The sequence below is a fragment of the Humibacillus sp. DSM 29435 genome (assembly GCF_001758225.1).
Taxonomy (GTDB): Bacteria; Actinomycetota; Actinomycetes; order Actinomycetales; family Dermatophilaceae; genus DSM-29435.
In genome coordinates this window covers 1-57,671 of sequence record NZ_MAST01000002.1, presented here as the reverse complement: position 1 = coordinate 57,671, position 57,671 = coordinate 1, and the positions used below count along the sequence as shown (strand labels likewise).

At 66.7% G+C, this 57,671-nt stretch carries 51 protein-coding genes and 1 riboswitch (1 of these 52 running past the window's edge); of the genes, 29 read left to right on the top strand and 22 right to left on the bottom strand.

Features of this window, described 5'->3' with window-relative positions:
* The 6 genes from BA895_RS02555 to gnd form a co-directional block, all read left to right on the top strand.
* Positions 1-638, top strand: the 3' portion of a protein-coding gene (locus BA895_RS02555; protein WP_070190335.1) for a class I fructose-bisphosphate aldolase. Its footprint begins 511 nt before the window's first position; 638 of the gene's 1,149 nt are visible here — the last part of the coding sequence; the start codon falls outside the window, past its left edge; its stop codon occupies positions 636-638.
* Positions 635-3,370 carry a plasma-membrane proton-efflux P-type ATPase gene (locus BA895_RS02550; protein WP_083282905.1) on the top strand — a complete coding sequence of 912 codons (2,736 nt, stop codon included), beginning with the start codon at positions 635-637 and terminating at the stop codon, positions 3,368-3,370. Before BA895_RS02555 ends, BA895_RS02550 begins: the two co-directional genes overlap by 4 nt.
* A gap of 181 nt (positions 3,371-3,551) precedes the next feature.
* Positions 3,552-4,229: a histidine phosphatase family protein gene (locus tag BA895_RS02545; protein WP_070190334.1), complete on the top strand. Its 678-nt coding sequence runs from the start codon at positions 3,552-3,554 to the stop codon at positions 4,227-4,229.
* 154 nt (positions 4,230-4,383) lie between these two features.
* On the top strand, positions 4,384-5,103 hold the full coding sequence (locus BA895_RS02540) for a polyphosphate kinase 2 family protein (protein ID WP_217493805.1): 720 nt from the start codon (positions 4,384-4,386) through the stop codon (positions 5,101-5,103).
* Between the two features lie 438 nt (positions 5,104-5,541).
* Positions 5,542-5,862: an STAS domain-containing protein gene (locus tag BA895_RS02535; RefSeq protein WP_070190333.1), complete on the top strand. Its 321-nt coding sequence runs from the start codon at positions 5,542-5,544 to the stop codon at positions 5,860-5,862.
* A 102-nt stretch (positions 5,863-5,964) separates the two neighbouring features.
* Positions 5,965-6,987 (top strand): phosphogluconate dehydrogenase (NAD(+)-dependent, decarboxylating), encoded by a 1,023-nt coding sequence (gene gnd / locus BA895_RS02530; protein WP_070190332.1) that lies wholly within the window; start codon positions 5,965-5,967, stop codon positions 6,985-6,987.
* 128 nt (positions 6,988-7,115) lie between these two features.
* On the opposite strand, the gene BA895_RS02525 is transcribed toward gnd, so the two are convergent.
* From BA895_RS02525 to BA895_RS02500, 6 genes are all read right to left on the bottom strand, one after another.
* A complete protein-coding gene (locus BA895_RS02525; protein ID WP_070190331.1) occupies positions 7,116-9,470 on the bottom strand; it encodes a glycoside hydrolase family 65 protein in 2,355 nt (784 codons plus the stop codon).
* Positions 9,467-10,198 carry an HAD family phosphatase gene (locus tag BA895_RS02520; protein WP_070190411.1) on the bottom strand — a complete coding sequence of 244 codons (732 nt, stop codon included), beginning with the start codon at positions 10,196-10,198 and terminating at the stop codon, positions 9,467-9,469. The genes BA895_RS02525 and BA895_RS02520 overlap by 4 nt, the downstream gene beginning before the upstream one ends.
* Positions 10,199-10,332: 134 nt before the next feature.
* Positions 10,333-10,779, bottom strand: coding sequence for a PRC-barrel domain-containing protein (locus tag BA895_RS02515; protein ID WP_070190330.1), 447 nt, complete (start codon positions 10,777-10,779; stop codon positions 10,333-10,335).
* A gap of 85 nt (positions 10,780-10,864) precedes the next feature.
* Entirely contained in the window at positions 10,865-11,347 is a 483-nt protein-coding gene (locus BA895_RS02510; RefSeq protein ID WP_254666283.1) for a general stress protein, read from the bottom strand.
* Between the two features lie 789 nt (positions 11,348-12,136).
* Complete coding sequence (locus BA895_RS02505) at positions 12,137-12,757, bottom strand: hypothetical protein (protein ID WP_070190328.1); 621 nt, start codon at positions 12,755-12,757, stop codon at positions 12,137-12,139.
* A gap of 214 nt (positions 12,758-12,971) precedes the next feature.
* Complete coding sequence (locus tag BA895_RS02500) at positions 12,972-13,772, bottom strand: GAF and ANTAR domain-containing protein (protein ID WP_217493803.1); 801 nt, start codon at positions 13,770-13,772, stop codon at positions 12,972-12,974.
* A gap of 755 nt (positions 13,773-14,527) precedes the next feature.
* On the opposite strand from BA895_RS02500, the gene BA895_RS02495 reads away from it, so the two are divergent.
* Both BA895_RS02495 and BA895_RS02490 read left to right on the top strand, forming a co-directional pair.
* Positions 14,528-15,937, top strand: coding sequence for a sugar porter family MFS transporter (locus tag BA895_RS02495; RefSeq protein WP_070190326.1), 1,410 nt, complete (start codon positions 14,528-14,530; stop codon positions 15,935-15,937).
* Between the two features lie 121 nt (positions 15,938-16,058).
* A complete protein-coding gene (locus BA895_RS02490; RefSeq protein ID WP_070190325.1) occupies positions 16,059-17,894 on the top strand; it encodes a phosphoenolpyruvate carboxykinase (GTP) in 1,836 nt (611 codons plus the stop codon).
* Between the two features lie 368 nt (positions 17,895-18,262).
* On the opposite strand, the gene BA895_RS02485 is transcribed toward BA895_RS02490, so the two are convergent.
* Positions 18,263-18,694, bottom strand: coding sequence for a PRC-barrel domain-containing protein (locus BA895_RS02485; RefSeq protein WP_070190324.1), 432 nt, complete (start codon positions 18,692-18,694; stop codon positions 18,263-18,265).
* A gap of 795 nt (positions 18,695-19,489) precedes the next feature.
* Here BA895_RS02485 and BA895_RS02480 point away from each other — a divergent pair.
* Positions 19,490-19,963, top strand: a complete 474-nt coding sequence (locus BA895_RS02480) for a VOC family protein (RefSeq protein WP_083282904.1) — start codon at positions 19,490-19,492, stop codon at positions 19,961-19,963.
* Positions 19,964-20,601: 638 nt separating this feature from the next.
* Here BA895_RS02480 and BA895_RS23825 read toward each other — a convergent pair.
* Positions 20,602-20,748, bottom strand: coding sequence for a hypothetical protein (locus BA895_RS23825; protein WP_175442238.1), 147 nt, complete (start codon positions 20,746-20,748; stop codon positions 20,602-20,604).
* Positions 20,749-21,173: 425 nt separating this feature from the next.
* On the opposite strand from BA895_RS23825, the gene BA895_RS02475 reads away from it, so the two are divergent.
* The 6 genes from BA895_RS02475 (at position 21,174) to BA895_RS02460 (ending at position 25,419) form a co-directional block, all read left to right on the top strand.
* Positions 21,174-21,824: an NAD(P)H-binding protein gene (locus BA895_RS02475; protein WP_083282903.1), complete on the top strand. Its 651-nt coding sequence runs from the start codon at positions 21,174-21,176 to the stop codon at positions 21,822-21,824.
* Positions 21,821-22,264 carry a MarR family winged helix-turn-helix transcriptional regulator gene (locus tag BA895_RS02470; protein WP_070190323.1) on the top strand — a complete coding sequence of 148 codons (444 nt, stop codon included), beginning with the start codon at positions 21,821-21,823 and terminating at the stop codon, positions 22,262-22,264. The genes BA895_RS02475 and BA895_RS02470 overlap by 4 nt, the downstream gene beginning before the upstream one ends.
* A gap of 502 nt (positions 22,265-22,766) precedes the next feature.
* Positions 22,767-22,895 (top strand): hypothetical protein, encoded by a 129-nt coding sequence (locus BA895_RS24690; protein WP_256388422.1) that lies wholly within the window; start codon positions 22,767-22,769, stop codon positions 22,893-22,895.
* Between the two features lie 42 nt (positions 22,896-22,937).
* The gene (locus tag BA895_RS24120; RefSeq protein ID WP_217493807.1) at positions 22,938-23,153 is read left to right on the top strand and encodes a hypothetical protein; all 216 of its coding nucleotides are present in this window, start codon (positions 22,938-22,940) and stop codon (positions 23,151-23,153) included.
* The gene (locus BA895_RS24845; protein ID WP_217493802.1) at positions 23,075-23,341 is read left to right on the top strand and encodes a TQO small subunit DoxD; all 267 of its coding nucleotides are present in this window, start codon (positions 23,075-23,077) and stop codon (positions 23,339-23,341) included. The genes BA895_RS24120 and BA895_RS24845 overlap by 79 nt, the downstream gene beginning before the upstream one ends.
* A gap of 1,067 nt (positions 23,342-24,408) precedes the next feature.
* Positions 24,409-25,419, top strand: a complete 1,011-nt coding sequence (locus BA895_RS02460) for a nucleotide kinase domain-containing protein (RefSeq protein ID WP_217493801.1) — start codon at positions 24,409-24,411, stop codon at positions 25,417-25,419.
* Here BA895_RS02460 and BA895_RS02455 read toward each other — a convergent pair.
* Positions 25,405-26,907 carry a MazG nucleotide pyrophosphohydrolase domain-containing protein gene (locus tag BA895_RS02455; protein ID WP_070190321.1) on the bottom strand — a complete coding sequence of 501 codons (1,503 nt, stop codon included), beginning with the start codon at positions 26,905-26,907 and terminating at the stop codon, positions 25,405-25,407. The two genes, BA895_RS02460 and BA895_RS02455, sit on opposite strands and share 15 nt — an antisense overlap.
* A gap of 119 nt (positions 26,908-27,026) precedes the next feature.
* Here BA895_RS02455 and BA895_RS02450 point away from each other — a divergent pair, with 119 nt between their 5' ends.
* The 5 genes from BA895_RS02450 to BA895_RS02430 are packed head-to-tail and all read left to right on the top strand — an operon-like array spanning position 27,027 to position 30,088.
* Positions 27,027-27,287 (top strand): hypothetical protein, encoded by a 261-nt coding sequence (locus tag BA895_RS02450; RefSeq protein ID WP_175442237.1) that lies wholly within the window; start codon positions 27,027-27,029, stop codon positions 27,285-27,287.
* The gene (locus BA895_RS02445; protein WP_070190319.1) at positions 27,284-28,168 is read left to right on the top strand and encodes a hypothetical protein; all 885 of its coding nucleotides are present in this window, start codon (positions 27,284-27,286) and stop codon (positions 28,166-28,168) included. The genes BA895_RS02450 and BA895_RS02445 overlap by 4 nt, the downstream gene beginning before the upstream one ends.
* Positions 28,165-28,635, top strand: a complete 471-nt coding sequence (locus BA895_RS02440; RefSeq protein ID WP_175442236.1) for a holo-ACP synthase — start codon at positions 28,165-28,167, stop codon at positions 28,633-28,635. Before BA895_RS02445 ends, BA895_RS02440 begins: the two co-directional genes overlap by 4 nt.
* A gap of 10 nt (positions 28,636-28,645) precedes the next feature.
* A complete protein-coding gene (locus BA895_RS02435; RefSeq protein WP_070190318.1) occupies positions 28,646-29,011 on the top strand; it encodes a helix-turn-helix domain-containing protein in 366 nt (121 codons plus the stop codon).
* Between the two features lie 6 nt (positions 29,012-29,017).
* Positions 29,018-30,088: an ImmA/IrrE family metallo-endopeptidase gene (locus BA895_RS02430; protein WP_070190317.1), complete on the top strand. Its 1,071-nt coding sequence runs from the start codon at positions 29,018-29,020 to the stop codon at positions 30,086-30,088.
* A gap of 1,115 nt (positions 30,089-31,203) precedes the next feature.
* Here BA895_RS02430 and BA895_RS02420 read toward each other — a convergent pair.
* From BA895_RS02420 to BA895_RS02395, 6 genes are all read right to left on the bottom strand, one after another.
* On the bottom strand, positions 31,204-32,280 hold the full coding sequence (locus BA895_RS02420) for an NAD(P)/FAD-dependent oxidoreductase (protein ID WP_070190315.1): 1,077 nt from the start codon (positions 32,278-32,280) through the stop codon (positions 31,204-31,206).
* Between the two features lie 332 nt (positions 32,281-32,612).
* Positions 32,613-33,437: a carbohydrate ABC transporter permease gene (locus tag BA895_RS02415; RefSeq protein ID WP_070190314.1), complete on the bottom strand. Its 825-nt coding sequence runs from the start codon at positions 33,435-33,437 to the stop codon at positions 32,613-32,615.
* Positions 33,437-34,252: a carbohydrate ABC transporter permease gene (locus tag BA895_RS02410; protein ID WP_083282901.1), complete on the bottom strand. Its 816-nt coding sequence runs from the start codon at positions 34,250-34,252 to the stop codon at positions 33,437-33,439. Before BA895_RS02410 ends, BA895_RS02415 begins: the two co-directional genes overlap by 1 nt.
* Before the next feature lie 137 nt (positions 34,253-34,389).
* Positions 34,390-35,766: an ABC transporter substrate-binding protein gene (locus BA895_RS02405; protein ID WP_070190313.1), complete on the bottom strand. Its 1,377-nt coding sequence runs from the start codon at positions 35,764-35,766 to the stop codon at positions 34,390-34,392.
* Position 35,767: 1 nt separating this feature from the next.
* Positions 35,768-36,781, bottom strand: coding sequence for an alpha/beta hydrolase (locus BA895_RS02400; RefSeq protein WP_175442235.1), 1,014 nt, complete (start codon positions 36,779-36,781; stop codon positions 35,768-35,770).
* Between the two features lie 140 nt (positions 36,782-36,921).
* Positions 36,922-37,953 (bottom strand): LacI family DNA-binding transcriptional regulator, encoded by a 1,032-nt coding sequence (locus BA895_RS02395; RefSeq protein ID WP_070190311.1) that lies wholly within the window; start codon positions 37,951-37,953, stop codon positions 36,922-36,924.
* 189 nt (positions 37,954-38,142) lie between these two features.
* Between BA895_RS02395 and serA the strand changes: the two genes are divergently transcribed.
* Positions 38,143-39,345, top strand: a complete 1,203-nt coding sequence (serA, locus tag BA895_RS02390) for a phosphoglycerate dehydrogenase (RefSeq protein ID WP_070190310.1) — start codon at positions 38,143-38,145, stop codon at positions 39,343-39,345.
* A gap of 104 nt (positions 39,346-39,449) precedes the next feature.
* On the opposite strand, the gene BA895_RS02385 is transcribed toward serA, so the two are convergent.
* Entirely contained in the window at positions 39,450-40,688 is a 1,239-nt protein-coding gene (locus tag BA895_RS02385; RefSeq protein WP_070190309.1) for an MFS transporter, read from the bottom strand.
* 57 nt (positions 40,689-40,745) lie between these two features.
* Here BA895_RS02385 and BA895_RS02380 point away from each other — a divergent pair, with 57 nt between their 5' ends.
* From BA895_RS02380 to BA895_RS02355, 6 genes are all read left to right on the top strand, one after another.
* On the top strand, positions 40,746-41,015 hold the full coding sequence (locus BA895_RS02380) for a type II toxin-antitoxin system Phd/YefM family antitoxin (RefSeq protein ID WP_070190308.1): 270 nt from the start codon (positions 40,746-40,748) through the stop codon (positions 41,013-41,015).
* A gap of 105 nt (positions 41,016-41,120) precedes the next feature.
* Positions 41,121-42,017: a polyphosphate kinase 2 gene (gene ppk2, locus BA895_RS02375; protein ID WP_070190307.1), complete on the top strand. Its 897-nt coding sequence runs from the start codon at positions 41,121-41,123 to the stop codon at positions 42,015-42,017.
* 156 nt (positions 42,018-42,173) lie between these two features.
* The gene (locus BA895_RS02370; protein WP_070190306.1) at positions 42,174-44,093 is read left to right on the top strand and encodes a DUF1906 domain-containing protein; all 1,920 of its coding nucleotides are present in this window, start codon (positions 42,174-42,176) and stop codon (positions 44,091-44,093) included.
* Positions 44,094-44,217: 124 nt separating this feature from the next.
* A complete protein-coding gene (locus BA895_RS02365) occupies positions 44,218-44,688 on the top strand; it encodes a nuclear transport factor 2 family protein (RefSeq protein WP_070190305.1) in 471 nt (156 codons plus the stop codon).
* A gap of 60 nt (positions 44,689-44,748) precedes the next feature.
* Positions 44,749-45,351 (top strand): MOSC domain-containing protein, encoded by a 603-nt coding sequence (locus BA895_RS02360; RefSeq protein ID WP_070190304.1) that lies wholly within the window; start codon positions 44,749-44,751, stop codon positions 45,349-45,351.
* A 112-nt stretch (positions 45,352-45,463) separates the two neighbouring features.
* Positions 45,464-45,742: a hypothetical protein gene (locus BA895_RS02355; RefSeq protein ID WP_070190303.1), complete on the top strand. Its 279-nt coding sequence runs from the start codon at positions 45,464-45,466 to the stop codon at positions 45,740-45,742.
* Positions 45,743-45,940: 198 nt separating this feature from the next.
* Here the strand turns inward: BA895_RS02355 and BA895_RS02350 are convergent, their stop codons facing one another.
* From BA895_RS02350 to BA895_RS02335, 4 genes are all read right to left on the bottom strand, one after another.
* A complete protein-coding gene (locus tag BA895_RS02350) occupies positions 45,941-48,352 on the bottom strand; it encodes a glycoside hydrolase family 65 protein (protein ID WP_070190302.1) in 2,412 nt (803 codons plus the stop codon).
* The gene (locus tag BA895_RS02345) at positions 48,349-50,826 is read right to left on the bottom strand and encodes a plasma-membrane proton-efflux P-type ATPase (RefSeq protein ID WP_070190301.1); all 2,478 of its coding nucleotides are present in this window, start codon (positions 50,824-50,826) and stop codon (positions 48,349-48,351) included. Before BA895_RS02345 ends, BA895_RS02350 begins: the two co-directional genes overlap by 4 nt.
* Positions 50,816-53,242: a phosphoketolase gene (locus BA895_RS02340; RefSeq protein ID WP_070190300.1), complete on the bottom strand. Its 2,427-nt coding sequence runs from the start codon at positions 53,240-53,242 to the stop codon at positions 50,816-50,818. Before BA895_RS02340 ends, BA895_RS02345 begins: the two co-directional genes overlap by 11 nt.
* 77 nt (positions 53,243-53,319) lie before the next feature.
* Positions 53,320-54,150: a slipin family protein gene (locus BA895_RS02335; RefSeq protein WP_175442234.1), complete on the bottom strand. Its 831-nt coding sequence runs from the start codon at positions 54,148-54,150 to the stop codon at positions 53,320-53,322.
* A 279-nt stretch (positions 54,151-54,429) separates the two neighbouring features.
* Between BA895_RS02335 and BA895_RS02330 the strand changes: the two genes are divergently transcribed.
* Together BA895_RS02330 and BA895_RS02325 are read left to right on the top strand one after the other, a co-directional pair.
* Positions 54,430-54,723 carry a winged helix DNA-binding protein gene (locus BA895_RS02330; protein ID WP_070190299.1) on the top strand — a complete coding sequence of 98 codons (294 nt, stop codon included), beginning with the start codon at positions 54,430-54,432 and terminating at the stop codon, positions 54,721-54,723.
* 48 nt (positions 54,724-54,771) lie between these two features.
* A complete protein-coding gene (locus tag BA895_RS02325; protein ID WP_070190298.1) occupies positions 54,772-56,451 on the top strand; it encodes a long-chain-fatty-acid--CoA ligase in 1,680 nt (559 codons plus the stop codon).
* 6 nt (positions 56,452-56,457) lie between these two features.
* On the opposite strand, the gene BA895_RS23820 is transcribed toward BA895_RS02325, so the two are convergent.
* On the bottom strand, positions 56,458-57,000 hold the full coding sequence (locus BA895_RS23820) for a universal stress protein UspA (RefSeq protein ID WP_070190297.1): 543 nt from the start codon (positions 56,998-57,000) through the stop codon (positions 56,458-56,460).
* 49 nt (positions 57,001-57,049) lie between these two features.
* Positions 57,050-57,131, bottom strand: a riboswitch (Fluoride riboswitch).
* Between the two features lie 106 nt (positions 57,132-57,237).
* The coding region (locus BA895_RS02315; protein WP_217493799.1) for a hypothetical protein at positions 57,238-57,671 on the bottom strand (434 nt) is incomplete at its 5' end.

The following is a 57,671-nucleotide window of genomic DNA, read 5'->3' as shown; positions in this document are numbered from 1 at the left end:
CCCGCTACGCCGCGCTGTGCCAGACGACCGGTCTGGTACCCATCGTGGAGCCGGAGGTGCTGATGGCCGGCGAGCACACCCTGGCTCGGTGCGCCCAGGACACCGAGGAGGTGCTGCACGAGGTCTTTGCCCAGCTGCGCACCCAGGGGGTCGCGCTCGACGCAATGCTGCTCAAACCCAACATGATCCTGCCGGGGGCGGCCTGCCCGACCCAGGTCTCGGTCGACGCGGTCGCCGCCGCGACCCTGCGATGTCTACGGCGGGCGGTGCCGGCCGCCGTCGCCGGGATCGCCTTCCTGTCCGGCGGTCAGTCCGGTGACCTCGCCAGCGCCCGGCTGGCCGCGATGAACCGCCCCGCTCAGGCCCCGCCGCCCTGGCCGGTCGCGTTCTCCTTCGGCCGCGCGATCCAGGAGCCTGCCCTGACGATCTGGGACGGGCAGGACGCGAACGCCGGCCGGGCGCAACAGGCCCTGCTCCGGCGAACCGCGGCCAACCGGGACGCCCGCCGAGGCGCCGGACCGACCACCCAGGCCACCACCGTGACCGGACCGCCGTCAACGGGCGGCCGTGAAGCCCAGCCGGCCCCAGACCGGCCCGTCAAAGCACGCCTTGTTCGAGCAGAAGGAACAGTCCGATGACCACCGACGCGAAGCACCCCAGGACCGGCTCCCCGCCCGACCCACCGCCAGCGCAGGACGGTGACCTGAAAAGCCTCCCGATGCCACAGGTGGAGAAGCAGCTCGAAACCTCACCGGATGGGCTGACCCAGGCCGAGGCAACCAAGCGGTTGGCGAAGTACGGCCCGAACGAGATCGCCGAGCACCACACCAACCCGCTGCTGAAGTTCTTGTCCTACTTCTGGGGACCGATCCCGTGGATGATCGAGATCGCGGTGATCCTGTCGGGTGCGGTAGGTCACTGGCCCGACTTCTTCATCATCCTGGTGCTGCTGCTTGCCAACGCCGTGGTGGGCTACACCGAGGAACGCCAGGCCGGTAACGCCATCGACGCGCTGAAGGCCAAGCTCGCCATCAACGCCCGGGTCAAACGTGACGGCGAATGGACCACCCCCGCGGCCCGTGAGCTGGTGCCCGGCGACGTGATCCGGCTACGGCTCGGTGACGTCGTACCCGCCGACGCGCGGCTGCTGGAGGGCGACGACATCGAGGTCGACCAGTCCGCCCTCACCGGGGAGTCGCTTCCGGTGAGCTCTGCCGCGGGGGACGCGGTGTACTCCGGAGCGATCATCCGCCGCGGCGAGATCGGCGCCCTGGTCTACGCCACCGGCACCGACACCTATTTCGGCAAGACTGCCGAGCTCGTGCAGGACGCGCACACCGTCAGCCACTTCCAGAAGGCCGTCCTCAAGATCGGCAACTACCTCATCATCCTGGCGGTAGCGCTGGTGACGGTGATCGTGGTGGTGGCGATCCTGCGCGGCGACCCGATCCTGACCACCTTGCAGTTCGCCCTCGTGCTGACCGTCGCAGCGATCCCCGTCGCCATGCCCACCGTGCTGTCGGTGACCATGGCGGTCGGCGCCCGGCTGCTGGCCAAGAAGAAGGCCATCGTCAGCAAGCTCGTGGCGATCGAGGAGCTCGCCGGGGTCGACGTGCTGTGCGCCGACAAGACCGGCACCCTGACCCAGAACTCGCTCACCCTCGGCGACCCGTTCAGCGTCGGCGACACGACCGCGTCCGAGGTGATCCTCGCCGGTGCGCTGGCCTCTCGCGCCGACAACGACGACCCCATCGACCTTGCCGTCCTCGGCGGACTGAGCGACGAGAAGGCTCTCGACGCCTACACGGTCACCCACTTCGAACCGTTCAACCCCGTCGACAAGCGCACCGCGGCCACCGTCACCGGAGCCGACCACACGACGTTCAAGGTCAGCAAGGGCGCCCCCCAGGTGATCCTTGACCTGGCTGCCGACACCGCGACCATCAAAGCGGGCGTCGATACCGCCGTGAACGACTTCGCCGCCCGCGGTTACCGGTCGCTGGGGGTGGCCCGCGCCGACGGCGACGGCCCCTGGACCTTCCTGGGTGTGCTCCCCTTGTTCGACCCGCCCCGTGACGACGCCAAGGCCACGATCGCCACCGCGAAGGCGATGGGCGTGAGCGTGAAGATGGTCACCGGTGACGCGATCGCCATCGCCAAAGAGACTGCCGCCAAGGTCGGCCTCGGCACCAACATCCTGGACGCAGCTGGCCTGGGCGACGTGAAGAAGAAGGAGGACACCGCGGTCGTCGAGTCCATCGAAACCGCTGACGGGTTCGCGCAGGTCTTCCCCGAGCACAAGTACCACATCGTCGACGTACTGCAGCAGCGCGGCCACATCGTCGGCATGACCGGCGACGGCGTCAACGATGCCCCCGCTCTGAAGAAGGCCGACTGCGGCATCGCCGTCTCCGGAGCCACCGACGCCGCCCGTGCCGCCGCTGCGATCGTGCTGCTGACCCCTGGCCTGTCGGTGATCATCGACGCCATCAAGGAAAGCCGCAAGATCTTCCAGCGGATGAACTCCTACGCCATGTACCGCATCGCGGAAACCCTGCGGGTGCTGTTGTTCATGACGGTGGCGATCCTTGTCTTCAACTTCTACCCGGTCACCGCGATCATGATCGTGATGCTGGCCCTGCTCAACGACGGCGCGATCTTGTCCATTGCCTACGACAACGTCCGCTACAAGATGGCGCCCGAAGCCTGGAACATGCGCCTCGTGCTCGGAATCTCCACTGTGCTCGGTGTGGTCGGCCCGATCGCCGCGTTCGGGCTGTTCTACCTCGGCGACCGGGTCTTCGACATCGGCCGGCCCCAGCTGCAGACCATGATGTACCTGATGCTGTCGGTCGCCGGGCACCTGACCATCTTCCTGACCCGCACCCGCGGACCGTTCTGGTCCATCCGCCCCGCCCGCATTCTGCTCCTGGCCGTCGTCGGCACTCAGACCGTCGCCACCCTCATCGCCGTCTACGGTCTGTTCATGACCCCCCTCGGCTGGGGCTGGGCCGGGTTCGTGTGGGGTTACGCCATCGTCTGGGCCCTGCTCAGCGACCGCGTCAAGCTCCTCGCCTACCGCGTCCTCGACCACACCACCGACACCGACACCGACACCGACACCGACACGGGGCCCGCCGCCGATCGAGACTCGAAGGACCGCCCCGACCCGACGAACAACGCCACCACGGCGACACCTACCGCCTTCTACACCGACACCGACCCGGGCGATGCCGTTTACCACGACAACGACCACTGCCCCTACGGCATCGAGATCAAAACCCACCACAACGACCACCCCAGCACCGACCACCGCCGTCAATGCGACTGGTGCGCCCAACACCCCCAGGCGGTGACAACCACACACTGAACCGGGGGCCAACCCCTCACCGCGCCATACTCAGGAGCTGACCCAGCGTGACGATCACCGCCATCACTACCACCGCTTCTCAGCCCAACTCGACACGCCCGGCCGTCGGCACCGCCCGCGGCCCTGCTTCCCGACACGAACCCAGACCCGTGCACCTCACGCCGAGCACACCGGGCACCGGATGAGGCTGGTCATCGTGCGGCACGGTGAGACCGACTGGACCCTGGCCGGTCGTCTCACGGGAACCACCGAGGTGGGTTTGACCGCCAACGGTCGAGACCAGGCCGCAGCGTTATCACCGCTGCTCGAGGGCGTCCTACACGGAGAGCGGCCAGTGCTGGTCACCAGCCCCCGGAAGCGTGCCACCGAGACGGCAGCCCTCGCGCTGTCCTCGCAGCCCACGAGAGTCGAACCGCTCGTGGCGGAATACGATTACGGCGACTACGAAGGCCTGACCGAGGAAGAGGTTCGGCAGCGGAAGCCCGGCTGGGACATCTGGCGCGACGGGTGCAGCGGAGGCGAGACCACCGCGGAGGTCGGGCGGCGGGCCGACGCCTTCCTGCACGCGTACACCGAGAACGGCACACAACCCGTCGTCGTCGTCACCCACGGGCATCTCTCCCGGATCCTCGCCGCACGCGCCTTGGGGCTGGATCCCGAGTGCGGTCGACTGTTCGCCAGCGCGACCGCCGCGGTCTCGCTGATCGAAGACCACCACGGCGAACGGTGCATCGGACTATGGAATCTCGACGTAACCCTGCTGACCGACGCCGCCGCCGCCGAGCGGCGGTCATCGCCGAACCCGGAGCCCAGGCGCCTCGACACCTTGCCCAACCTGCGGCACCGCGACGACACGTAAGGACAGACAGTGAAAACCGAATCGACTGCGTTCCGCATCAAACCCGCAGGACCCGTAGACCTGGGCGAGCTGGCCACCGCCGTGAAACCCCTCTACACCTCCAAGAAGGACTACAAGAAGCAGCTGAAGAAGCACGTCAAGAAGCTGAGCTGCACTGCAGCGGCTGCACTACGCCTCCGGCCACTGGTCGCTGCTGCTGATCTTTCAAGGCATGGACGCTGCCGGCAAGGACGGTGCGATCCGCCACGTCATGTCCGGGGTCAACCCCCAAGGCTGCCAGGTGTTCAGCTTCAAACAACCCACTGAACAAGAACTCAAACACGACTTCCTCTGGCGCACCAGCCGCTGCCTACCCGAACGCGGCCGGATCGGCATCTTCAACCGCTCGTACTACGAGGACGTCCTCGTAGCCCGCGTCCACCCCGAAATCCTGCACGGACACGGACTACCCGACGAGCTCATCGACGACACGACGATCTGGGAACAGCGGTACCGCTCCATCAACGACCTCGAGATGCACCTACACCGCAACGGCACCCAGATCATCAAGATCTTCCTGCACCTGTCCAAGGACGAGCAGGCGAAACGGTTCCGAGCCCGCATCGACGCCCCAGACAAGAACTGGAAGTTCAGCCTCGCCGACATCCACGAACGGTCCTACTGGGAGGACTACATGACCGTCTACGGCGACTGCCTGAGCGCCACCAGCTCCGAACACGCCCCGTGGTACGTCATCCCCGCCGACGACAAACCCAACGCCCGGCTCATCATCTCCCAGATCATCCTCGACACGCTGACCGACCTGAAGATGGCCTACCCCAAGACGACCCCCGAACGACACGAAGAGCTGGAGTCATTCCGCAGCCAGCTCTGACCCAGCCAGCGTCCCCGTCGGCCAGCGCGCGACCCGAGATCAGCGGTGCGGCGTCGGATGGGGCGGTCACTCAAGCCGGCGACGAACCAGGCCCCTGAAACCCGGCCGGCGAGTATCGACGGGGTGGGTCAGGTGTGGCAACATGACTAGGGCTGGGACCACAGCCAGCCCGGATGAGATCCGCTTGGTTTGCAGGCGGACAGGAGCGATTCGCTCAAGCTGGGCACGTCGGAGACCTCCCCTGACGGAAGTTTCCCCATGAACTCGTTGAGACACGATTTCCGGAACGGTCCAACGGCCGGTCCCTTGGCCGATGCAGCCTCGATACCGGCTGTCGGCCAGCCCCCCGTCTCCTCGCCGGGTCGGAGTGCCCCCGCTACGTCGCGCCGGGCGGGCGGCCTCCACGTCACCACCGGACCCGAGGAGGCCCTGACGACCATGAAGGTCTGCGGCGACCTGACCGAGGCCGACACCCGGCACCTGGCCACCATGCTCAACGCGATGGCCTGGTCCGACGGTCAACGGGCCACCATAGATCTGGCCGACGTCAGCTCCGTGGGCTCAGAGCTGCTCCGGGTCTTGCGCACCGCCCGGACGCGGTCGCGAGGGCGGTTGACCGTGACGGCAGACCGGCCGGAGGTCCGTTTCCCGCTGGCCCTGGTGGGCATGGTGAGCCTCGGCGACATGGACTGGCTAGAACACCAAGACCGAAGCGACGGGCAGAGCGAGAAGGTCGGCGATGCATCTTTCCGAGCGTGAGCAACGAGAGCCGGCCGAGTTCGAAGCGGGGCTCCTCATCGCGCGCTGAACCGCGCCCACCACGACGGCACCACCACCACCACCGAAGAAGGAGAACGAATCATGCAGTTGGGAATGATCGGCCTGGGACGCATGGGTGCCAACCTCGTGCGCCGGCTCATGAACGACGGCCACCAATGTGTCGTCTTCGACCAAGAGCCCGCGGCCGCGAAGGCCCTGACGGAGGAAGGCGCGACCGGGGCCGACTCGGTGCAAAACCTGGTCGCCCAGCTCACCGCGCCGCGCGCGGTGTGGGTGATGGTGCCCTCGGGCGCGATCACCGACTCCGTCATCAACTCGCTCGCCACGGCGCTCGAATCGGGTGACATCATCATCGACGGCGGGAACTCGTTCTACCGCGATGACCTGCGCCGCGCCAAAGAGCTCTCCACGCACGGGATCCGGCTGCTCGACTGCGGCACCAGCGGCGGCGTGTGGGGGCTGCACCGCGGCTACAGCCTGATGATCGGCGGCGACGCGGACGCCGTAGCGCAGGTCAAGCCCGTCTTCGCGACGATCGCTCCCGGGGTCGAGGCCGCCGGGCGCACCCCGGGCCGAGACGGAGACGTCGCTGACTGCGAGCAGGGCTTTCTGCACTGCGGGCCCAACGGCGCCGGGCACTTCGTCAAGATGGTCCACAACGGCATCGAGTACGGCATGATGGCCGCAATCGCCGAGGGACTGAACATCCTGCACAAGGCGAACATCGGCGCCACCAGCGCCGCGACGAACGACGTCGAGACCGCCCCCCTGGCAGACCCGGAGTACTACCGTTACGACCTCGACCTGGCGCAGGTCTCCGAAGTGTGGCGACGTGGCAGCGTCATCGGCTCGTGGCTGGTCGACCTGAGCGCCGTCGCGCTGCGGCAGTCACCTGACCTGTCCGACTTCACCGGGCGCGTCTCAGACTCCGGGGAAGGCCGGTGGACCGCCATCGCCGCCATCGAGGAAGGGGTGCCGGCGCCGGTGCTCACCGCCGCGCTGGACTCCCGCTTCGACTCCCGCAGCCTGGACGAGTTCGCCGACCAGGCGCTGTCAGCGATGCGCAAGCAGTTCGGCGGCCACGACGAGAAGGCGGCCACCTGAGCCGCCCACCCCACTGCGTCATGAGACCCGGATGGGGCGAGGCGAGACGGCCACCACCTCGAGGCCGTGCAGGCAGCTGGCTCTGACCCACCGCACCGGGTCGGCGACTTCAGAACACGTCACCTCGTTCACCGGGCTTCGCGGTGAGGCTGGGGCGCCCGGTTCCGAGGCTGGGTCGGCGCGGGGCCATTCGCAATTTCCTCGTTGGGTGCGCTGGCCGGGCTGGTCGATGACACCGTCAGACGCTGACCATGGTGGAGCAGCGTCAGTGGTGGCCCGTTCAGGACGCGGTAGGTGGTGCCGGTGGGAGTGATCTCGACGGCGAGCCGACTGCCTTGGACGCAGATCGAGATGGCCAGCCGGGTGATGCCCGCCGGCAGTCGCGGCGCAAAGGCGATACCGGCGTCGTGTTCGCGCAGACCAGCCAAACCCGGCACGAGGGCGATCCAGGTCCCGGCCAGCGACGCGACGTGCAGTCCATCGCGGGTGTTGTGCTCGAGATCGTCCAGATCCATCAGCGCGGCCTCGGTCAGGTAGTAGTAGGCCAGTTCCAGGTGGCCGGTCTCGGCCGCCATGACCGCCTGGGTGCAGGCCGACAGGGAGGAGTCGCGCACGGTGAGAGCTTCGTAGTAGGCGAAGTTGCGGGCCTTCTGCGCCGCCGTGAAGGCTCGACCGCGCAGGTGCATCGCGAGAACCAGGTCGGCTTGTTTGACGACCTGTTTGCGGTAGAGGTCGAAGTACGGGAAATGCAGTAGCAGCGGGTACTGCGCGTCGGTGGTGGCCTCGAAGTCCCAGATCTGATGGCTGGTGAACCCCTCGGCCTGGGGGTGTACGCCCAAGTCGTGGTCGTACGGGATCATCATGGACCGCGCGGCGGCACGCCATGCCGCGATCTCCACGGCGTCGATGCCCAGAACCTGGGCCCGGTCGGGTTGGCGCTGCGCCACTTCGGCCGCTGCGACGAGGTTGTGCTGGGCCATCAGGTTCGTGTAGATGTTGTTGTCGGCCACCGCGGAGTACTCGTCGGGGCCGGTCACTCCGTCGATCCGGAACCGTCCCGCAGAGTCGTGGTGACCCAGCGAGCACCACAGTCGGGCGGTCTGGGTCAGCAGCTCCACCCCGGTGTCGCGTTCGAACGCCTCATCACCGGTGACGTGCACGTAGCGCACGACCGCGTCGGCGATGTCCGCTCCGAGATGGAAGGCGGCGCTGCCGGCGGGCCAGTACGCGGAGCACTCGTGGCCGGCGATGGTGCGCCAGGGGAAGACGGCTCCCTTCAGCCCCAGCTGCGTGGCTCGTTTCAGCGCTTTCGGCAGGATCGAGTACCGCCAGCGCAGGGCGTCGGCCGCCGCCCGGGGCGCCGTGTAGGTCAGGACCGGCAGCACGAACGTCTCGGTGTCCCAGAACGCGTGGCCGTCGTATCCCGGACCGGTCAGCCCCTTCGCCGCGATGGCCCGCCCCTCGGCCCGGGCGCTGGCCTGCAGGATGTGGAACAGCGAGAACCGCACGGCCTGCTGGATCCGTTCGTCGCCCTCGACCTCGACGTCGGCGCGGGCCCAGAAGTCGTCCAGGTAGCTGCGGTGTTCTGCGACCAGGCCCTCCCAACCGGTTTGGACGGCGGTGGTCAGGGCGGCGGCCACCTGGTCGACGACCGCTGGTTGCGAACGGATCGCAGACCAGCCGTAGGCGACGAACTTGACCAGCCGCAAACGCTGCCCAGGCTCAAGGCTCGCCGTAATGGCGACCCGGCCCAGGTCGGGGAAGCTCTCGCTCGAGACCTGCACCGAGGGCGGGGCTTCGAGGTGATGGTCCATGGCCGCACCGAGACGCAGACCGCTGACGGTGGTGCGGTGCACCAGCAAGGCCCGTGTCCCGGTGCAGTCGTGGGCCTCTGAGAGCAGCGGCGTGTTCAGTGCGGCGGTTCCCCGCGGGTCGCCACCCGAGGGTGGCAAGCTCTCGTTGGCCACCAGCTCCGACTGCAGCACCACCCGCACCGCAGTATTCAGCGGTTCGACCTCGTAGCAGATGGCGGCCACCGAGCGCTGCACCAGCGAGACCAGCCGGGCCGAACGCACCCGCACGCCCTGCCCACCCGGTGATACCCACTCGACCTCGCGGTGCAGCATCCCGGTGCGGAAGTCGAGCACCCGTTCGTGCGCGACCAGCTGCCCGTAGCGCACGTCGAAGGGCTGGTCATCGACCAGTAGGCGGATCACTTTGCCGTTGGTGACGTCGATGACCGTCTGCCCGGCCTCGGGGTAGCCGTAGCCAGCCTCGGCGTAGGGCAGCGGCCGGGCCTCGAAGACACCGTTCAGGTACGACCCAGGCAGCCCGTGCGGTTCGCCCTCATCGAGGTTCCCTCGCCAACCGATGTGACCGTTCGACAACGCGAACAGTGACTCGCTCTGGGCCAGGACGTCCAGGTCGAGCCCGATCTCCCGCAGGCACCACGGTTCGGTCGTGTAGGCGGGGTGCGTGATCATGCCGGGCCGCTGCGTGTCATCAGCTGGGCCAGGTCGGTCACGACCCGGTCGGCTCCGTGCCCGCGCAGCTGGTCTGCCTGTCCGACCCGGTCGACACCGACCACGAACCCGAACCGGCCCGCCCGGCCCGCGGCGACCCCGGACAGGGCATCCTCGAACACCGCCGCCGCGCCAGGCGGTACACCCAGCACTCTCGCGGCGGCCAGGTACGCGTCCGGCGCCGGTTTTCCCGCCAGTTGCTGCTCCGTGACGCTGACCCCGTCGATGCGCGTGTCGAACAGGGTGGCGATACCCGCTGCGGTGAGGACCTCAGCGCAGTTGGCGCTCGAGGACACCACCGCCGTGGCCAGACCTGCCGCTCGCACCGCCCGGACATAGCGGACCGAACCGGGGTAGGGCGAGACCCCGTCACGGCGGATGCTGCGCAACACCATGGCGTTCTTGGCCTGACCGAGCCCGGTGATCGTCAGCGACCCCGCCGCGTCGTCCGGGCAGCCGGTCGGTAGGTCGATGCCGCGCGACTGCAGGAACGAGCGGGTTCCGTCCGCCCGGCTCATGCCATCGACGTAGGTGTCGTAGTCGGCGACCTCATCGAAGGCGACGAACGCGGTCCCAGTCTGTTGGGCCCGCACCGTCAGGTAGCCGTCAAACATCTCCTTCCACGCCGCCGCGTGCAGCTTCGCCGTATCGGTCAGCACCCCGTCCAGATCGAACAGGCATGCCCGCATCGTTGCCGGCAAACCCAACGGCGTGTTCGTCTTGTCTCCCTCCACGGGGTGGCTCTGACTGTTTCTGGGCTCATGGCTGACTCGGCACGAAATCACGATGCGCCCGGCACTTGCACAGTTACTCAGCCTCGGCCCTACCGACCCGCCATCGGGAAGGGACCCAGGCCCATCCCCAGCCCGACCGGATACAGGTAGCCCGCACCCCAGTACGGCTCGTAGCCGAAGTGGTTGTAGATGCTGGCATGGTAGGTGCGGTCATGCACGAGGTCAGGGGCGTAACCCGGCGCTGAGGCGACCCGATCCTTGGACAGGTCGACGAAGACCGCGTCCTCGGTGACATTGGTGACGGCGTCCACCGGGATCATGGTCTTGCTCTGGCCGAAGCCGAGGATGCCGCCATGTTCGACGAGCAGGAAGCGGACCTTGGACTCTGGGCCATCGATGAGAAGATCATCGATCGTGCCGATACCGGCACCGTCGGCGTCCTTGACCTCCCGGCCGCGCACATCGTTGGCTGATCCGTCTATGGTCTGGCCGCGGTCGCCGAGTGCGTACAGGGTGGTGTCGTCGTTGCTGGTCATCGGGGATCTTCTCCTGGCTGGTGGGTAAGAGCGGGTCGGTTCACGAACTGTCGGCCGTAGGTGCGCCGACTGACGGGTTGCCGGGTCAGGTCGTCACCTCCCGCGGCAAGGCCGCCAGGAGCTCACGGGCGCGGGCCGCGTGCGTGTGCGCCACGAGCACTTCGTACTTGGTGGCCACGACCTGGCTGACCGAGGCGAAGTCGCGGTTGCCGTGCCGGGTCACAGCGGCGTAGCCGAGCTGGCTCCACACCAGCCCGAAGACGGCCCCCAACACCGGAGTCGCGATCAACACGCCGAGCTGGTTTCCCTGAACGAACAGGCTGAAAACGACTCCGACGAACAGGCCGATCCAGAGCCCCGACAAGGCACCTGCAGCCGCGATCTTGCCTCGGGTCAACCGCCCGGTGACGCGCTCGACGGAACGGAGCTCGGTGCCCACGATCTCGAGGTTCTCCACGGGAAAACCCTGGTCGGCCAAGTACCCGACCGCGTGCTGGGCCATTACGTAACGCTCGAACACACCCAGCGACATCGGGTACTCCAGCTCCATGCTGGCTGGTGCGATCATCTGGCTTCTACTCATACGAAAGTCCTCTTCGGTATCAGTTCATGTGACGAGGCCCGTCAGGAGCCTCGTGAGGTGGTGGTCATCCAGGTCATGGATCGCGCTCGTGACGAAGCGGTGGGACCACAGGAGGAGGCTTCCGATGACGACGTGCGCGATGGTCATCGGCAGCCCGCAGGTCGGTGAGCACGGCGCCGATCATTAGGCGCGGGTTCGGTCTCGACTCCACCGAACTGGTAGGTGTCAGGGCCCGGTTGACGGTGGATGCGGTCATGGTTGGGGCCTCTCATCGGGCAGGAGCATCAGGCATCTGAGGCGAAAGGCCCGGGTCGGGTGGTCCGTCACCGGACCGAACGCCGCTGGGGCAGATCACCGTGGGCTCGCGTGTCGCCGCATCGTCACGTCAGCGCGGTGGAACGCGACCGCAGGAGGGTTGGCGCCGAATGTGCCTGGTGGTGAGCGGACGCTCGTCGCGGCGACCGTTGGGCAGACCGCGAGATCCAGGATGGCTACAAGAGAGCCATTCATCAGCGTACGCGCGCAGCAGGGGAAAACCCAGAGCAGGCGACACCCAGCAATTGGCCACGAGAGCCGGGTTACGGCGCCAAGACGAAACCCTCGCCCCACCCAGACGCCGCAGCCGCGGCATGCGCCTCCGGGAGGAGGCGCAGGTGCCTGCGCGCGCCTCATGAAGCGCAGAGCGGTACGACGAGACCCGCTGAAAGTACGGGCAGGCCGTTGTGTATCAGCGTGTTGGCTCACCGCGTGATGGGCAGCCCGCTACCAGCCTGGTCAGCTCAGCTGCGGATCTGGGGCGCGCAGGCCGGTGCGGACGCGTTCGGCCGAGGTGCGGCGCTCCTGCTCGGTCCGCGTGGGCAGCAGGTCGATCTGGTGTGCGGCGTGTTCGGGGGTGTAACCGCGGCCGATAAGGACCCCGATCGCTTGGTTGACCCAGGAGGTTCGCACCAGTTCGTCGCTGTGTTCGGCCACGATCAGGTGCGCGTCGAGGACGAAGTCGCCCAGCTCGCGACCGGTCAGCCAGCTGAGGTCGGCGGCGAGGTCGATCAGCGCTCCGGGGTTCCCGGCGTAGAGGATCAGCTCCATGCCCGGCCCGGTGATGGCCTCTGCCTCGCCCGTGGGCGTGTGGGTGTCGGCGCGGTGGTTCCCGGCCGCGTCGAGCGGGACTCGCAAGGAGGTGCGGATGTCGCCGACCTGGGTGGAGTCCTGCAGCGCGGTCAGGTGGATCTGGCGGCCGCCGGTGGTCGCGGTGATGGTCAGGCCGAGGTAGGAACCCACCGCGCCTTGGGCGGCAGCGGCAAGCTGTTGAACGGTCTGCGCAAGGTCGGTGTCGGCCCCGTCAAGGGCTTCGGTGAGGGTGGTCAGGTCTGCGGCCAAGGCCGCGCTGAGGTCCACGAAGACGTGGCTCCGAGCAGGCGCCCCGATCGCCGTCCCTTTGACCAATCAGCACGGCCATCGCAGGTTGCGCGGCCGGCAAACGGCACCAGACCCGTGTCAGGGCTTCAAATCCGGCGGCGCCTACCGTCAGCCTACGTGCCGCACCGTCGCAACCAGCCACGTGGGCTCGACCCAATTTTCAGATGCGGTTTCCTCAGCAGTCACCCACCGATCACGAGTTGGTGTGTCGGGCCCTGGCGCGGCGTACCGCTTCGTCGACGATGCGCTGAGCCACGACGGCCAGCTTGGTGTGCTCGGCCTGGCTGATGTGACGCAGCCGGGCGAAGGCCTCCTCGGCGGTCCCCCCGCTGCGCCCGAGCAGCAAGCCGATGGCCTGGTCGATGACCGGTCGGGTCGCCAACGCGGCTTGCAGCTGGACCGCCAGCTTCTGCGCTTGGCTCAAGACCTGCGCGTTGTGCACCGCTACCGCGGCCGGCGCCGCGAACAGTTCACCCAGCTCGGCGGCGTGTTCGTCGAAGACGTCTTTCGCCCGGGCGTAGACGTTGATGGCGCCGACGACCTGACCGGGCAGCAGCAACGGCAGCGACAACACGCTGTGCACGCCGAGGCGTCCCACCCGTGGCCCGAACCGCGGCCAGAGCGCTTCCCCGCCGAGTGAACCACTGCGCACGGTGCGCTGCTCGAGGGCGGCGGTGATGCAGGGGCCCTCGTCGAGCACGTCGTACTGGATCGCGTCGATCTCTTTGACGAACGGGGCGCTGGCCGCCAACGCCGCGACCCGGTTACCGGGAAGGTCCATGCGCAACAGGGTGACCCCTGCCCCGTCAGCGCCGGGGATGGCTCGCACGGCCGAGTTCGCGACCCGGTTCAGCAGCTCGTCCAACCCGATGGTGTCGGTCACCAGACCGGCCAAGGCGGCCAGACCCGTCTGCAGGTCGGCCTCGTCCAGCACGGCCTGGGCCGGGGTCAGCGGGTCCAGCATTTCGTTGAGGTCCGCACCTGTTTCACTCACGACCGGGTCCTTCCACGGGTCACTGTCGACCTGACCTCAATGATGCCACCGAGAACCTCCCCCAAGCGAACTCAGTCGCACTCGACACAGTCGCATTACAGGCAGCAGGCCCGGGACCGTCACCCGATCCCGACGCACAGGGTCGAGGGTGGGGCTGGCACAATGTGCGCGCCCGGGCGGCAGGGGGTTCGCGGCCGACAGCGATCACGTGGTGCGAGTGGTCTGTCGAGGATGACTCAGCGGATTTGGACGATCAATCTCGTTCTGGGCACCTCGAAGCGAGAGGCAGCAATCATCTCGACGACGTCGGACTCGCCGCCAGAATGGCTCGCTGCCGCAGTGGCCGCCGTGGGGCACTGGTCCTCTCGACTGCTTGCCATTCCCTTCCGGGTCGGGAAGCGGCGGTGGCCCGGGCGGGGTGTCAAACGGCCAACGGCGCGTCGGGTGGCGCGGCAGTCATCGCCGCTCCGGCCGAGTGGTGAGCGTCTCGGGGAGACTGGAGGCGTGACAGGGTCACCCGGCCGGTGTAGCGTCGAATGTGCTAAGAGTTAGCCGATCCCGGGCCGAGGAGCCGCTGCCGACAGGCCGCCCCTCGTGAGCGTTTCTGCCATGGCCGGGAGACCCGAACGAACCGGATCCGGCCTGCCGCTAATGCGGACGTCGTTGAACGTGTTGCGCACCATGCGTCCGCCAGTGACACAACGGTGCGTCATCGCCAAACAACGGGGACTGCAGGGCGAGCTTCGAGGCACCACATGGCAACCTCCACCCAACCGGCGCCGTCGGCGGGCACCATCCGCCGCCACGTCGTTTGGAACGCGAGCATCGTCGCCCTGGGCGGGTTGCTGTTCGGTTATGACACCGGGGTCATCTCCGGGGCGTTGCTGTTCATCGGCAAGGACTTCACGGGGATGTCCTCGACCGAGAAAGAACTACTGACCAGCATCCTGCTGATCGGCGCGGTTATCGGGGCACTGTTCGCCGGCCGCGTCGCCGACCGCATCGGCCGGCGACCGACCGTGCTCGTCACGGCGGCCATCTTCGTGGTCGGGGTGCTGCTCGCGGCGTTCTCACCCAGCTACGGCGTGCTGCTAGTGGCACGGGTCGTGATCGGCGTAGCCGTGGGCTCGTCCTCGATGGTGGTGCCGCTCTACATCGGCGAGACCGCGCCACCGCGGATCCGCGGCGCGCTGGTCAGCTTCAACCAACTCGCCATCACCTCGGGGATCCTGGTGTCCTACCTGGTCGACTACGGGCTGGCCTCCAGCCAGAACTGGCGCCTGATGTTCGGGCTGGCCACGATCCCTGCGGCGTTGTTGTTCGTCGGGATGCTGTTCCAGCGCGAGAGCCCCCACTGGCTCATCGCCCAAGGACGTGAGGACGAAGCCCGGGCCGTTCTGGTACGGATCCGCGACAGCAGCGACATCGACGCCGAGATCACCGAGGTGCGGGAAATGTCCTCGCGCACCTCCAGCGCCCGCGAGCTGCTCGACCCGAAGATCCGCCACGCCCTGACCATCGGCATCGCCTTGGCCATCTTCCAACAGATCACCGGCATCAACACGATCATCTACTACGCCCCGACGCTGCTGTCCAACGCCGGCTTCGGCGACTCCGCCGCGTTGCTGGCCAACGTCGTCAACGGCGGTGTCAACGTCGCCATGACGATCGTCGCGATCCTGCTGCTCGACCGGGTCGGGCGCCGCCCGCTGCTGCTGACCGGCACGAGCGGCATGGCGGTCGGGATGGTCGTGCTCGCGTTGACCTTCCTCGTCGGCGGCAGCAACCTGCACGGCGCCTACGCCTACGTCGCGATCGCCGGGCTGCTCATCTACACCGGCTCGTTCGCCATCGGCCTCGGACCGGTGTTCTGGCTGCTGATCAGTGAGATCTACCCGATCAAGATCCGCGGGCAGGCTATGAGCGTGGCCACCATCGCGAACTGGGGCGCGAACTTCGTGGTCACCGTCTCCTTCCTGACACTGCTGGGCGCGCTCGGGGATGCCGGCACGTTCTTCCTCTTCGCCGTCCTCACCCTGGTGGCACTCGTCTACTTCTACCGGCAGGTGCCAGAGACGAAGAACCGGACCCTGCCCGAGATCGAACACGACCTCGGCCTGCCGCACGGCGCCATGAGCGACACCGACCATCCGGCAAAGGCCTGAGCGGCGCCCATCACCGACTCGGCCTCTGCAACAGGAACACCATGAAGCGGTCACCGTGATACCCGGAGACCATCAACACGGCGTGGTGCCGCTGGCACCTCGCGAAGGGATAGGACAGATCATGACCACGACCGAGCTAAGACCTAGCAGGCACACGACCCACGAACGCCTCGCGGCCTGGGTGAGCGAGGTAACCGAGCTCACCGCGCCGCGCGACGTCCGCTGGGTCACCGGCGGCCCCGAGGAGTGGGCCGAGCTGACCGACCAGCTCGTCGACGCGGGCACGTTCGTGCGCCTCGACGAGAGCAAGAAGCCGAACTCGTTCTACTGCGCCAGCGAGCCCACCGATGTTGCCCGGGTGGAGGGGCGCACCTATATCTGCTCGGTGCAGGAGCGGGACTCCGGGCCCACCAACCACTGGATGGCGCCCGAGCTGATGAAGGCGCGACTGACCGAGCTGTACCGCGGGTCCATGCGCGGGCGCACCATGTTCGTCATCCCGTTCGTCATGGGCCACCTCGACGCGAAGGTCCCGATGTTCGGGGTCGAGATCACCGACTCGGCCTACGTGGCGGTCTCGATGCTCGTCATGGCTCGCTGCGGCGACACGGTGCTGCGCCGGATGGAGCAGACGCAGGCGGCGTTCGTGCCCGCCCTGCACTCGGTCGGGGCGCCCCTCGAGCCGGGTCAGGCTGATGTCGCGTGGCCGTGTTCTGACACGAAGTACATCGTGCAGTTCCCCGAGGACCGCACCATCTGGAGCTACGGCTCCGGCTATGGAGGTAACGCCCTGCTCGGCAAGAAGTGCTACGCGCTGCGTATCGCCTCCGCGATCGGCCGCGACGAGGGCTGGCTGGCCGAGCACATGCTCATCCTCAAGCTGACCAACCCGGCCGGGAGGGTCCACTACATCGCGGCCTCGTTCCCCTCACAGTGCGGCAAGACCAACCTCGCGATGATCACCCCCACCATCCCCGGCTGGGAGGCGCAGATGGTCGGGGACGACATCGCCTGGCTGCGCTTCGGCGACGACGGTCGGCTGTACGGGGTCAACCCCGAGTTCGGTCTCTTCGGGGTGGCCCCGGGCACCAGCGTGGTGACCAACCCCGAGGCGATGGCCACCATCGCGAAGGGCAACACGGTCTTCACCAACGTGGCCCTGACCGACGATGGCGACGTGTGGTGGGAGGGCATGACCGAGCAGCCACCGGCGCACCTGACCGACTGGCACGGCCACGACTGGACGCCCGACGACGGCGCCGACGGCACGAAGGCGGCGCAGCCCAACAGCCGTTTCTGCGCCCCGGTCAAGCAGTGCCCGATGCTCGCCCCCGAGTACGACCTCCCTGACGGGGTGCCGATCAGCGCGATCCTCTTCGGCGGGCGACGCAAGACGACGGTGCCGCTGGTCTACGAGAGCCGCGACTGGGCCCACGGCACCTTCATCGGGGCCACTCTCTCCTCGGAGACCACCGCCGCGGCGACCGGCGCCGTCGGGGTGGTGCGCCGCGACCCGATGGCGATGCTGCCGTTCATCGGCTACCACGCCGGCGACTACCTGGGCCACTGGCTCGAGATGGGTGAGGCTCACGACCCGGCCGTGCTGCCCCGCATCTTCGGCGTCAACTGGTTCCGCCGGGACAAGAGCGACGGGAGCTTCCTGTGGCCCGGGTTCGGCGAGAACAGCCGCGTGCTCAAGTGGGTCGTGGAGCGTCTCGAGGGTGAGGCGGATGCCGGGTCGACCCCGATCGGGCTGATCCCGACCCCTGGGGCGATCGACGTCGACGGGCTCGGCTTCAGCGACGGTCAGATCGAGCAGGCCCTCGCGGTCGACCCCGACGAATGGCGCCGCGAGCTACCCCTGATCGAGGAGTGGTTCGACATCTTCGGAGACCGGCTGCCGCCACCGTTGCGCACCGAGCTCGACGGCCTGAAGACGCGGCTCGACGCGAGCTGACCCCCACGAAACCGTCGAAAGGGCAGTTGGTGTCATCCAAGACGACACCAACTACGACGAGAATCGGATGCCTCATCATGGTGGAAACGAGTACCGGCGATAACCACCCGGTGGGCGACGGCGCCAGCGCGGCTACCGACCTGTTCGACCGAAGTCGCTAACGCGCATCGCGAGACGCACATGCACGGCCGCAGGGGATCCGCACCATCGCAGAACGCGCCCGGCCCAGATTGAGCGCCGCCGGTAAGAGGTTGCTAAGGAAGAACTGCGGGCCCTCGCGTTCGACACTCTCCACGAAAGGGATGCCTGAGCGGCAGGTCGACCGACGGCCCGGATAACGCGGGTCGGTCAGGCGACGACGTCGGCAGCTACATGAACATGAACGTGCGCCCCAGGTAGTCGCCCGGGTAGTCATACCCGGCGGCCCAGTACGGGATGGAGCCGTAGTGTCCGTAGATACTCGCGTGATAGCTCCGCTCGTCGATGAGGTCCGGGTCGCACGCAGGGGCAGAGGCGACGTGCTCACGGGTGTGGTTGATGTTCACGACCGTGTCGGTGATCGTGGTGATGTCATCGACCGCGATGAACGAATCCGTTGCGCCCAGGCCCAGGAAACCGCCGTGCTCGACCAGCAGGAGCCGGACGCGGTGGTCCTGGGCGTCGATGAGCAGATCGTGCACCTTACCCAGTTGGGCACCGTCCTTGTCTCGCACGGTTCGCCCGCGGATGTCATCGGCGGGTGGGATGCTCCGGCCGCTGTCGCTCGGCTTGCTGATGGTGGCGTTGGGGTTGGTGGTCATCACGGTTCCTTCGACGCCGGGGCGTCTGGCGGGACGGTCCAGCACGATGACTCGGTGGGTAATCTGCGATACCCAGCCAGGCGGATGCGCCACGCTGTCTCGTCGGACCTGCGGTGCAATCTGGAGATCAACCCGTTGGCGCGGTGACGACCGACCCCATCGTTCTCGCGCTGCGTTCGCTCACGTTGGCGCGGGCTGTCGGCAGTGGCCACCTGACCGGAAATCGGCTACTTCGCAGCCCGGCCGACGCTCCACCTGCCATTCCGGTCCTGTCATGCCCGCCGAAGCCGACCAGGCCAAGGCCGGACCTGTGCCAGTGCAGGCCCTCCCCGGGCGACCTGCCCGGAACACGTCGTAGGGACAACCGCAGGCGTGACAGGGCCATCCGGCGGCCGCAGGAGAGGTCCGAGTCAAGGGGGGTCGATCGCCGATCCGCGGATCTTGCCCGGGCTGCGCCGTGGCCGCCCGTCGACGTCGAGATGGTCCAGCCGGCGGGAGCAGGTACCGGGACACGTTCGCCCGCGGGACGACGCCTCCGCTCAGATTCAGCTCCGGAGTGATCCGTCGGATCGAATACTTCCTCCGGTAGTACTTCTCGAAGTGTCCTTTGATGACCTGTGGCGATGTCTGCGACGGCCGCATAGCCGACCATGACCGCCAGTGCCACCCCTCTAGTGCCGTGGTCTATCGACCCGCCGGTCCCGGCCTCCGGAACCTTCCGGGCTCGCCGTTGCGGCACAGGGGGGTAGTTTCAAGGGACAGATCCGCCTCAGACGGCGACCATGAGGAGACACGATGAGCGAGCCAGACGCCGTGACCGGCACGAACGCCGTCACCGCGACGGCCATAGGCGAGACAGAGTTCAAGATCAAAGTCGCGTCGACGTTCATTGTCGTCTCGGATCTTGACCGGTCCGTAGAGTTCTATCGCGATGTGTTTTCCTGCGAGTTGGCGATTCGTGAGCGAGATGCCGCCCTGCTCCTGGACTCCGGGGGGTTCCAGATGTACCTCATGGCGCGCGGTGACCGCGAGGAACACCCCACGGGCGGGATCGGACACGAATACCTCACGTGGGCAGTCGACACCCCTGAGGCGTTGGAGCATTTCGCTCAAGCACTGAAAGACTGCGAATGTTACGTCGACAGGCACGTCACCGGCGGTGTGACGTTCGTCGAAGGCCACGACCCTGATGGCATCCGCGTCGTGATCGCCCACCCGAATCCGCAGCAAATGCCGCGCTCCGTCTTGGACCCGCGCTTCTACAACTAACGCGAGACTGACCCACAACCATCGGCCGACGTGCCGGAACGCATCATCGTCGGGGTGGAGGAAACCGATACCCACTACGTGGTGGCGCTCGGGGTGCGTGTACGGCTTGAGGCAGATCCTCTCCGACGTGCTCGTGGAGTCGAACCAACCGCTGGCCCCGATGCGCACCAAGCAGTGGTCGGCCACGCCGACTTCCGAGCAATGCGCGGCAGCCCGCTAACACCAGACAGCAGCCTGAGGTGGTTGATGCCTTCCCGGCCGCGGCTCGCCATGGGGACTTCGAGGTGCTCCTGCAGGTCCTTGATCCTGAGGTGTGCTGGCGTACTCACACCGCGCACGGGGTGGTTGTCAGGCTGGGTGCGACCGAGGTGGCCAGCGTCGTCCAGCAGGGAGTAAGCGCCAAGGTCATTGCGCGGTGCTTCCTCGTCAACGGTGAGCCAGGGATCATTGTGTGGGACAACCAGAGGCAAGCCTCGTGCCGTGATGGCATGCACCGTCGTCGACGGCCAGATGCTCGAGATCCTGTCGGTGATTGCTCCGCTCAAGCTGGCGAAGATGGATCTGCCGGGACCACCCTTCCGCGCCTGAACAGATTTCTCACCTTACGAGCAATATCGCAGCGTCCCTCAGCGGCCGCCTCAGTCGACGCCTCGTCCGGGAGGTGCTTCAGGGGCATCGAGGTCCTGGACGTCCTCGCCGAGGAAGAGCACCCACCCAACGGCCGGCGTGTCTTGCAGCACACTGACGTCCGGGAACCGCGGCAGCACGTCGTTCGTGCGTTCCATGCCGGGACCCAGAACTTCGCCGTCGGCCCACCGTTGCCCGCCCCACTTTCAACGCTCCACCAGCCGGCCAGATTGATCCATAACCGCGCGAGTCGCTGGTGTCGGTCAGACACGTCACGAGGTCAATCGGCGGTCACCCAAGGCCCGGCTGACGCGTAAGACCAGGCTGGGGCGGGTCCACCTGTGGCATCGCCCCCTTGATCAGACAGGGGTCTGCAGGATCAGTTCTCGCGTATCTCGGCTCGCCACCGAACCCGGGTCATCCGCCAGGCGTCGCGCGGCCATCGGCGCCCCTCCCTTCGGGTCGTCCCGGTGGACGACCGACTGAGCACGCCATCTCCCTCTGGCACGCCTTCGACGAGCCGGGACCGGTGCGGGCAACACGCATACAGGTATAGTACGGATTCCGTACTAGATGGGGGTGTGTGGTGGACGTAGTCGTTTTCGGGGCCGCTGGACCGACGGGGCGCTTGATTTGCCGGGACGCTCTGGTGGCCGGGCACCGGGTGCGGGCGGTCAGCCGCCGGTCGGATCCGCTTGGTCTGCCAGGCAGTGCGCAGCTGGTCCAAGTTCGCGCCGACGCGGTATCCGGTGCAGGGGTAGCGGCCGCCATTGACGGGGCTGACGCCGTGTTGTCCGTGCTTGGCTCCGCCTACCAGCGTGGCGAGGTCACCGTGTATTCAGCTGGTGTCCGAGCGATGGTCGAGGCAATGCGGGCCGGGGCCGGCGGGCGGCGGCTCGTCGTGGTCAGTTCGGGGCTCACGTACCCGCCTCCGCCGACGAACTGGTTCGCGGACCACCTCCTGTTCCCCTTTCTTCGGGGAGTCCTCGGCCGGACGTTGTACGCGGACATGCGCAGAATGGAGGAGTACCTGCGCGCCTGCGATGACATCGAGTGGACGATCATGCGCCCGGGCCGCCTGTTCGATCGCGATGAGGCCTCCGAGTATCGGCTCGATCCCGACCATCCGACGCAGGGCTACACCTCACGCGTCGACCTCGCTGCGGCGATGCTCGCCGAACTCGGCCCCGCGGCCCACGTGCACTCAGCAGTCGCGCCGACCACCAACCGATGACCGCCCCAGATCTGAACGACCTGATCCGGAGCCTTCGCATCGAGTTGGCAATCCTGAATGATCGGATCGCGGACCAGGCGGGATTGAAGCCCCGCGACCTCGACCTCCTCGACGTGATCGACCGCGACGGGCCATGTACCCCGACGCACCTCAGACGCCGTACTGGATTGAGAGCGGCCACCCTGACGGGGATGCTCGTCCGACTGGAGGCCGAGGGTTGGATCGACCGGTCGCAGGATCCTCACGATGGTCGGTCGACGCACCTGCGTGCGACCCCTCGTTTCGAGGAGCTCCGCGCCGCGTACGCCACGGCCACCGAGGCGGCACATCTGGTCGCCGCGTCTTTCGATGCGGCGCAACGTGAGGCCGTCGCGGATTTCCTCGCCCAGATGCTGCACGCTGCCCGAACCGTTAGCACGTCCTTCGAACTTCGCGACTAGGGCAGGCGAGAGGCAACGATCGAGGGCCGACGAACACTGTTCTGCCGCAACCTCGGAGGCAATGTTCGCGGCCACCAGCGGAGCCTGAGCTTGGCCCTTGACAGAGAACGACAGCCAGGGTCTGCGGCGCCATCGGCTGACAGGTCGACCCAGGCGCTGCGCTCATCGTCCATCTGCCGCGCGATTTCGACCAGCGTCGGGTGCTCATGCTGGCTACGTGTTCACAGTTGTTCTCGTGCCTGTACAGAACTGGTGGCGGTCAGGCTGCGGATCGGACCCCTCTCGGTCAGGCTTATCTGAGACACCCCACCGGTTGTGGGGTAGCCGTCAGAGGGGGGCGGCCGCGTGGTCGCAGGTACGCCGATCTCAGGTCAGCATCAGCCCCCTGGTGGCCGGACTGGTTTTCGGGGGCCTCGCAATCATCCTGGTGTGGGTGGGCCCAGGGATTAACCAGGTGATCTGGGGATGACGAACCCAGCTCTGGAAATAGGGAGCACTTAAGATGACTGATCTCAAGGCAGGCGCTACGACCGCAGGTAACGGCACCGCTGAGCGCCGGGCACACAACATCGTCCACAACGGACCCGTGGGCGCGGTGGTCACGCTGGTCGCACTACGCATCCTGACCTAATGGCCCTGGATAAACGGCGCCTTCTTCGGCGCAGATTCAAAGGTGGGTGGCTACTTCCTATCGGGAGCCTTCCTGAAGGCCCGCATCAGCGGTCCGACGGGATTCGCCGCCCACTCCCTCTACCCACGGATCGGGCACTTCGTCGCGACCACCATCTACGACAACGCCAGCTTCTGGGCGTGGATCATCTTCCTCGGGAAGCGGCAGCCGGCATCTCTCTCCCACTCGGCCTACTCACCAGGATCGGAGGTCTCGTAGCCGCCCTATCAGCACTAGCGAATCTCCTAGCAGCAGCAGGCGGGGGCGCCGACTCGATCGGACAGAACTACCTTCTGCTCATCCTCGGGGTCCTCTTCATCATCACTGCCCCCGGGCGTCGATTCGGACTCGACGGCCTGCTCCTGCGGCGCTACACCAACATGCGCTGGCTACGGCTGGTGATGTGAGGCTCGCGACTTCGACCCCGGCATTCTGATGGCATTCGTCAGCTTCGACGACTGACTACGGCGACCGCGCAGTTCTCGTTCCGGTCACCGATCCCCATGCGGGCCTTGCCATCGTCCAACGTCCATGACCTCAACAAAGTGGAACGACAGACCCAGGCGGCGATCGTCGCGGCTCCTCGGGTGAGGGCATCCATGCATAGCCATGCATGAGCGGCCTGTTCCCCGACTTCCGACCAGGCCGCAGATAGTGCGTGCGCCAAGCTACTTTGCGCGGCCGGCTTCAGACGGGCCCGTTGTGCAAGGTGTCACGCTCAGGGTCGTGCAGTCTTGGCTGCTTCTCGACAGTTGATGTCGAGATCTGTCCGCGCGTGTGACATGAAACTGTTCTCGATATGGCCGGCGGGGCATGCTCTTGGAGCCTCGCATCGCGTGGTGGGTCAGACTCGCCGTTCAGCCCGCCGCGGGACGCCCAGGACGGAGACCTTGGGGTCGTCACAACCCTGCCCGGGCTGATCCGGGCAAGACGACGATCCGGCTTTTCGAAGCATGCCGATGAGGTGCGTCACTCCGCCCAGATTGGGCGCAGTGCCCGTGATTCGCACCGCAGGCATCTCGCTGCAAATGCTATGAAGTGCTGCAGGCCCGAGGCCTACGCCCGTCGGCGGACACATCCTGGACGGATTCACATCTCGCCATGTGACGAAGACCCGCCTGGAGGCTTGTACGGACGGCCCGGATTGATGATCAGCCTGCTGCCAGCGGCGCGTCGAGGACGACACAAGTCGCGGTGTGGACGAACATCAGAAGCGTGAGGGAGGACGGGCCGACGGTGCCAAGAAGTCAACTTCCGGCTGGCAGCGCGGACCAGCGTCGCGTCTTCGGCCGGTCCTCGAGACGCGTGCCGATGACGCCCGGGGGTCCTCTCCGCGAGCCGGGCCACGGCAACCGCGCGCCGAGGCTTGGCTCAGGATCCGGGAGCCGCGCAAACGGTGCGGACGCAAGTACGAAGGTGCGTACTCGGACGCCGTTCGGCGGGGGTGCCTGGTCGGTTGGGAGGTGGTGAGTAGATGATTGGTGGGATGTGGTCAGGGAGAGTGGCGGGGCGGCGGATCATCGCCTCAGAAGTGCTTGAGAGCTACTGGAGGCTCGCCGCCGAACGGCAGCACGTTTATCACGCACGCCTGTCAGGCGATCCGGCGCCGTGGACAACCGACCCGATCGTCGCGCAGTACCGCTTCACCAATGCCTACCGCGCCGCCGATCGCGTTTCCCAGGACCTCATCCGGGTCATCTACGAGGGCCCTCAGACCCCAGAGGACGTCGTGCTTCGGACGCTACTCTTCAGGTTCTTCAACAAGCCTGAGACATGGTCAGTCCTGGAGCAGTCAAGGGGCCCGGTCACTTGGAACGACTTCGATCCGACAACCTACGGCGAGATCCTCGACAAGCAGATGGCGACTGGCAGAACCATCTACTCGGCCGCATACATCGTGCCTCCGCCACCGTTTGGGCATGCGAGAAAGCACCGCAATCACCTTGCGCTTGCAGAGCACATGATGAACAGCCACCTCCCAAAGCGCCTGACCGAGGCCAGCAGCCTTAGGCAGGTCTTCGAGCTCATCGCGTCCTACCCGTCGCTCGGGCCATTCTTGGCCTACCAGTTGACCATCGATCTGAACTACTCCCCGATCATCGACTTTGACGAGGACGATTTCGTCGTTGCAGGGCCAGGTGCCGTGAGCGGCCTCGCGAAGTGCCTCCCAGATTCGCGTGGGCTCCCGGCGGCAGATCTGATTCGCTGGATGGTTGACACACAGGAAGAGCAGATCAGCCATTATGGAGTGGACTTCCGAGACTTGTTCGGCCGACGATTGAAACTCATAGACTGCCAAAACTTGTTCTGCGAGACCGACAAGTACGCACGAGTCGCCCACCCGACACATCGAGGCGTCGGCAACCGGATGCGGATCAAACAGCAGTTCTTGGCCAAGGGGCCGTTGGAACTGCCTCACTTCCCGCCCAAATGGGACCTTCATCCGACCATCGCGCCAAAGACTCCCGCACTAGCCCTCTTCTAATATAAGCAATCCGCGTCGGGCCAGCTCGGCGACCACGAAATTGTGCGTCTCCTCTTCCGACATCGCAGGCACAAAAACCACTTGGCCTACCTCCGACGCAGCAGCTATGGCCTCGTACCCCTCCTTCACGCCGGGTGCGTTATTTTCGTCACCAGCGTACGCGGTTAAGAAAAGGAAGACCACGTCTGCCTCGACTCGCTGCCAGATCTGGTCAATGAGCGCCGTGAAGTCCTCTTGCGAGATCCCAAGTGAATCCGGGTTCGCGTACCACCCGTATGCGAGCGTGGACCACCACCAGCGATCGAGTACGAGTGCGCCGCGCTCTGAGGCGCCGATGAGGTCGTCGATCGATTCGCTGTGACAGGATAGATGTGCGAGCTGGCGGGCTAGCGCCGTCGTCGGGGGGTTAGTCTCAAGCACCCGATAAAGCCTGCGGGTGAACTCCGCAAAGCCAGACGGCATATGGGCGAAGGTGGCGGAAGTTGGATCGACAGCGCCCTGCAGAAGGTCGAGTTGCGTGCTCTTCCCGGCCTTGTCGAGACCCTCAAAGACTACGACGGCGCCAGACCTCAGTGCGATAGTCCGCCGCTCCACGGCCACGTTAGGTGACGGCGGCGTGAACGTCAGTGTTCGCGACAGGAGGTCGGCATGAACCGTTCCCCCTCGATGCTGCCGCAAAGACCGGAACATTTCGTAGCCCGCCAGGATTGCGTACTCCCAGTCCGCCGCGGTGCGCTGCGATACCTCAAGGTGTCCAGTCATTCGGCGGCATGCCTTGATGATGTCGGCAGGAACGCGTTCGCTCGACGCGAAGAAGGTGTGTTCCGCCGCTTCGGAGAAGACGTAGGCCGCAAGGCCCTCCTCAATGACAACCGCGCGACCTCCATCCTCGACTCGATTCAAATCGGGCGTGCTTCGGCGCTTGACATCAAGCAATCCCCGAAGGGTTGGCGACCAACCGAGTACCGCCATGTGAGCGAGATGGATGACGTCGTGGAAGCGATAGTCGTCGTTGTCGTCGCTGTTGTCGTCTAGCGGGTCACCGATCTTGCTGCCGCCGCGGTAGATCCGTACGACAGGAACCGGTTCGGCACCGCGGTCCGACTCGGTTGTTTCGACGAACGTGATATAAACCTGCCGCGGCAGTTGCTCATGTGTCGCGAATGCTTCGTCGAACAGCCGGTGCGGCGGTGGGCTCGGGAAACGGTCGTAGCGCTCCCGGACCTTCGCTAGGTTCTCGGACAGCACCTGTCCCAACTCGACATCGCACCGTCGAGCCAGCGCGGCCGCATACCAAATGAGGTCGCCGAGCTCTTCCCGGACCTCGGCTTGGAACCCGACGTAGCCAGCTTGATCGCGCTCCCGCTTCTTCAACTCGGCGGCGAGATTGCCGACCTCGCCGGCAAGGCCGAGCATCGGCAGCGCGAGATCGTCAGCGGGCAGGACGTCGCTCGCCCGTGCACTCTCTTGGTAGTCGTTGATGTCCATAGGTCCCTTGCACTTTCGGTGGCGGATCGGGTCGTGATCGTGCAGCCTACGACACGATGCTCGATTTTCAAGCAGGTTTGCGATACCCTGACGGAAGTTGAGACATCGAGGGGGTGGAGATGCCAGATCGAGACGACATCAGAGGGTGGATGCTTGAGACGCTTCGTGGTGATCTCGCGCTTGGCGACGAGGTGGATGAGGCACTAGCCGCGAATCCTGACGAGTACATGCTCGAGCTCGACAGCAAGACGGCTGAGTTCCTTCTCGTCAAGATCGAGATCTTGACGGGCATCAACCTACCTGCGCCGGCCGACCTCGGGCCTGAGCAATACGCGAGCCTTGGCTCATTGATTGATGTAGCGTTGAAAGGGGTCCAGTGAGTACGCACGTCTCAGGCTCGAACATCTCGAGCGCGTGGCTCGCCGCGCTCGAGGCATTGCACAACCAGGCCGCTTCAAGCGCAGTGAACTTCTCGGTCACTGTCGAACATCCGGACCAGGAGATCGTTGGGGTTCGGCAGGCGCTGGATCGCAAGGTGGCGGAACTCCGCACTGAACGGCCCAACGACTTCAACAAGAGCGTTCATACCGTGGCCAACACCATCTTTCCAATCTCGCTGTACCGGGTGGGCAAGCCGGAGAACTTCTATGCGGCCGCTCTGGCTGGCCAGTCAGGCCGAAACGGAACCGTCACGTCGTGGGGACCCAAGGCTGGGACCTACATTGGCCGCCTTCTCCGATATCCCACCTATGGCGGCAATGACGTCAATCAGCTGAGCCGCCTAGTCGGCTACCTCAACGATGACACAAACTGGGCCGATAGGTATGAGGTCGAGATGAGCCTCCCTGCGCCTGATGCGGCACTGACCGTCGGAACCGCATCGACGTACGTGGCAGGGTATGACAACGCGGCCAGAGGTGGTCAGTGCATGTCCCATCTAAGCCTCAACCTCTCGCACGGGAGGCTTTCGATGGTGGCGCTCTATCGCCATCAGACATACATCTCCCGCGCTTACGGCAACCTTGTCGGCCTCGCGCGTCTCATGCGTTTCCTAGTCGCGGAGTCCAAGAAGGACCTGGAGGTTGGTGAACTGATGATGGTCGCTTCGCACGCTGAGATCGAGCAGAGTGCCCGCGGTTCCGTCGCCTCCTTGCTGAACCCAGCAACGAATGGTTCGACCGGTGGCGTCAGCGACCTCGAGTGGCACAGCCGCCCTTTCGGTTCAACATGGTCGGACCTAGGACTGCCGAGGATCGCATGAGCGACGCGGCGCCCACCCCGGAAGAGACCACGATCGTGCGCCTCGCCCGCGCCGCAAGAGCCGAACTACGCCAGGACGCGCATCACCAGATCGGCATTGATCTCGTAGACGTCGCCATGCTCAAGCGTCAGATCGATGCAGACATCGGGTCGGTCTTCATTGACCGCCTGTTTTCGCCCCAAGAGGTTGCAGACACGCGCGGCCGAGTCGACCGGCTCGCAACGCGGTGGGCCGTCAAGGAAGCCGTGGCGAAGGCAATTGGCACCGGGTTCCGTAGGGGCCTCCGTCCGTTGGACGTTGCGGTTGCGACTTCCCCGAATGGACGTATCTCGGTCCGGCCGGCGGAAGGTGCGATCTGGCCGGACGGAGCGTCGGAGTGGGATTGGAGCGTGTCCGCGAGTCACGAGGGAAATTGGGCGATCGCGATAGCGCTCGCGGTCGTCGAACACAATATCCGAGCGACATAAGAAGGTAATCATGGATCAGCGCAACAGCCCCGAAGATCGAGACGATATAGAGCGCGACCTCGCACTCCGACTTCGCGAAGAGCGTGACTATTTGGGCATGAGTCAAGATCAGGTCGCCGCGGCGCTCGACCTGCCACGGGCTGCTGTCAGCGCTTTCGAGACAGGTCGCCGAAAGGTCAGTAGTGCCGAATTGGCCAAGCTTGCTCGCCTGTACGGCACTACACCCGACCGCCTGCTAGGCGCAGACCCCGCCGTGGACGAGAAGGCGATACGCCTGTTCCGGGCCACTAAAACCCTGTCAGATCACGACAAGGATCAAGTCCTGCGATTCGTCGAATTCCTCAACGGCGTCGGAGCAACGCAGAAAGGCTCCTGATCACCTGTGCCCACCAAGAACCAGCTCCTGCAGTCGAGAGCCTCGATGGAGGCGTCTCGGCTCCATTCGAGGCGACAGACCCCCTACAACGCACCTGTCGACGTGCTTGCGATCGTGCGTGAACTTGGCCTCGTCCTCATGATGCAACCGCTCGACCACCTGCTCGGCTTTTACGTCCGAACCGAGGAGGTGTGCGGCGTTGTGATCAACAGCCGGGTACCCGAAAGCCTTCAACGCTTCACGCTCGCCCATGAGATCGCACATCATGTTCTGGGGCACGACGGGTCCGCAGACGATGAGCACGACGTGGAGCGCTTCGATCCCAACGCGGACAAAGAGGTGGCCGCGCAGGCTTTTGCGTCGACCCTCCTGATGCCGGAGCCGCTCGTGAACCGGGCCATCAAGGCGCTGCCAGCCGTCCAAGACTCGAGGCGAGTTGCCGCCGCCGACGCCTATCTCTTCAGCCGCCAACTCGGAGTGAGCTTCTCCGCTGGCCTCTGGCGCTTGTTCGGAAAGGGCATTTTGTCGTACGACGACGTCCGCCGCTTCCGAAAGGCGGGGGCGCTCGCCGCAAAGAACGATCTGCGTGGAGATGACCGGGTCACTGACGCCCGAGCAGACGTATGGCTCCTCGGCTCCGAGAACTCAGGTCTCAGCGTCCTGTGCCGGGTCGGGGATGAGGTTCGCGTCGACCTGTCCGAGGACACCAGCACCGGCGCAGGCTGGCTTGTTAACTCACCCGCAATTCCCAGCCTGTTCGGGCCCCACAACGTAGCTCAGGCGGATCTGAACCCTGACATCGTTCTGGTCGAAGATGAACACGTCCCCTCGGCACCGCCATCGGATGACGTCTGGTCACTGGACACAGGAGGTGCCAGTGACCGGCGGCAGCTCATCTTCGTCCCGACGGACACCGGATCGTTTCGCGTCCAGATGGATCTCGCTCGCCCTTGGGAACCATCCACCATCTTGGCGCAGTTCGACCTACAACTCGAGGTCCGGACCCGACAATTGGCTGGCCAAGGTCTCTTCGCGCCGACCCCCGAGGACTGGGCTGACAGGGCTATCACCGCATGACGTCAACGAACCTCACGTGGCTCCATGACATGCGAGGCACAATGCAGCCTGTCATGGACCAAGGGCCCCGACCTACATGCTTGTCGTGCGCGTCGACCACGGTGCATACGTCCCTTTGCGGGTCAGCAAGATCCGCGGAGCACCTCCATTATCTCAGTCGGCGGGAGCCCGGAGGGGCCGGTAACCTGGGCTCGGTCCGAGACGCTCTTCGCGACCATGGGCACGCCGCCGAATCCGACTGGCCATACGACCCGACGATTCACGAAGACGTGTGTTCGCCGATCCCTCCGGGCCCACTCGGTTCAGCACTGCCGAGGGCCGCGGTGGTGGCGTGCGCGGCCCCCGCTCCACGCGATCTTCTGCCCATGCTCGCCGCTGGCTCGTGTCCGATCGCGATCATCCAGACTACGCCGGAGTTTCACCGGCTCGGAACCGAGATCCTCACGATGGGAGGAAAGGCTCTAGGGTTTCATGCCGTCGTGGTTGTCGGAGCAGCCCAGGTATCCGCCTCCGCGGACCCTTTGCTCAGCCCCGGCGACATTGTGGTGCTGGTCCAGAACTCATGGGGGACTGGATGGGGCGATCTCGGATTTGGCCTTATGGGGCCTGCCTCCTGGGCTTCAATGGCGAAAGCGATCGCGCTGATCTCTAGCGTCTGATATGCGGGCATCGGTTCGGCGACGTGCCCCATTCCGCCGCGAAAGACGCGGGCTGACTCAGGGTCCGCTCCACCCCTTGGCCGCCCATAACACTGGTAGTGCGTGGGCCGAGCTACTTTGCGCAGCCGGTTTCAGACGGCCCTTCCGGGCAAGGTTCCACGCTCAGGGTTGTGCAGTCTTGGCCCGCATCTCGACAGTTGCTGTCGAGACACAGCTGTCACGTTATAGACCGCAACGAGCGAGACACCGGTCGGGACTGTAGATCCCCAGCGACATCTCCGAGGTGACCGTCGAGGGCCAGGATCTGAAGAACGGATGCGGCGGTAGGGCCGTCACGGCGGACGTGCCCTCCTGAGACGGTGTATCCGTGAGCGGAGTCAGAACACGGCGAGGGCACCGTGCCCGCGTGAGAAATGGTGTCGGTGGATCTCGCCTGCCAGGCCGGGACGGCGAGCCTCACTGCTGATAGATCTTCAGCCACCGTTGATCGATATACCGCTTGAGGCGCAACGATCCGGCGCCGTACCACCACCAGCGCCCCCGTACAGCCAGGCCCACGCCATTCCCGAGGTCGAGAATCGACAGTGCGCGGCGCTGCGGCTCGTACACCGGTAACGGCTCTCCGCGAAGCCGCGCGAGCAGGCTGCGCTGTAGCACCGGCCCCTGCCGCACCCCATGCACACCGACACGGGGCAGGGGACCGGGGAGGAACAGAGCACAGTCGCCCACGGAGTAGATGTCGTCTCTATCCACCATCTGCAGAGTGGCCCGCACCGGCACCCCGCGCTCGTCCCCGACGCCGAGCTGCGCGAGCAACGGCGGAGCCGTCAGCCCGGTGGCGAGCACGGCGACGTCGTACGTCATCTCAGTTCCGTCGTCGCAGACCAGCGATCGCTCGCCGAGGTCGCGCACCACACAGCCGGTGCGGACGGCCACCCCGCGTCTTGCCAGGAGCCGCCCGATCCGCCTGCGTGCGCCTGCCGGCAGGCCCGCCCCGATGACGGCCCCGGACTCCACCAACCGGACGTTCGCAACGCCCGATCTCACCGAAAGGTGGGCCGCCAGCTCCAGGCCGGAGGCGCCGCCACCTACGACCGTGACGGTGACACCTTGCTGCTCTGAAGCACGCAGCCGGGCATCCAGATCAGCGAGTCCGCTCAACGGTTTCACCCGCACGACTGTCGGATGAACGTTCATGCCGGCCGGTGCCACCACACTGCCGATGTTGAGCGAGAGCACATCGTAGGACAACCGGTCACCGCGTGACGTGACCGCGATCCGTGCCTGCGGATCGAGAGACTCCAGTGTGCCCTCGTGAAACTCCACGGACGAGGTGCTGGCCAGCGACCGCACATCGATCCGCCCGGCGGAGCTGGACATCTCACCAGCGGCCGTCGCCGACGCGACACCGCTGTAGTCGAAGAAGCGCGGAGCGAGCAGGAGCACCCGATAGCCGGCGGCCGCGAGGTCGGCGGCGTGCTTGACGACGTACAGGTGGGCGTGTCCGGCCCCGATCAAGAGCAGGACGGGCACTCGGCGACCTCGAAACTAGTGCAAGAAGGTGGATGCAGCAGGCCGGGGCGCACCCCCGGTCGGCAGGCTTGAGAGTACTCGGGACGCGTCAGGCGTCGGAGCTCGTTTCACGGTGGCGGCGGCGGGCAAGACGGTGGTGGCCACCAGCGCAAGCAGGCGCATTTCCTGGGCGGTGGTGACGGGCCGCGATGCGTCCCTGGTGCACCGACTCCGAGTGACTGGCGGAGTACCCGGTTGTAGCCGCGTGCGATCACCTCCCGGGGCCCGCATCCGATACCCCTCGTTGCACCCCTCGCGACAGCCAGTGCCAGTGCTTTTGTCGTGAGCGATGGCTAGCCCTTGACCGACCCGGCCAGCAGCGCCGTGACGAACTGCCGCTGGAAGATGAGGAACACGATCAGAGTCGGAGCCATGATGAGCAGCGACCCGGCGCACAGCAGGGGGATGTTCGTGCCGAACTGGCCCTGGAACGACCCCAGGGCCCCAGCCATCGTCCGCTTTCCCGGGTCATCAACGAGCACGATGGCCAGCAGAAACTGGTTCCACGTCCACAGGAAGAGCAGGATTCCGAGGGACGAGAGCGCTGGTCTCGCGATCGGAACGTGAACGTGCCAGAACAGCTGCCAGGTCGACGCCCCATCAACGCGCGCCGCCTCCGACAGCTCCTCAGGCACGTTGACGAAGTGGGCTCGCATCCACAGAACCGCGAACGGCATGAAGAGCCCGATGAGCGGCAGGATGATCGCCCATCGGGTGTTCAGCAGGCCCATGTCTCGCACCTGGAAGTAGAGCGGGGTGAGGATCCCCTCGAAGGGCAGCGTCAGCCCGAGCACGAAGAGCAGAAACAGCCAACGGTGACCCTTGACGCGCAGGTGACCGAAGGCGAAGCCGGCCATCGTGCCGAACACGACTGAGGCGGGCACCACGCCGAGCACGATCAGGCTGCTCGACTTCAGCAGCTGGAGCATGTTGGCCGCAGTGAAGGCATCCGCGAAGTTGCTCCACTGCGGCTGACTCGGCCACGAGATGCCTTGCGGGTAGGTGCCGGAGGGGTGCAACGCCGTCACGAAGAGGCTGACGAACGGCAGAACCGTGATGAGCATGAGGAGGATGAGCAGCACTTTGGCTGTGATGGTTTCACGCTGACGAACGATCATCAGTCGCGCTCCTTCGTGACCCACTGGATCGGCAGCACGACGAGCAGCACGAGCAGCATGAGCACGACGCCCAACGCGGATGCGGCCCCGACCTGTCGCTCGGTGAAAGCCTGGTAGTAGATCTCCAGGCCCGGCACCATGCTCGAGTTGCCTGGGCCGCCCTGGGTCGAGATGTAGACGATGTCGAAGCTCGCAAGGGCGGCGATGACGGTCACCGTGACGCAGACGCCGATCTCCTGCCGCAGTGAGGGCAGGGTGATGGAGAGGAACTCCCGCCAGGGGCCGGCGCCGTCGAGTCGGGCCGCCTCATAGAGCGCCGGGTCGATGTGGCTGATACCCGCCAGGAGTAGAAGCGTGCACAGCCCGAGCAACACCCAGGCCCCGATCACACCGACGGCGGGGAGGGCCGTTGAGAAGTCGCCCAGCCAGGCTCGAGTCAGGCTGTTCAGGCCAACGGCGTCCATGACCTGGTTGACGAGCCCGGTTGAGGACAGCAGCCATGTCCAGATGATGCCGGCCGCCACAAGGGGGATGACCTGGGGAAGAAAGAGGACGGTGCGGGCGACGCTTGCGAGACGGCTTTCTGCGATCTGACGGGTGGTGGCTGCGATGGCGAGGCCGAGCACGACCGGCACGAAGCTGAAAAAGACGATGAGCTTGAAGGCGTTTCCGATCGGGCCCAGTAGGTCGGGGTCGGTGAAGACCCGCAGGTAGTTGTCGAACCCGACCCATGTCGAGGCGCCGATGCCGTTCCACTTGTAGAACGAGTACTGCACTGACACGATCATCGGCCGCAGCACGAAGATGGCGTACATCAGCAGGGCAGGTACTGCGAAGAGCAGCCCAGACCAGGCAGCCTTCGAGCGACGCCCCCGGGCAGGTCTGGGTTGACCTGCCCGGTCGCTCGTCGACGTCAGGTCCTCATCACGTCGCGACGGGGGCGTCACTGAGCTCACTTGGCGATCTGCGCTTCGTAGTCCTTCTGCACCGACGTGAGCATCCCTTCGGGCGTCTGCTTGCTGGCAACGAGCTTCTGCAGGTTCGGGGTCCAGCTCTTGGCGTAGATGGCACCCGTCGCGTTCGCGATGAAGTCCATGGCTCCGTTGTCCTTGCCCACCTTGGCGCCCGCCTCCAGGGTCGCGGCGGTGACCGTCCCCGCCTTGACCGCTGGCATGTAGGCGTCACTCGGACCCATGGGGTGAGACCCCCCTACGGAGACGGTGATCTCGCGAGCGGTCTGGTTGGTGGCCACCCAGTTGAGGAAGAACGCGGCGCAGTCCGGGTGGGCAGACTTCGCGCTGATGCCGTAGGTGAGGGGCGCTGACATCGCTCCTTGCTTGCCCCCCGCCTGTGACGGCGGCATGAGGAAGAACCCGGCCTTGCCCGCCATCTGCTTGTCGAGGTTGCCCGACTCCCAGTCACCGTCGAAGATGAACAACGCCTTGCCGCCGATGAAGGCGCTCATCATGGCGGCGTAGTCCTGCGAGTTGATGTCGTCGGCGAAGTAGCCCTTGGTGATCCACTTCTGCAGGTGTTGAGCGGCCTTCAGATTGGACGGGGTGTCGATGGTGGCGCCAGGTTTCTGGAAGATCCAGTCGTTGATGGCACCCGTCTCGCCGTAGGCCGCCATGAGGTTCTGCAACGGGAAGGCCAAGCCGCCGGTTGCGCCGCCGTTGAACTGGTCGATGGGCGTGATGCCGGCGGCCTTCGCCTTGGCCAGCACGGCGTCGAGCTCGGCCAGGGTGGTCGGCGCGGAGGTCATGCCGATCTTGGCCGCCAGCTCCTTGTTGTAGAAGAGCCCGGTCAGTGAGAAGTTGAGGCCGTTGGCGTAGAGCGGGCCGGTGCCACGGGTGCCGTCGGCCGACACTCGCATCTGCGCCAGCTGCGACGCGGGCCAAGCGTCCCAGCCGAAGGCCTTCGCGTAGTTGTCGAGGTTGAGCAGCAGCTTGTCCTTGACGAGCTCGGAGACCTGCGGGAGCCGCATGAGGTCCGGGGGGTCGTCGGACAGCACGCGGGGCGCGTTCTGGGTGATGACGGCGAACTGGTCCTCGCGCACGTCCCACTTGACGTTCGGGAACTGCTTGGTGAACTCGTCGGTGAGGTTCTTCGGCAGCGGGAACCCCGTCTCGAAGTAGCCCTTCATCGTGACCGGGTCAGTGCCACACGTGACCTCTGACGCCTGGGTGGGTCCCGCTGCGGCCGTGGGCGCGGCGGCAGGGTCAGCGCCGGGAGCGCTGCAACCACTGATGACCGTGCCACCGACCAGGGCCGCTGCGGCCACGGTCGACCACAACCGGGCCGCTCGTGCAGGTGAGCTGTGGTGCGACATGTCAGGTGCCTCCTTGGTTGTGCTCGAACCGCGGTGCCGGGTCGAGCTGGTGGTGGGTCGTCATCGTGGGGCTGTGTTCGCCGTTGGCGGTGCGCAGGGCTGCAACGACCTCGTGGCGCCACGCACGAGCGGGCTTCCAGGTCGCGGTCAGCTGCAGGGAACCGTGGACGGCTCCCGGCTGTTGAACGAGCCTCACCGGCACGCCCGCCTGTTCGAGGCGCTCGGCGTAGCGTCTGCCATCGTCTCGAAGCGGATCCCGCTCTGCCGTGAGCACCAGGGCTGGTGGCAGGCCGGCCAGGTCTTCGGCGCAGAGGGGGGAGGCCAGCGGGTCCTCCAGCATGTTCGTCATCGGTAGGTACTGCTTGATACTCCAGCCGAGGTCGGCCTCGTTGATGCCGAAGTCGTCGCCGACCCCGGAACGTCGCATCGTCTCGAGAGAAAGGTCGAGCAGGGGAACCTCGAGCAGCTGAAGCAGCAGAGCGGGCCCGTTCCGCACCCGGGCCGCGAGGGCAACCGCCGCGGCGAGAGTGCCTCCGGCCGAGATCCCGCCCACCGTGATCCGGTCGGCGTCGATGCCGAGAGCGTCGGCGTTCGTCTGTGACCAGACCAGGGCGGCGTAGCAGTCCGCGAGCGCCGCGGGGAAGGGATGCTCGGGAGCCAGACTGTAGTCCACGGACACGACCACACAGCCGGCGCCGACGGCTCGCTCGCGGCAGGTTGCGTCGTTGACGCTCTCGTCCGTCGATCCGAGCCAGTAGGCACCCCCATGGATGAAGAGGTGCACGGGGAGCGCGCCGGGCACGTCCGGGCGGTAGACCCGCACCCGGCACCGACCACCATCGTGTGTCACCCAGTGGTCGGTGACGCTGGCAACCTCGGGCCCCGACTCACCGAACCGGGCGAAGAGTCGGTCGGACAGGCGCAGGATGGACTGCCGCTGCTGAGCGGGATCACCGCCGGTCGTGACACCTTCAGCGGCCGCGAGAAACTCGCGCACCTCGTCGTCGAGGACCACCACTGCACACACTCCCGTTTCGGTCAGGACGCAACGCCACATTCCTGGGAAGCCAACCCCGACAACAGAGTCTTGTCAAGTGATTTCACAAAAGCACTTTTACGGATGCCGCAGCCAACCGGCTCTTTCGCGGCCCGAGTTCAGGTGGTCGAGCGCTGGCTGAGACGCAGCTCGAGCTCGACGGTCGACCGCAGCGATCCTTCTCGCTGAGCGCGAAGCACGGCGAAGGCCACCTGGCCAGACTCCTCGAAAGGTTGGTGGACCGTCGTCAGATCGGCGGCTATGGCGGCCTCCCCGTCGTCGCAGCCGACGACGGCGACCTCGCCCGGCACGCTCAAGCCGAGGTCTCGGCACGCCAGCAGAACCCCGATGGCAAGCTGGTCGTGATGGGCCATGATCGCGGTGGGTCGTTGCGGAGACGACAGCATCTCCCGCGCAGCGGAACGGGCGGCCGGGATCGAGTTGCGGCAGCTCATCACGACCAGCTCCTGCTCGAGGAAGGAGGTCACGGCCTCACGAAAGCCCGCCAGTCGCTTGACGGCTTGGGACTCATACGGGGCCAGCTGCTCCTCCATCAGATAGCCGAAGCGTCGGTGTCCGCCCCCGACGAGATGCGCACCGGGCAGGCGGCCACTGTCGACATCATCGACGCCCACGCGGCAGAAGAGGTCGCTCGCCGCATCGACAACCACCGTCGGCAACCCTCGCCGGTGCAACCGGTCGGCGATACTGCTTTCGATTTCCAGACCCATCACGATCAGGCCGTCCAGTCGTCCGTGTACCGGGAGGCTCGCCAGCACAGGCGAAGTGGACTGGGCCGCCGACTCGTGATCAAAGACGACGACGTCGACGTCCGCCGCCGCAGCCGCACCCAAGACGCCGGACAGCCGACGAAGATACGAGCTGTAGCTCGTGAAGGGCGCCATCACCCCGATGCGTCCACTGCCACGACGTGCGTGCCCGACGGCCTCCGCGCTTGGCACGAAACCGAGTTCGTCTGCGGCCGACAGGACCTTCTGGCGGGTCGAGTCACTGACCCGGTCAGGCTTGTTGAGCGCGTTCGAGACCGTCGAAATGCTCACGCCGGCTCGCTCGGCGACCTGATAGATGGTGACGCGCTGAGCCGGCACAGGGGTCTTTCGATCGAGGGGAGAGGGTAGACGCTGGAGCATGCGGGCGACTGGGACCTTGAGGGGTCGTCAGGAACTTACGACGACGGCCCGGTCGCGTCCAGTTCTCCGCACGTCGAGAACGACACGCCTTCGAACGTTCGGCGCTGTCGTGCACCGTGGGTGGGGGATGGGTAGGCGAGCCGGCATCCGGATCAGCACCTCTCGTGTTGGTGCGATACGGTCCCGCGAGTGAAGGTCTTACTGCTGGAGAACATCCACCCGGTCGCCGCCGAGGTGCTGCGCGCCATCGGCTGGGAGGTTGACGTCCGAACCGCCTCGATGAGCGAGGACGAGCTGATCGGCGCTCTGCCGGGGGTGGGGCTCCTCGGCATCCGTTCGAACACCAAGGTCACCGAACGGGTGCTGGCCGCGGGGGAGGACCTCGTGGGCGTGGGCTGCTTCTGCATCGGCACGAACCAGGTCGACCTCGACGCAGCCGCCGTCCACGGCGTGGCCGTCTTCAACGCACCCTTCTCCAACACCCGCAGCGTGGTCGAGATCGTGCTGTGCGAGCTGATCGCCCTGGCCCGCCGGCTGCCCGAGAAGACCCAACGCATGCACGACGGCATCTGGGACAAGTCGGCCAACGGCAGCCACGAGGTGCGCGGCCGAACCCTCGGCATCGTCGGCTACGGCAACATCGGCACGCAGCTGTCGAACGTGGCCGAGTCGATCGGCCTGCACGTCATCTTCTACGACACCGCCGACCGGCTCGCTCACGGCAACGCCCGCCCGGTCGGGTCGCTGGACGAGCTGCTCGAGCAGGCCGACATCGTCAGCCTGCACGTCGACGGGCGACCCGGTAACGCAGGCCTGTTCGGGGCCGAGCAGTTCGCGGTCATGAAGCAGGGCGCCGCGTTCATCAACGCATCGCGCGGCATGGTTGTCGACGATCTGGCGCTACGCGAGCACATCCTCTCCGGCCACCTGTCTGGCGCGGCGATCGACGTTTTCCCGAGCGAGCCGAAGGCTCAAGGTGACTCGTTCGAGTCGCCCCTGCGTGGCCTCGACAACGTCATTCTCACGCCGCACGTCGGCGGGTCGACCCAGGAGGCGCAAAGAGAGATCGGCTCCTTCGTCGCTGGCAAGTTCCGGGCCTTCGTCAACACGGGGGCCACGGCGCTGTCGGTCAACCTTCCCGGGGTTGTTCCGCCGCCGACCACCGAGACGTTCCAGATGGCCTTCCTGCACCACAACGTGCCGGGGGTGCTTGCCTCGATCAACCAGCTGCTGGCCGACTCCGGTGCCAACGTCGTCGGTCAGACGCTCTCCACCCGAGGCGAGTACGGCTACGTCATCACCCACACCGATCTGGCGCCGAGCGACGCCACCTTGGCGTTGCTTCGCGACTCGGCCCATGCCATCTGGCTCAAGACCTGGTCAACTGCCTGACTCGGAGTCCGGGTTGGGCCGGGTGGCGCACTCCGCCTGCACCCGGGTGACCCCACCCGTCGAGAGTGTCGTGCTCGAGCAGCACGGAGTTGGCCTCGCTGCCGCTACCCGTCGATGCCGCCGACCGTACGCATCGGCTGGTTGAGGTGCACCGCGATGGTGACGACCGCGGTGAGGGCGGCGAGGATGCCGAACGTGGTGCGGGGGCCGGCAGCGTCGAGAAGGATGCCGCTGCTGGGCGGGCCGAGGGGTGCGGCCAGGCCGACGATCAACAGGGCAGCAGCCATGACGCGTCCTTGTCGATGGGCGGGGGTGCGGTTCGTCTGAGTGGCCATCAGCACGGCGTTGGCGGGGGTGGCCGTGAAGTAGATACAACCGAGGAGCGCCCCTGCGAGCAACGGTTGCTGGACCCATCCGATGAGGGTGAAGGCCGCGACGGCCGTCCAGCCCATGACCACCACGATCGTGGTGAGTGACAGGTTCGCCTGAAGGGCCGGGGCCGCGACGGCGCCGAGGAGGCCGCCCACGGCGGCGACGGCGAACAGGGCACCCAGGCTGGTCGCAGAGTGTCCTGCACTGGTCAGGGTGGCGATGAGCGCGAAGACGGTGGCGGCGAACACGAGCTGGAAAGCTGCGGCGGCGAGCAGGGTGGACCGCAGGAACGGCTCCGCCCAGAGGATCCGAAGGCCGGTCAGCAGATCCTGACGAACTGGTGGCCGCGGGCCGTCGTTCGGGGTGGGCCGCAGCGATCGTCGGATGCCGGCGGACAAGGTGGCGCTGACGCCGAAGGAGGCGAGGTCGGCGACCAGCGGCAGGGCGGGGGTGACTGCGTAGAGCAGGCCACCGACCGGCTGGCCGAGCAGGCTGATCGCGTGACCTCGACCTTCGTTCGCGGCGAACGCCCGGGGCAGCTGGGCCGCGGCGACGACGTGGCGCAGGGCGACCGAGTGCGCGATGTCACTGACGGCGCCGGCCGACGCGTTCAGCCCGGCTACGACGAGCAGCTGCCACAGCGTCAGGTGACCGGTGAGCACGCTGGCCACCAGCGCCGAGGTCGTGAGGATCCGCACGAGGTCGGCCCCGACCAACACCGGTCGCAGCGGAGCCCGGTCGATGAGGGCGCCGGCGGGGAGACGGGTCACGGTTCCGGCGGTGAGGGCGACGACGCCGAGCAGGCCGGCCAGACCCGTTGAGGTGGTGACACTCAGGGCGAGTAGGGGGTAGGCCAGGCTCGTCATGGTGGCGCCCAGCCCGGATGCCGTCCCGCCGGTCCAGAGTCGGATGAAGTCAGCGTTGTGGCTCAGGGGCACTGCGTCGGCCGGTTCGTGCTGGGCGGCATCCATCTTCCACCTTTCGTAACGTACGTTCTGTACGAATTCAACAGAGCGTACGCTAGGGGCATGAATGAAGAGATCCCGGTGACCGAGGCGAGGTCGCAGTTCTCTGAGCTGGTCAACCGGGTCGGGTTCGGCAAGGAACGCATCGTCTTGACCCGACACGGCAAGCCGCTGGTCGCCCTCGTGCCCGCGGAGATGCTCGACCAGCACAGTGCAGAGCAGACGGAGGCGAACGCGACGGCCATGGCAGTGCACGAGCTGCGTTCGTCGGGCGCTGATCGGCCGCAGGGCTACCCGATCGCCGCGCAGCACCGTGAGTCTCCGCCGGCCTAGGGCTGCAGCGTCGGTCGCGAGCGCGACCGGCAGCAGAGGCATGAAGTCTGTTGTGAACCTGGTCAATCGCTGGCACAAACCACGCCGACACGATGGGATGGGGCCATGCCCCAGAAGATGAACCTGCGTGCCTACATCGATCAGCTGCGCGTCGAGGGGTACACCGTGCGTGACGATCACGGCGATGACCCCATCCTCATCGCTCCCGACGGCAAGGCCGTCGAGACGTGGCGCGACCAGTACCCCTACGACGAGCTGATGTCGCGCAACAGCTACGAGGTCGAGAAGTACCTGCTACAGATCGAGCTGCTGAAGTTTCAGTACTGGTCGATGGACACCGGCGCCAAGCACGTGGTCATCTTCGAGGGCCGCGACGCCGCAGGCAAGGGCGGGGCGATCAAGCGGTTCATGGAGCACCTCAACCCCCGTGCTGCTCGCGTCGTGGCCCTGACCAAGCCGACCTCGACGGAGAGCGGGCAGTGGTACTTCCAGCGCTACGTCGACCACCTCCCCACCTCCGGCGAGATCGTCATGTTCGACCGGTCCTGGTACAACCGCAGCGGGGTGGAGCGGGTGATGGGCTTCTGCACCGACGAGGAGTACGAGGTCTTCACGGGCCAGGCGCCGATCTTCGAGCGGATGCTCGTCGAGTCAGGCACGACGGTGACGAAGCTGTGGTTCTCGGTGACCCAGGACGAGCAGCGCACGCGGTTCGCCATCCGCCAGATCGATCCCGTCAGGCGCTGGAAGCTCTCACCGATGGACCTGGAGAGCCTCGACCGGTGGGAGGCCTACACGGCGGCCAAGGAGGCGATGTTCGAGCGCACCGACAAGCGGTACGCGCCGTGGATGACCGTGAAGAGCAACGACAAGAAGCGGGCCCGCGTCAACGCCCTGCGCGCCTTCCTGAACCAGTTCGACTACGAGGGTAGAGACCCCGAGGTCGTGTTCGCCCCTGACCCGAAGGTGGTCAAGCGCGCCAAGTACGCCGCGGGCGACTAGCGCCGACCGCCGTCGCCTCGCTTGTGCCGACAGCGGCTTCGGTGGTGCACTGCAGGCACTACCTGGGCGCGTCAGGGCGGCGAAAGTGGAGTGGCCATGAAGGTTGAACGATGGGTCCGAACCGGTTCCAGGCGTCGAGCGTGGCTGGCATCGACGATGGCCGGCCTTCTGGCGGTCGCGACTCTCGCCAGCTCAGCTGCCGGTACCGCGGCCGCGGCGAGCAGCCTTTCGCCCGGCAGCTATGCCGGTGGAGGGTTCGACCACTACACCGCGCCCGCCCAATCGTTGATGACCGCCTGGCGGGCCAGTTCGCCGTACCGTGCCGTCGGCATCTACATCGGTGGCGACAACCGTTACGACACGGTGCAGGCCAACCTGACGCCGCAGTGGGTGAGCACCCAGCAGTCCGCAGGGTGGCATCTGCTCCCGATCTACCTCGGCCCGCAGCCCTACTGCACGACCTCGACCAAACCGATCCGGTTCTCCGCGACGAACGCCGCCTCTTTGGGAACGTCAGCAGCCAACGACGCTGTCGTGCGGGCGCGGGCGCTCGGTCTGTCGACCGGTAGCACGATCTACAACGACATCGAGGCGTACAGCACCACCGACCCGGCGTGCACGACCGCGGTGCTGACGTTCCAAAGCCATTGGACGCAACGGCTGCACGCCCTCGGTTTCTTCTCCGGCTTCTACAGCAGCCTCGGGTCTGGTGTCCGCGACCAGGTGGCGGCCTACAACTCCACGGCCTACGTGCGTCCCGACTACCTGTGGTTCGCGCGCTACGACGGCCTCGCCACAGTGTCGGATGCCGCGATTCCCGACACGTACTGGGTGCACCGCCGCATCAAGCAGTACCGCGGCGGAGCGGCGGAGTCCTACGGTGGGCAGACGTTGGACGTCGACCGCAACCAGCTCGACGTCACGGCGCCGGGTGGCTTCCTGCCGCTGAGCCCGTCGCGGTTGTTGGACACCCGCAGCGGAGTCGGTGCAGCCAAGGCCGCGGTCGCTCCCGGGGGAACGGTGCATCTTCAGGTCACCGGTCGTGGTGGGGTTCCGGCATCCGGGGTCTCTGCGGTGGTGTTGAACGTGACGGCCACCGCGCCCACTGCCTCGGGGTACGTGACCGCGTATGGCGAGGGGGCCACTCGCCCAACGGTTTCGAACCTCAACTTCGTGAAGGCTCAGACGGTGGCGAACCTGGTCATCGTGCCCGTCGGGGCGGGCGGGAAGGTTGCTCTCTACAACGGGTCGCGTGGCACCGCCCACCTCATCGCCGACGTCTCCGGCTACGCGATCGTCAACAGCCCGATGGTGGCGGGAGCCCTCGGACCGCTGAGCCCGTCGCGGTTGTTGGACACCCGCATTGGGGTCGGCGCGGCCAGGGCCGCGGTCGCTCCCGGGGGAACGGTGCATCTTCAGGTCACCGGTCGTGGTGGGGTTCCGGCATCCGGGGTCTCTGCGGTGGTGTTGAACGTGACGGCCACCGCGCCGACCGCCTCTGGGTACGTGACCGCGTTCGCCGAGGGCGCCACTCGCCCAACGGTTTCGAACCTGAACTTCGTGAAGGCTCAGACGGTGGCGAACCTGGTCATCGTGCCGGTCGGGGCGGGCGGGAAGGTTGCTCTCTACAACGGGTCGCGTGGCACCGCCCAGCTCATCGCCGACGTCTCCGGCTACTACGTCGCCGGTACCCCCACGGTCACGGCGCCGGGCGGTTTTCTGCCGCTCAACCCGTCGCGGTTGTTGGACACCCGCAGCGGAGTCGGTGCAGCCAAGGCCGCGGTCGCCCCCGGGGGAACGGTGCACCTTCAGGTCACCGGCCGTGGTGGGGTTCCGGCATCCGGGGTCTCCGCGGTGGTGTTGAACGTGACGGTCACCGACCCCACAAGCGCCGGGTACCTGACGGTGTACGGCGAGGGGGCCACCCGCCCAACGGTCTCGAACCTGAACTTCGTGAAGGCTCAGACGGTGCCGAATTTGGTCATCGTGCCGGTCGGGGCGGGCGGGAAGGTCGCCCTCTACAACGGGTCGCATGGCACCACCTCGCTCATCGCCGATGTGTGGGGCTCCTTCTAGGGGGCAGCCGGTCGGGGAGGTCAGCAGGCTCAGGTGGCGGGCCCTCGCGAGACCGTGACCGCGGGCCACCATTCGGGATACGGTCGTGAGAGGTCAGGGGCATTGCAGCGCAAGGAGATGTGTCATGGCCGCCACCCCTGTCGTCCCGCCGTTCACGCGTGAGGACGCCATCGCGAAGGTCCGGGCCGCCGAGGACCTGTGGAACACCAGGGACCCCGAGCGCGTGGCGCTCGCCTACTCGCCAGACAGCCGGTGGCGCAACCGCACCACCTGGGTCACGGGGAGGGACGAGATCGTCGCGTTCCTGATCCAGAAGTGGGACCGGGAGCGGGACTACCGGCTGATCAAGGAGATCTGGGGCTTCGTTGACAACCGCATCGCCGTACGCTTCGCGTCGGAGTCGATGGGTCTGGATGGTCTCTGGTACCGCTCCTACGGCAACGAGAACTGGCAGTTCGACGAGCTGGGCCGCTGTCAGTTCCGGCACGCCAGCATCAACGACCTGCAGATCTCGGAGTCGGAGCGGCTCTACCACTGGCCCGCTCCGGGCCCGCGGCCCGTCGACCACCAGGGCCTCACCGAGCTGGGCCTCTGATCGACGCGGCCGGGGCCGTCCTGGTCGCCCGCCGACGGTAACGACTGGGATGATCGACGGATGCCGACCGGTCTCGTCCTCTCCGTCAGCCGCGACCTCATGCACCGTTTCAGCAAGGTGCCGTGCGACTCGATCACCCTCGCGGCCAGCCTGGGCGTGGTCGGTGACGCCCACGCCGGCACGCTCGTGCAGCACCGTTCACGGGTGCGCCGCGACCCGAACCAGCAGAACCTGCGGCAGGTCCATCTCATCCATGCCGAGCTCTTCGCGGAAGCGGCCGAGAGGGGCCACCAGATCGGCCCGGGCGACCTGGGCGAGAACATCACCACTCACGGCGTGCCCCTGCTCGATCTTCCGGTCGGCACACTGCTGCACCTCGGTGAGGTGGTGGTGCGCTTGACCGGCCTGCGCAACCCCTGCCGACAGATCGACGACTTCCAGAAGGGTCTGCTCAAGGTGGTCGTGGCGCGGGCCGATGGCGTGCCGTCGACTGCGGAACCGACGCTGACCGCGACTGGTGGAGTCGACCGCCTTGACGGTTCCCGTGTCGTGCGCAAGGCAGGGGTGATGGGCGTCGTGACGTGCGGCGGCGAGGTACGCCCGGGCCAGGCCATCGTGGTGGTCCTACCGGACGGGCCGCACACCGCCCTCGAGCCCGTCTGACCCACCCTGGACCTCGATGGACAGCGTCCACCACAGTGATCATCTTCACAGGTCGTGACCAATGTGACCTTTACCCGAAGAGGCAGTATGAGACCGCGAACCCCCTCCCGGCGTGCTGCTCTTGCGGCTCGTCAAGAAGACGACGGCAGCTGACGCGAACCGGCATCTGATCGCACTGCAGCGGATCTCCGACCGCAACGGTGGCAACCGGGCGGCCCCGGACGCCGAGCGTCCGAACAGCCCCGGCTACGACGCCAGTGTCGACTACGTCGTCGGCCGGCTGCGGCAGGCGGGTTTCGTGGTGCGAACTCCCACGTTCAGCTACGAGGTCGAGGTGGAGGATGCCGCGTCGCTGACCGTCGGGGGGCGAGCTAGCGGGTCGAGAAGATGACGGCGAGCATCGAAACGCCTGTCGGCGGAACCGCCGGTCCGATCCGGGTGGTGCCAGAGGATGCGACCACCGGGTGTGAGGCTTCGTCCCCGGCACGAAGGTCGCCTGCTCGGCTGACCCGCGGACCGGTCAGCAGGGGTGGTCGCTAGCGCCCGCCGTCTCTGCGCGCCGGTCGGTGCGGTCGGGTGCTCGAGAGGGTCAGCGGGGCGGTCGCTGGCGGGCCGGAGCCCGGCCGTGCGGCTGGGTCGGTGCTCCGTGGGTCGGTTCCCGGCCGTCCCCTGGTTCGTGGACGGGCCGGGTCACCGGTGCGGCAGCGGTCAGCGTCAACGCCGTGCCGTCGTGCAGCAGCCGCAGCGGGTCGCCCTCGCGCAGACGGTAGGTCGTGGTGCGCGGGGTGATCTCGACGCTGAGACGACGCGCGCGCACGCAGAGAGTGAAGACCAGACGGGTGATGCCGGCCGGGAGCCGGGGCGTGAAGGCCAGGATGCCGTCTCGGTCACGCAGCCCGCCCAACCCGGCGACGAGCGCGATCCACGTACCGGCCAGCGACGCGACGTGCAGGCCGTCGCGAGTGTTGAGCTCAAGGTTGTGCAGGTCCATCAGGGCCGCTTCTGTCAGGTAGTCGTAGGCCAGCTCCAGGTGGCCGGTCTCGGCGGCCAGCACCGCCTGGGTGCAGGCCGACAGAGACGAGTCGCGCACGGTTAGGGCTTCGTAGTAGCAGAAGTTGCGGGCCTTCTGGGCCGGCGTGAAGGCCTCACCGCGCAGGTGCATCGCGAGCACCAGGTCAGCCTGTTTGACGACCTGTTTGCGGTAGAGGTCGAAGTAAGGCGCGTGCAGCAGCAATGGGTAGTGCTCGTCGGTCGTGGCGGCGAAGTCCCACATCTCGTGGCTGGTGAACCCCTCGGCCTGGGGATGGACGCCCAGGTCGTGGTCGTAGGGGATGACCATGGACCGTGCCGCGGCACGCCACGCCGCAGCTTCCTCGGCGTCGATGCCGAGGTGGCGAGCCCGGTCGGGATGCCGACCGGCGGCGTCGGCCGCGGAGAGGAGATTGTGCTGCGCCATGAGGTTGGTGTACACGTTGTTGTCGGCTACGGCCGAGTACTCGTCGGGGCCGGTCACCCCGTCGATACGGAACCCGCGCTGCGCGTCGTAGTGTCCCAGCGAGCACCACAGCCGCGCCGTCTCGGCCAGCAGCTCCAGACCGATGTCACGCTCGAACGATGTGTCACCGGTGACGTTGAGGTAGCGCACCACCGCGTCGGCGATGTCGGCGCCCACGTGGAAGGCGGCTGTCCCGGCCGGCCAGTATCCCGAGCATTCGTGCCCTGCGATCGTGCGCCACGGAAAGACGGCCCCGGCCAACCCGAGCTGGGCCGCGCGATCGCGGGCCTGGGGCAGGATCGAGTGCCGCCACCGCAGCGCGTCACCAGCGGCCTGTGGAGCGGTGTAGGTGAGAACCTGTAGCGCGAACGACTCGGTGTCCCAGAACGCGTGGCCGTCGTAACCGGGGCCGGTCAGGCCCTTGGCCGGGATCGCCCGCCCCTCTGCCCGCGCTCCGGCCTGCAACAGGTGGAACAACGAGAATCGCACTGCCTGCTGCACCCGCGGGTCGCCATCGAGGACCACGTCGGCGCCGGCCCAGAACTCGTCGAGGTAGTCGCGCTGCTCTGCCACCAGCCCGGGCCACCCGCTCTGCCTGGCCACCGTGAGAGCCGCGGCAATCTGATCGGCGACCGCCGGTTGCGAACGGACCGCCGACCAGCCGTAGGCGACGTACTTGATGAGTCGAAGCCGCTGACCCGGGCGCAGCGTCGCGGTGACCGTCACCCGCGCCAGATCCGGCTCGCTCGCTGCGGCGATCGACACGGAATCCGCCTGCTCCAGAGATGATCTCACCTGGCTCGGGGATGCCGTGGCCGGGCCATACACGTCGTGTTCCATCCCGGCACCCACTCGCAGCCCGCTGAGGGCAGTGTGGTGCAGCAGTGATCCACCCGTGCCCGCGCAGGCGTACTGCTCCGACAGCAGCGGCGCTCGCAGCTCGGCGGCCTGTCGGGGATCGTCGTCGCTGGTCGGTAGCGCCTCGTTGGCCATCAGCTCGGACTGCAGCACGACCCGCACCTCGTCGAGCGCCTCGACCTCGTAGTAGATCGCGGCCACCGACCGCTGCGTCAGCGACACCAGCCGCTGGGAGTGCACCCGCACCCCTCGCCCGCCCGGCGACACCCACTGCACCGTGCGAGTGAGCAGACCGGTGCGGAAGTCCAGCACCCTCTCGTGGGCGACCAGCTGCCCGTAGCGGACATCGAAGGGCTGATCATCGACCAGCAACCGGATGAGCTTGCCGTTGGTGACATCGATGACCGTCTGCCCCGCTTCGGGGTAGCCGTAGCCGGCTTCGGCGTAGGGCAGTGGTCGTGACTCGTACACCCCGTTGAGGTAGGAGCCCGGCAGCCCGTGCGGCTCTCCCTCGTCCAGGTTGCCGCGCCAGCCGAGGTGCCCGTTCGACAACGCGAAAAGAGACTCGCTCTGAGCCAGTACGCCGAGGTCAAGGCCGCTCTCGCGCAGACACCACGGTTCCTCCGTGTAGACCGAATGGGTGATCACGTGCGCTCGGGTAGCTCGGCGGGGGAAGGGTCGAGGATGCGGTAGGCGAGCAGCTTGACGCGGTCGCTGAGCAGGGCCCAGATGATCGCGTAGACCCAGACGAACCCGGCCCACCCCCAGCCGAGGGGGGTCATGAACAGCCCGTAGACGGCGATGAGGGTGGCGATCGCCTGGGTGCCGAGCACGGCGAGGAGCAGGATGCGGGCCGGGCGGATCGACCAGAACGGTCCGCGGGTGCGGGTGAGGAAGATCGTGAGGTGCCCGGCGACCGAGAGCATCAGGTACATCATCGTCTGCAGCTGGGGCCGGCCGAGGTCGAAGACGCGCTCGCCGAGGTAGAACAGCCCGAACGCGGCCACCGGGCCGACGACCCCCAGCACGGTGGCTATGCCCAAGACCACGCGCATGTTCCAGGCTTCGGGCTTCATCTTGTAGTGCACGTTGTCGTAGGCGATCGACAGGATCGCCCCGTCGTTGAGCAGCGCCAGCATCACGATCATGATCGCGGTGACCGGGAAGAAGTTGAAGACGAGGATCGCCAGCGTCACGAACAACAGCACCCGAAGGGTCTCGGCAATGCGGTAGATGGCGTAGGAGTTCATCCGCTGGAAGATCTTGCGGCTCTCCTTGATCGCGTCGATGATCACCGCCAGCCCGGGAGTGAGCAGCACGATCGCGGCCGCGGCGCGTGCGGCGTCGGTGGCTCCGGATACGGCGACGCCGCAGTCGGCCTTCTTCAGCGCTGGGGCATCGTTGACGCCGTCGCCGGTCATCCCGACGATGTGACCGCCCTGTTGCAGGACGTCGATGATGTGGTATTTGTGCTCAGGGAAGACCTGGGCGAAGCCGTCGACGGTCTCGATCTCCCGCACCATCGCGGGGGTCTCCTGCTTCTTGACGTCACCGAGGCCGGCGGCATCCAGGATGTTGGAACCGAGCCCGACCTTGACGGCTGTCTCCTTGGCGATGGCGATCGCGTCACCGGTGACCATCTTGACGCTCACCCCCATGGCGCGGGCGGTGGCGATCGTGGTCTGGGCGTCTTCGCGGGGTGGGTCGAACAGCGGGAGCACGCCCAGGAACACCCATGAGCCGTCAGCGTCGGCGCGGGCCACTCCCAGGGATCGGTAACCGCGAGAAGCGAATTCGTTGACGGCCGTGTCAACGGCCGGTGTGACGTGGGCGTTGTCGCTCGTGAGGCGCAGGATCACCTGGGGAGCGCCCTTGCTGACTTTGAACGTCGTGCCGTCGGCTCCGGTCACGGTGGCCTCGGTGCGCTTGTCGACCGGGTTGAACGGTTCGAAGTGGGTCACGGTATAGCCGGCGAGCTGGTGCTTGTCGTTCAGCCCGCCGAGAACAGCGAGGTCGATGGGGTCGTCGTTGTCGGCACGAGAGGCCAGTGCAGCGGCCAGGACGACCTCGCCGGGCGTGACGGTCTCGATGCTGAACGGGTCGCCGAGCGTCAGTGAGTTCTGGGTCAGGGTGCCCGTCTTGTCCGCGCACAGCACGTCCACCCCGGCCAGCTCCTCGATGGCGACCAGGCGGCTGACGATGGCCTGCTTCTTGGCCAGCAGCCGGGCGCCGACCGCCATCGTCACCGACAGCACCGTGGGCATCGCAACGGGGATCGCCGCGACCGTCAGCACGAGGGCAAACTGGAGGGTGGTCAGGATGGGGTCGCCGCGCAGCAACGACACGAGCACGATCACGGCGACGAACACCGCCGCGAGCATGATGAGGTAGTTGCCGATCCGCAGGACGGCTTTCTGGAAGTGGCTGACGGTGTGGGCGTCCTGTACCAGCTCGGCTGTCTTGCCGAAGTAGGTGTGGGTTCCCGTGGCGTAGACCAGGGCACCGATCTCGCCGCGGCGGATGATCGAGCCCGAGTACACCGGGTCGCCCGGCGCGCAGGTGGCGGGCAGGGACTCGCCGGTGAGGGCGGACTGGTCGACCTCGATCTCGTCGCCCTCCAGCAGTCGGGCGTCGGCGGGCACGATGTCTCCCAACCGCAGGCGGATCACGTCGCCGGGCACCAGCTCTCGTGCGGCCGGCGTGACCCATTCACCGTCACGTTTGACGCGGGCGTTGATGGCCAGCTTGGCCTTCAGCGCGTCGATGGCGTTGCCCGCCTGACGTTCCTCGGTGTAGCCCACCACGGCGTTGGCCAGCAGCAGTAGCAGGATGATGAAGAAGTCAGGCCAGTGTCGGACGGCGCCCGACAGGATCACCGCGACCTCGATCATCCAAGGGATCGGTCCCCAGAAGTAGGAGAGGAACTCCAGCAGCGGGTTCGTCTTGTGGTCGGCGATCTCGTTCGGCCCGTACTGGCTGAGCCGTCTGACGGCCTCCGCCTGGCTGAGGCCTTGAGCAGAGGTGGCCAACCGTCGCTCGAGCTCGGGCACCGGCAGGGTCAACAGGTCGTCGGGGGAGTCGGCCGGTGGGGCCGGCCCCGTGGGCCTGGTGTCACTCGTCACGGGTGGCTCCCTGCGAAACCCAGGTCCAGTCGCGGATCTCTGGGAGGTCCTGGCCGTGGGCATTGATGTAGAGGTCGTGTTCGATGAGCTTGTCGGCCATCTTTTGTTTGAGGTAGTCGCCGGTTGCGCCGAGCTGGGGCAACCGGTCGATGACGTCCTGGACGAGGTGGAAGCGGTCGAGGCGGTTCTGCACCCGCATGTCGAAAGCAGTGGTGATGGTGCCTTCCTCGTTGTAGCCACGGACGTGCAGGTTGCGGTTGGTGCGCCGGTAGGTGAGCCGGTGGATCAGGGTGGGGTAGCCGTGGAAGGCGAAGACGATGTGTTTGTCTGTGGTGAACAGGCTGTCGTAGTCGAGGTCGGACAGCCCGTGGGGGTGCTCGCTGGCGGACTGCAGCTTCATCAGGTCCACGACGTTGACGACCCGGATCTTCAGCTCGGGTAGCTGCTCACGCAGGATGGTCACCGCGGCCAGTACCTCAAGGGTGGGGGTGTCGCCGCAGCACGCCATCACGACGTCGGGCTCTGCCCCGCGGTCGTTACCGGCCCATTCCCAGATGCCGATTCCCTTGGTGCAGTGGACCTCCGCCTCGGCCATGGTGAGCCACTGCGGCATGGCGTGCTTCCCGGCGACGATGACGTTGACGTAGTGGCGGCTGCGCAGGCAGTGGTCGGCGACCGAGAGCAGGCAGTTGGCGTCGGGCGGGAGGTAGACCCGAACGATGTCGGCCTTCTTGTTGACGACGTGGTCGAGGAAGCCGGGATCCTGGTGGGTGAAGCCGTTGTGGTCCTGTTGCCACACGTGGGAGGCGAGCAGGTAGTTCAGCGAGGAGATGTCGCGCCGCCACGGCAGGGCCTTGGTGATCTTGAGCCACTTGGCGTGTTGGTTGAACATCGAGTCGACGATGTGGATGAACGCCTCGTAGCAGTTGAACAACCCGTGTCGGCCGGTGAGCAGGTAGCCCTCGAGCCAGCCCTCCGACTGGTGCTCGGACAGCATCGAGTCGAACACCCGACCCGTCGGCGCCAGTGACTCGTCGCCCGGTACGGTGCGGGCCTCCCACTGACGGTCGGTGACCTCGAAGACGGCGTCGAGCATGTTCGACACGGTCTCGTCGGGCCCGAAGATGCGGAAGTTGGCTTGGTCCTCGTTGGCGGCCACGACATCACGCAGGAACCCGCCGAGCACTCGGGTGTCCTGCGCCTCGACAGCCCCGGGGGCGGGAACGGCCACGGCGTGGGTGCGGTAGTCGGGCATCCGCAGGTCGCGCAGCAGGAGCCCGCCGTTGGTGTGCGGGTTGGCGCCCATCCGCCGGTTCCCTTCCGGGGCCAGGGCGGCCAGTTCGGGACGCAGGCGACCGTCGTCGTCGAAGAGCTCGTCGGGCCGGTAGCTGCGCATCCAGGCGTCGAGCTGCTCGACGTGGCCGGGGTGGCCGGCGTCCACGAGCAGGGGTACCTGATGGGAGCGGAAGGTGCCCTCGATCTGTTGCCCGTCGACCACCTTGGGGCCGGTCCACCCTTTCGGGGAACGCAGCACGATCATCGGCCACCGTGGCCTGACCGTGCTGGCACCGGTACGGGCTTGGGCCTGAATGGTGTGGATGGCCTCGATGCACTCGTCGAGCACGGTGGCCATCAGCTGGTGCATCGTGTCCGGGTCGTCACCCTCGACGAAACGCGGGTCCCAGCCGCAGCCCCGCAGGAACTGGTCCAGCTCTTCGTGCTCGATCCGGGCGAGCACGGTGGGGTTGCTGATCTTGTACCCGTTCAGGTGCAGGATCGGCAGCACGGCTCCGTCACCGACCGGGCTGAGGAACTTCGTGGAGTGCCAGGCCGTGGCCAGCGGCCCGGTCTCTGCCTCCCCGTCGCCGATGACGCAGGCGACGACCAGGTCGGGGTTGTCGAACACGGCCCCGAAGGCGTGGCTCAGGGAGTAGCCGAGCTCACCGCCCTCGTGGATCGAGCCCGGTGTCGTCGGGGCGACGTGGCTGGAGATACCGCCGGGGAAGGAGAACTGTGTGAACAGCTTCTTGAGCCCGGCCTCGTTCTGGCTGACGTCGGGGTAGATCTGCGTGTAACTGCCCTCGAGGTAGGTGTTGGCCACCAGCGCCGGCCCACCGTGGCCCGGCCCGGCGATGTAGAACATGTTCAGGTCGTACTTGTTGATCACGCGGTTGAGGTGGACATAGATGAAGTTCTGGCCAGGGGTGGTGCCCCAGTGGCCCACCACCAGCGGTTTGACGTCCGAGAGCGCCAGCGGACGCTTGAGCAGCGGGTTGTCGTAGAGGTAGATCTGGCCGACCGAGAGGTAGTTTGCGGCCCGCCAGTAGGCGTTCATCGCGACCAGCATCTCGGGGCTCAGCGTCGGGGCGGGTCCCGGGCTCGAGCTGAGCTGCTCGGGAACGAGGGTGTCAGTCATGCTGGGGTCCTTGTCGATGGAGGATGAGGTTCGGTCGTGCTGCCGGACAACGGGTACCGGCTGCCGTCAGACTGGCCTCAGGCCGGCACCGTCCGAGGCTTGCTGCCGTTGGCTGCTGGCGCCGGGACGGGACCGGCGGCGGCCTGTTCGCGGGCGATGAACGCACCGAGCTCGGCGATCGTGGTCATGATCGGGGCGGGGAACACGACGGTGGTGTTCTTGTCGACGCCGATCTCCACCAGCGACTGCAGGTTGCGCAGCTGCAGCGCGAGTGGGTGGGCCATCATCGTGTCCGAGGCGTCACCGAGGGCGGCCGCGGCCAGGGACTCCCCTTCGGCGTTGATGATCTTGGCGCGCTTCTCCCGTTCGGCCTCGGCCTGGCGGGCCATGGCGCGCTTCATGCTCTCGGGCAGCTGGATGTCCTTGAGCTCGACCAGGGTCACCTCCACGCCCCAGTCCACCGTGCTGACGTCGAGGATCTCGCGGATGTCGAGGTTGATCCGGTCGGTCTCGGACAGGGTCTCGTCCAGCGTGTGTTGGCCCACGACCTTGCGCAGGGTGGTCTGTGCGATCTGGTCGATCGCGGCGTAGACGTTCTCGATGGCGATGACCGACTTCTCCGCGTCGACGACCTTGAAGTAGGCCACGGCTGAGACATCGACGCTGACGTTGTCGCGGGTGATGATGCCTTGAGACTGGATCGGCATCGTGACGATTCGCAGCGACACCCGGTGCAGCACGTCGACGAACGGGATGATGAGACGCAGGCCCGGCTGGCGGACGCCGATGACCTTCCCGAACCGGAAGAGCACACCCTGCTCGTACTGCTTGAGGATCTTGACGGCCAGCAACGCCGCCGCGAGCAGGACGACCACGACCACGACCACGACGCTCACTGCGGTACCCATGATGATCAACGCCGCCAGGGCGAGTGGTGAACAAGCGGCTGGTTCGACCAGCAGCGGCCGGTGGAAGTGGCCATGACGGCACATCCTTCGATATCGAACGTTCAGCCAGTCGGCTCGGCACGAGGGAGATCGTTGCCGCCAGGTTGAGTGGCGTCAGGTCGACCCTCGTGTCGGACGGTCGGTGACCGCCGAGCCTCTCGCGTCGTTCGCTTCCGACGTTACGCTAGTCGTAGATAACTAGCAATTTATTTCTAGAATCCTGAGTGTAGTCTGTGGGTCATGGCGGAGTGGAGCTTCCTGACGAACCACGCTCAAGCGTTGCTCTGCATCGCGCACGATCCAGGGTCGCGGCTCATCGATGTCGCGGCGGCGTTGGGCATCACCGAGCGCCGGGCCTACGCCATCGTCAACGACCTGACCAAGGACGGTTACGTGGTGAAGGAGAAGGACGGTCGTCGCAACCGCTACGAGGTTCAAGGGCACCTGCCCCTGCCCGGGACCGTCGTGCGGTCGACAACAGTGGGCGAAGTGCTGGCGGTGCTCGTCGGTGACGGTGGGACGGCGGTACCTTGACCCCATTCGTGATCTCGCCGTGCCCGCGGCAGTGAGGAAGTGTCAGTCATGCCGGTTCAGCATCCCGTGTGGGCGTCGTCGTACGGGCCCGGAGTGCCGCTTCATCTCGAATATGACGACTCGACCCTGACCGACCAGCTCGACGCCACGGTCGCTCGCTGGCCTGACCGCCGGGCGCTGGACTTTCTCGGTGCGGGCACGACCTGGGCCGAGTTCGGGGAGCGGGTGAACCGGGTGGCAGAGGGACTGCGCCGACTCGGCGTCAGCGCGGGCGACAGCGTCGCCCTGATCATGCCGAACTGCCCGCAGAACGTCATCGCCTTCTTCGCGGTGCTGCGTCTGGGCGCCACGGTCGTCGAGCACAACCCCCTCTACACCGCCGGCGAGCTGCGCCACCCGTTCGTCGACCACGCGGCCAGGGTCGCGATCGTCTGGGACAAGGTCGTGCCCGTCGTCGAGGCGCTGCGCAAGACCTCCAGCCTCGAGCACGTCGTGGCGGTCGACCTCACGACCGAGCTGCCGCTGCGCAAGCGCCTTGCCCTGCGCATCCCAGTCGCCAAGGCCCGCGCCGCCCGCGCGCAGCTGACGTCTCCGGCGCCCGGTGCGATGCCTTGGCGCGACCTCGTCGCGTCGACCCCCCTCGACTCCTCACACCCGCGGCCGGGTGCCGGTGACGTCGCCCTCCTGCTCTACACGTCGGGCACGACGGGGGTGCCCAAGGGTGTGCCCCTACGACACCGCAACCTCGTCGCGAACGTCGAGCAGGGCCGGGCCTGGGTGCCGGGCCTGGAGGAGGGCCGCGAGACCTTCCTGCTCGCGCTGCCCCTCTTCCACGCCTACGGCGTGACGGTCGGGATGCTGCTCGGCACGCGCATGGGCGCGACCCTCGTGCTGCTGCCCAAGCCGGAGATCGGTCTGCTCATGGACGCCATCGAGCGGCAGGTTCCCTCCTTCGTGCCGGCTGTGCCGCCCCTCTACGAGCGGATCGTCACCGAAGCGAAGCGGCGCGGTGTGTCGGTGCACGGCATCCGCTACTCGCTGTCGGGCGCGATGCCGCTGCCGGCCGAGCTCGTCGAGCGTTGGGAGGCCGCCACGGGCGGGCTGCTCGTCGAGGGCTACGGGCTCACCGAGACCTCGCCCGTGATCGTGGGCAACCCCATGACAGGCGACCGTCGACCCGGGTCGATCGGCGTGCCGTTCCCCGACGTCGAGGTGCGTGTTGCCGACGCCGACGACCTCGACCGCGAGGTCGCGCTCGGGGAGCGGGGCGAGCTGCTCGTGCGCGGTCCGCAGGTGTTCGACGGCTATCGCGGGATGCCGGCGGAAACGGCGGAGGCCTTCCACGACGGGTGGTTCCGCACCGGCGACATCGTGACGATGGACGAGCACGGGTTTCTCACGATCGTCGACCGCATCAAGGAGATGATCATCACCGGTGGGTTCAACGTCTACCCCTCCGAGGTCGAGGCCGTGCTTCGTTCGCACGCTGCTGTGCTCGACGTGGCCGTCGTCGGCCTACTGCACGCGAGCGGGAGCGAGGAGGTAGTCGCCGCAGTCGTGCTCGCCGAAGGCATCGATCTCGTTCCTGACAGTCTCCGCGCCTATGCGCGCGAGTCGCTCACGGCCTACAAGGTCCCGCGTCGTTTCGTGGCCGTCGAGCTGCTACCCGTCAACGCGATGGGCAAGGTCGTGCGGCGCGAGGTGGCGGCGGCGTTGAAGGAGCAGTGAGGGCGGTCAGTCCCAGGGCGCGCGGCCTTCCCAGTCGACGACTTCGAGGGGCACGGTCAGCACGGGTCGATGCTGGTGCTGGGCGAGCTGCACGGAGATCGACTCCCTGACGAAGTCTCGGATGTGGTGGTGGTGGCCCTGATGGGTGGCGACGACGAAGGCGGCTGCGTCGACGGCGCGGGCCAGGTGGGTGAGGGATCGGTCGACGCGGCCGGCGAGGTAGCGAAACTCCCAGGGCTGGTCCTGTCCGTGCATGGAGGTTGCGACTTCCCGGGTGAGGTTGGCGGCCACGTCTTCCCAGTCGTCGTCGGCGTCGGGGTCGATGGAGGCGTGGCGCACGGTCCCGTCGGGGAACTCGTCGACGGTGTAGCGGGAGGGGTCGACGTAGGCGAAGTAGAGCGTGGGGGCTCCGATGGCGCGCCCGAGGGATGCCGCTGTGACCGCGACGAGCTGCGGCTGCCCGGGCATGACCGACACGACGAGGGGATGCCCGGCGAAGTCGGTCAGGCGCGACGCGTGCGGTTGCGGCGGCGTGTGCTGGTGAGCCATCGGTGTGCTCCCGTCAGGTGCGGACGAGCGCCAGATCCTGCCCGTTCACGACGAGTCAGGAACCATCAGCCGGAGCTGGCAGTTCGGGGTGAAGCCGGCACGCCCAGGCGGGATCCATCGCCGTCTCCGACACTATCGGCAGACGCCGTGATCGGGCCAGAGTCACGATCGAGACGGTCAGTTTTCACGGGCCCGAGCTGCTGGCCAACGACCATGAGCTACCGAGCTCAAGAGGCGCTACGTACTGTCGTGGAAGACGGCTTGGTAGATGTCTTGTCCGTAGCTGGTCGGCAGGGGCGGGCCAGGGCGCAGCTGGAACGACCGGATGCCGTCTTCGGCGCGGTCGGCGCGTAGGAACAGGGTCTCGGTGTCGTTCTTCTGCTCGTAGCGGTGGGCCAGGTCGTACATGTGGGTGACGACCACCATCCGGACACCGGACTCGCGCAGGGCGTCGATGATCTCAACAGCGATGTCGGAGCCTTCGCGTTCGTTGGTCGCACCGAACGACTCGTTGCACAGCAGCACGGAGCAGGGTCGGAGCTGGTCGATGATGCGGCTCATCCGGGCCAGCTCCTCGTCGAACTTGCCGCTGGTCATGCTCGCGTCCTCCTCCCTGCGGAAGTGGGCGAACACGGAATCGGCCAGTCCGGCGTCGAACCGTTCGGCGGGCA

What these genes read in the sequence shown, in the direction of transcription:
- BA895_RS02550 (WP_083282905.1), top strand. Translation starts at nt 635, where the DNA reads ATGACCACCGACGCGAAGCACCCCAGGACCGGCTCCCCGCCCGACCCA.
- BA895_RS02545 (WP_070190334.1), top strand. Translation starts at nt 3,552, where the DNA reads ATGAGGCTGGTCATCGTGCGGCACGGTGAGACCGACTGGACCCTGGCC.
- BA895_RS02535 (WP_070190333.1), top strand. Translation starts at nt 5,542, where the DNA reads ATGAAGGTCTGCGGCGACCTGACCGAGGCCGACACCCGGCACCTGGCC.
- gnd (WP_070190332.1), top strand. Translation starts at nt 5,965, where the DNA reads ATGCAGTTGGGAATGATCGGCCTGGGACGCATGGGTGCCAACCTCGTG.
- BA895_RS02525 (WP_070190331.1), bottom strand. Translation starts at nt 9,470, where the DNA reads ATGATCACGCACCCCGCCTACACGACCGAACCGTGGTGCCTGCGGGAG.
- BA895_RS02520 (WP_070190411.1), bottom strand. Translation starts at nt 10,198, where the DNA reads ATGCGGGCATGCCTGTTCGATCTGGACGGGGTGCTGACCGATACGGCG.
- BA895_RS02515 (WP_070190330.1), bottom strand. Translation starts at nt 10,779, where the DNA reads ATGACCAGCAACGACGACACCACCCTGTACGCACTCGGCGACCGCGGC.
- BA895_RS02510 (WP_254666283.1), bottom strand. Translation starts at nt 11,347, where the DNA reads ATGATCGCACCAGCCAGCATGGAGCTGGAGTACCCGATGTCGCTGGGT.
- BA895_RS02495 (WP_070190326.1), top strand. Translation starts at nt 14,528, where the DNA reads ATGGCAACCTCCACCCAACCGGCGCCGTCGGCGGGCACCATCCGCCGC.
- BA895_RS02490 (WP_070190325.1), top strand. Translation starts at nt 16,059, where the DNA reads ATGACCACGACCGAGCTAAGACCTAGCAGGCACACGACCCACGAACGC.
- BA895_RS02485 (WP_070190324.1), bottom strand. Translation starts at nt 18,694, where the DNA reads ATGACCACCAACCCCAACGCCACCATCAGCAAGCCGAGCGACAGCGGC.
- BA895_RS02480 (WP_083282904.1), top strand. Translation starts at nt 19,490, where the DNA reads ATGAGCGAGCCAGACGCCGTGACCGGCACGAACGCCGTCACCGCGACG.
- BA895_RS23825 (WP_175442238.1), bottom strand. Translation starts at nt 20,748, where the DNA reads ATGGAACGCACGAACGACGTGCTGCCGCGGTTCCCGGACGTCAGTGTG.
- BA895_RS02470 (WP_070190323.1), top strand. Translation starts at nt 21,821, where the DNA reads ATGACCGCCCCAGATCTGAACGACCTGATCCGGAGCCTTCGCATCGAG.
- BA895_RS24690 (WP_256388422.1), top strand. Translation starts at nt 22,767, where the DNA reads ATGACTGATCTCAAGGCAGGCGCTACGACCGCAGGTAACGGCACCGCT.
- BA895_RS02460 (WP_217493801.1), top strand. Translation starts at nt 24,409, where the DNA reads ATGATTGGTGGGATGTGGTCAGGGAGAGTGGCGGGGCGGCGGATCATC.
- BA895_RS02455 (WP_070190321.1), bottom strand. Translation starts at nt 26,907, where the DNA reads ATGGACATCAACGACTACCAAGAGAGTGCACGGGCGAGCGACGTCCTG.
- BA895_RS02450 (WP_175442237.1), top strand. Translation starts at nt 27,027, where the DNA reads ATGCCAGATCGAGACGACATCAGAGGGTGGATGCTTGAGACGCTTCGT.
- BA895_RS02440 (WP_175442236.1), top strand. Translation starts at nt 28,165, where the DNA reads ATGAGCGACGCGGCGCCCACCCCGGAAGAGACCACGATCGTGCGCCTC.
- BA895_RS02435 (WP_070190318.1), top strand. Translation starts at nt 28,646, where the DNA reads ATGGATCAGCGCAACAGCCCCGAAGATCGAGACGATATAGAGCGCGAC.
- BA895_RS02415 (WP_070190314.1), bottom strand. Translation starts at nt 33,437, where the DNA reads ATGATCGTTCGTCAGCGTGAAACCATCACAGCCAAAGTGCTGCTCATC.
- BA895_RS02410 (WP_083282901.1), bottom strand. Translation starts at nt 34,252, where the DNA reads ATGTACGCCATCTTCGTGCTGCGGCCGATGATCGTGTCAGTGCAGTAC.
- BA895_RS02405 (WP_070190313.1), bottom strand. Translation starts at nt 35,766, where the DNA reads ATGTCGCACCACAGCTCACCTGCACGAGCGGCCCGGTTGTGGTCGACC.
- BA895_RS02395 (WP_070190311.1), bottom strand. Translation starts at nt 37,953, where the DNA reads ATGCTCCAGCGTCTACCCTCTCCCCTCGATCGAAAGACCCCTGTGCCG.
- BA895_RS02385 (WP_070190309.1), bottom strand. Translation starts at nt 40,688, where the DNA reads ATGGATGCCGCCCAGCACGAACCGGCCGACGCAGTGCCCCTGAGCCAC.
- BA895_RS02380 (WP_070190308.1), top strand. Translation starts at nt 40,746, where the DNA reads ATGAATGAAGAGATCCCGGTGACCGAGGCGAGGTCGCAGTTCTCTGAG.
- ppk2 (WP_070190307.1), top strand. Translation starts at nt 41,121, where the DNA reads ATGCCCCAGAAGATGAACCTGCGTGCCTACATCGATCAGCTGCGCGTC.
- BA895_RS02370 (WP_070190306.1), top strand. Translation starts at nt 42,174, where the DNA reads ATGGCCGGCCTTCTGGCGGTCGCGACTCTCGCCAGCTCAGCTGCCGGT.
- BA895_RS02365 (WP_070190305.1), top strand. Translation starts at nt 44,218, where the DNA reads ATGGCCGCCACCCCTGTCGTCCCGCCGTTCACGCGTGAGGACGCCATC.
- BA895_RS02360 (WP_070190304.1), top strand. Translation starts at nt 44,749, where the DNA reads ATGCCGACCGGTCTCGTCCTCTCCGTCAGCCGCGACCTCATGCACCGT.
- BA895_RS02340 (WP_070190300.1), bottom strand. Translation starts at nt 53,242, where the DNA reads ATGACTGACACCCTCGTTCCCGAGCAGCTCAGCTCGAGCCCGGGACCC.
- BA895_RS02335 (WP_175442234.1), bottom strand. Translation starts at nt 54,150, where the DNA reads ATGGGTACCGCAGTGAGCGTCGTGGTCGTGGTCGTGGTCGTCCTGCTC.
- BA895_RS02330 (WP_070190299.1), top strand. Translation starts at nt 54,430, where the DNA reads ATGGCGGAGTGGAGCTTCCTGACGAACCACGCTCAAGCGTTGCTCTGC.
- BA895_RS02325 (WP_070190298.1), top strand. Translation starts at nt 54,772, where the DNA reads ATGCCGGTTCAGCATCCCGTGTGGGCGTCGTCGTACGGGCCCGGAGTG.
- BA895_RS23820 (WP_070190297.1), bottom strand. Translation starts at nt 57,000, where the DNA reads ATGGCTCACCAGCACACGCCGCCGCAACCGCACGCGTCGCGCCTGACC.